The following is a 56,328-nucleotide window of genomic DNA, read 5'->3' as shown; positions in this document are numbered from 1 at the left end:
GTGGCTCTACGGCGGCGACGAGCTCTGGTTCCAGGCGAGGTGCCTCGCGAGCCAGGTCGTGAGCGGCGCGTCGCACGGCAGCCATGCCGCGAGCGTCCTCGTGCTGCCCAGGGGCTTTACGCAGCGGCCGCTGCTCTTCCGGATGCTGCGCCGCGCGCTCGCCGCCGTGCCGCCGCGGCGCGCCGCCCACCCGGAGGCCGAGGCGCGGTACGCCACGCTCACGGCCGGGCGCGCGCCGATCGAGCCCGAGCGCCTCGAGGCCTCCGCCGACGTGCCGCTGCCGTGCGGGGTCGCGCGGATCGGCGCGCCAGGGCCGGGCGAGCTCCCCTGGACGCTGATCGCCGGGCTCGCCGCGTCGGACGCCGCCGAGCCGCTGTTCTCGACCGAGCCGCTCGGCGGCGTGCTCTCCGTCGTCGAGGTCGGCTCGAGCGATCCGGTGGAGTTCCTGGAGGCGGCGACCCGCTTCTGCAACGACCGGCTCCGGGGCAGCCTTGGCGCGACGATCGTGGTGCACCCGATGAGCGAGGAGGACCCCGCCGTCGGGGCCGCGCTCGACCGCGCGCTGCTCGATCTTCGGTACGGCGTGATCGCGGTGAACCAGGCGCCCGCCGCCGCGCACGCGGCCGTCGTCCCGCCCTGGGGTGGCCACCCGGGCTCGACGCTCGCCGACATCCAGAGCGGGCTCGGCTTCGTGCACAACACAGCGATGCTCGCGCAGGTCGAGAAGACCCTCCTGCGCGCGCCGCTCACCGCCTTCCCGCGGCCGCCCGGCTTCTACGATCACCGGCGCTCCCACGTCGTCGGGGAGCGGCTCGCGGCCTGCGCGGCGGATCCAGGGTGGGGGAGCGTCGCGCGCGTCGTGGCGGCCGCGCTGCGGGGCTGACCCGGCGTCGCGCCCCCACCTCGATCTCGTCGCGATTCCGTCTCGTTCCGCCGCGGTGACGCGGCGATCAGGAGGGGAGCGACGAGCGGAACTCCTTCACCTTCTCCACGATCTCGCGCAGCGCGTGCCGCGAGGCCTCGGAGACGTCGTCGGCCAGCTTCTCGGCGTCGAGGAGCTTGGGCTCCAGCTTGTCCCACGCGTCCTTCGCGTCCATGCCGGCAAGGTGGAGCCTGACGCGGATCTCGTCGCGCAGGGTCTGGAGCGACTCCAGGCTCTTGTTCAGGTCGCTCTTCAGTTCCGATGTGATGTTGCCCATTCTTGTCCTCCCGATTCTACGAGTGTTGATCGCTCCTTCCCTGCTCGTGATGCATTGGCCGCGCCAGTTGGCGCGCTTCGACGCGGCGCGCGACGTTCACGCGTCCTGACCGGATCCGAGCCCAGCCATACCGGGCGCAGCCGCCGCGCGCCCTCCTCTCGAGGTGTGGCAAAAGCGCCCAGGGACGTGCGTTTTGCCGCACCTGGGACGCGAGCGCGTGTGCGGGCTCTCAGGCAAGTTGCGCCTGCGCGCAAACGATGCCGTCATGATCGGCATAGACGAGCTCGCCAGGAACCCACGTGACGCCGGCGAACGTCACGGCGATGTCGCGGTCCCCCGCGCCCTTCTTTGCGCTCTTCCTCGGGTGCGTCGCGAGGGCCTTCACGCCGATCGGGATCTGGCCGATCGCCTCCGCGTCGCGGATGCACCCATGAACGATCACACCGGCCCAGCCGTTCTGGTGGGCCATGGCGGCGATGTTGTCTCCGAGGAGCGCGCAGCGGAGGGAGCCGCCTCCGTCCACGACCAGCACCCGCCCCTGGCCGGGCTCTTCGAGCGCCTTGCGGACGAGCACGTTGTCCTCATGGACCTTCACCGTGGTGATGCGCCCGTGAAACAGCCGAGCTCCGCCGTAATCCCGGAAGATCGGATCGGCGACGAGGACGTCCGGGTGCTCGTCGCATAGATCCGTGGTTCTGATCTCTGAGCTCATGAAGACTCCCCGTCCGCCTTCCTAGGTCGTCGACCGCCGGATTCAACCGCTCATCCGCCGCCGGTCACGAGGGCTCGTGGCGCTCGCCGTCCTTGGCGGAGGGGAGGGAGGCGCCGCCCTTGCGCTTGCCCGCGCTGGCGAAGGCCGCCGAGTCGACGCCATGCCGGGCGAGCCACCGGCGCAGCTGGTTCCGGTGCATCCCGAGCGAGCGCGCCGCCCGCGTGACGTTCCCCTGCTCGCGCCTCAGCGCCGTCTCGATGGCGAGCCGCCGCATCTCCGGCGGCGCCGGCGTGCGCCTCGCGACCTCCGTGATGTCGAGGCCCGCGGACGGCGCGAGATCCGCCACCTCCACGGCGGTGCGCCCGGCCGCGAGCGCCGCGAGGCCCGCCTGCCTCACCTCGCAGAGCAGCTCCCGCACGTTGCCCGGCCACGCGCGCAGCGCGCAGCACTCCAGGAAGCTGGCCCCCGGCGCGAGCCGCGCGCCGGTGCGCCTGAGCTCCGCCGCCACCAGCCAGGGGATCTCCTCGAGCCGCTCCGTCAGCGACGGGATCCGCACCTCGGGCCGGCCGATCCGGTAATAGAGGTCGTCCCGGAACCGGCGCGCCGCGACCTCGGCCTGGAGATCCTTCAACGTGGCCGCGCACAGGCGGAACTCCACCTTGCGCGGGCGCGTGTCGCCGAGCGCGACCACTTCCCGGGTCTCGAGGACGCGGAGCAGCTTCGGCTGAACCGACGGATCGAGCTCCGCGATCTCGTCGAGGAACAACGTGCCGCCGTGGGCAGCCTGGACATAGCCCTCGGCGTCGGCGGTCGCGTCCGAGTAGGCGCCCCGCCGCGCCCCGAAGAACAGCCGCTCCGCGAGGCCCTCCGGGATCGCGGCGCAGTTCACGGCGACGAAGGGGCCGCCCCGCCCCGTCGCCGCATGGTAGGCGCGCGCCCCGAGCTCCTTGCCCGAGCCGCTCGGCCCGGTGAGCAGCAAGGTATCCCCGCGCATCCCCGCGCGGTGGATCGCCTCGCGGACCTGCCTGAGCGTGGGGCCGACCAGCCCGTCCTCGTGCTCCAGGACCCCGCCGCGCTGGAACGGCTCGATGTCCGTGGTGAAGCGCAGCAGCGTGCTCCCGAGCCGGATCACGCGCGGGAGCGACGAGAAGACCTGATCCTCGATCTGCGCTCCATCGACGAAGGTGCCGTTCCTGCTGCCGAGATCGGTGATCCGGAGACCCGCGCCCGACAGCGCGATGCGGGCGTGCCGGCGCGACACCTGCTCGTCCTCGACCACCACCGTGTCGTCCGCCGCTGCGCGGCCCAGCACGACCGCGCCGCCCTCGAGCGGGATCGGCGCACAGGCAGGCTGGCCGCGGGCGAAGATGACCACCAGGCCAGGCGTCGCCCCCTCCGGCGACGCCGACGGCGCGGTGTCGGACGCCCTGATCGTCGACTGATCGTCGGCACCCACACCTTACGCATACATGATCCCACGCCGGCCCTGAAGGCTCTCGGATGTTGGCCGTTGTGGTTGAAAAAATCTATCGAGAAGCGATGCCCGCGCCTCTCTCGTCGTGGGTGTGCGGTTGCTCGTTGTGGGCGTGCCTCTGGCCGAGGCGCTCAGTACCGCGGCACCGAGGGGTCGACATCTTGCGACCACGCATCGATTCCGCCCTGGAGGTTGTAAAGGTTCCTGTAGCCCTTCGCGAGGTAGTGCTCGGCGGCCGCCTGGCTGCGGCCGCCGTGGTGGCAGTGGAAGACGATCCGCGCGTCCTTCGCGAGCGTCTCCAGGTACCGCTGCCCTGCCTGATCGAGGTGACGGGCCCCCTCGATCGTGGCGATCTTGCGCTCCTGCTCGGTCCGGACGTCGAACAGCTCGATCGCCTCGCCGCTGTTCAGAAGGGCCTTGAGCGCGGTCGACGAGATCTGCTTGACCTTCGGCGGCTCGTTCGGGCTCTCCAGCTTGAAGCCGCCGCCGGAGGGGCCCTCGACGAAGTCGATCGACAGCCCCTCGGCGCGCCGCGCGCTCGCGCGGTCGAGCAGGAACACCGCCCCGCCCGCCTGGGCCTCGACGTCACCTGCCTGCCGCGGACCGAAGTAAAGGCCGTAGTTGTAGGACGGGTCGATCTCGATGTGGACGAAGTCGGCCTCGGACTCTTTCGCGGCCGCGAACGCCGCGAGCGCCGCCGCGGTCACGCGGAGCGTGGGCGGCGCTTGCGCCTCGCCCTGCGCGAGCCCGAGCGCCTTCACGAGCTCCCCGGTCGCGTGCAGCTCCTTCACGATGTCGCAGCCGCCGATGAACTCGCCGCGGACGTAGAGCTGCGGGATCGTGGGCCAGCTCGAGAACTCCTTGATGCCGTCGCGCAGCGCGGGATCCGAGAGCACGTCCACCGTCTGGTACTCGGGGAGGTGCTCGTCGAGGATGTTCACCACCGTGGCGGAGAACCCGCACTGCGGCACGGTGCGCGTGCCCTTCATGAACAGGACGACATCGCTCTCGCGGATGATGGTGGCGATCCTGGCCCGCATGGGCTCGCTGAGACTCATGTGCTTGCTCTCCCTGCGCGGCGGTGGCGGTGCGGTCGGCTCCCGCGCGCGTCCGCGGGCCTCTCGCTAGCATGAGCAAAGCACGGCAGCGAGGCCCTCCAGCCGGCCTCGCCCGCGTCGACCGAGGGCGGAGCGCGCCGCCTCCCTGCGCGCTCAGCGGCCGAGCAGGAGCCCCAGGACCGCCGCGATCGCGGCGAGGGTCGCGATGAGGACCGGCGCGCCGAGCTCGGCGCCGAGCCTACGGAAGCGCCCGCCGTTCGCCGTCGGAGAGCGCGCGAGCGCGTCCGACGGGGGCGGCGGGACGCGGTGCACGCCCGGCGACGCCGCGCCGTCTTCGCGGAGCTCGACGAGGAGCTGATCGAGCGGGGCGTGCTCGCCGAACGGGCGCACGAGGCGGAGCGTCACGCCGTCGCTGAGATCGGGGGGGAGCCGGAGCCGCAGCGTCCTCGCGGCGACCTCCGCCGGGGCGCGGTGGGCGCCGCTCCGGGCGCAGCTGTCGCAGCCGCCGCCGTCGCAGCGGGCGCAGGTGACGCGGGCGGGCACGGCGATCTCGATGTCGGCGCCGTCGCGCGCCCACGCCGCCGGGACGGCGATCGCGAGGCGGCCTCGCGAGCCATCCGAGGCGTCGAGGCCATCGCGGTCGATCAGCTGCGCGAGCTCGGCTCTGCCCATGGACCTTGTGTGCCGCACCCGGGCCCCGGCGCCAAGCGCTGGCGCTGGGCGAGACCCGCCGCCGCGCCCCCGGCCGCCCCCTCCGCCGGGGAGCGTGCGTCCTCGCGGCCGCGCGGCCCGCAGACGCTCACGAATGCGCGTCGCGCGGCTCGCCGCGGCGCGCGCCGCCGCGCCGCGTATCACGCCGCCCGACTGGCGCGCAGGACGCCCACCGCCGAGAGCAGGCACGCGATGGCGAGCAGCAACCCGCCGAGCGACCCGGGCCGCGTGCTCTCCTTCAGCCCCACGACGAGCACACGCGCGAGGTCGCCGTCAGGCACCTTCGCCGGGTCGGACAGGTAGCTGAACACCGCGCCGAGGTCGATCCACGTCGCGTGGATCGTCGCGACCAGCGTCGTCAGCCCCATGGCCGCGATGAACCCGAGCTTCCCGGGCTCCGGCCGCCGGGCGAACTGCAGCCCCGCGCCGACCGTGACCATCCCGAAGACCAGGATAGGCCACATCCCCCAGCCGCCCTCGACGAAGAAATCGAACATCGGTGCCTCCCTCTCGTCTGCTCTTCTCTGCCTGCCGCGTGTCGTCGCCGCCGTCGTGTGCGCCGGCCTTCACGAGCCCCAACGCGGCGCCGCGGATCCCGTGACCGGAAAACTTCCTTGTCACGCCCGCAGCCCTCGCGCGTTATGCCGGCGTGGAGAGGGAGGGCGCAGCAGCTCCGTCCGACGCCGAGCTCGCGGCTCGCCTGAGGCGCCGCGATCCGCGCGCCTTCGACGAGCTCTACGCGCGTTACCACCCCCGGATCTTCAGCTTCCTCGTGCGCCTCTCCGGCCGGCGCGACGTCGCCGAGGACCTGTTCCAGGACACCTGGCTCGCCGTCGCGCGCCACGCCGGCCGGCTCGCCGAGGACACCGATCTCGCCGCGTGGCTGTTCACGATCGCCAGGAACCGCTACCGGAGCCACCGCCGCTCCGCCTTGCTCGACCTCGCCCGCGCCGCGCTGTTCTCCCGCGAGCCCGCGCCGGCCGCGCCCGAGCCCGAGGGCACGGCGGACGCCCGAGCCGACGTGGCGGCGCTGGAGGCGGCGCTCCGCGATCTCGCGGCGGTGCACCGCGAGGTGTTGCTCCTCGGGGCCGTCGAGGGGCTCGACACGGCGCAGGTCGCCCAGGTGCTCGGCATCCGCGAGGACGCCGCGCGCAAGCGCCTGTCGCGCGCCCGCGCCGAGCTTGCGGCCCGCCTCGAAAGGCGAAATGCTGAGCGGCCCCGGCGGGGATCGACGACCTCGATCTCCGCCGCGGACGCCGCGGATGCGACGGATGGACAGACGCGAGGAGGTTCTCGATGAAGCCGTTCTCAGGAGAGGATCCTCTGGCGAGGGGCCTCGCCGATCTGCCGCCGGTCGCCCCGCTCGAACCGGCCCGGGCCGACGCGGTCCGGCGCCTCGCCCGCGACGCGCTGGTGGAGCTGGTGGAGACGGAGCGCCTCGCGCCGAGCACACGGCTCTCGCTCGCCTGGTCGGCGGTGATCCTGCCGGGGCTCCTGCTGAGCTCGGGCTGCGTGTACGTGTGGGATTCGGTGCAGAGGATCGGGCAGATCTACGGCGGAGGGTAGCGGCCGGGCGGCGCCTTCGCCGCGCTGCCCGTGACGAGCCGCGCGGGGTGAAGCGGCGGCGCGCGGATCAGTCGCCGAGGTCGACGACCTCGAGCCCGTGGTACCAGAGCGCGCAGAGCGCGGTGTCGCCGGAGATCGTCACCTGCGAGACGTACGACGAGAGCTCGCCCTTCATTTCGAGCGTCAGCTCGTCGAGGTCGGCCGCGTCGAGCACCGAGAGCCCGGGCGGGTTGTAGCCGGCGAGGAGGAGGCGCGTCCCGTCCACCGCGCGCGGCCAGCCGGCGTCGGGGCTCGAGAGCTCCTTCATCGCGACATCGATGCTGCCTTCCTCGAGCCCGCTGGCCACGAGGATTCCGGACGAGTACGCGCCCCCGCCCACCGCGTCGCCCACGGCGTAGTACCCGGAGGTGTACATGAACACGCGGTCATCGCCCACGAACACCTGGTCCAGGCGGGTGTCGTCGTCGAGCGTGTGCTCGTCCCGGAGGCGCGCGCTCGCGCTGCCGACGTCGAGCAGCTTGAGGGTGTGGCGCGTCCCGCGGCAGACGCCGGGGCCATCGTAGTTCTCCTGGTTCGCCGGCACGAATTCAGCGTAGTAGCTGAACGCGCTGTAGCACTCCTGGTAGCTCGCGACCTCGAGCTCGACCGCCTCGTAATCGACCGTGAGCGCGCGGTCCGACGCGGCATCGAAGGTCAGCAGCGAGCCGGGCACGTTGACCGGCGTCCGCACGACCGCCGATGAGGGATCGGCCACGTCGATGCGGTCGATGTAGAAGCGCGCCCTGGAGGCGTCGTTCGACAGCGGCACCCAGTGCGACGTCAGCACGGTGGTGCCGTCGAGCTGCAGGCCTGTGTAACCGGCGCCGTCCGGCAGGGGCAGCGAGCGGTGCGTCGGGCTCGACGGGTTCGAGAGGTCGATGATCTCGAGCGACGGATCGCGGGGCTGCGGCGGCGGGGCGCCGCTGCCGTCCTCGTAGTAGTAGTACTGGTCCTCGACGTTGCGGAGCACGAGCGTGCTCCCTGCCTGGACCACGGCGGCGCCCGTGGGGACGATCCTGCCGTAGTACCCGTTATAGTAGAGCGCGTTGCTGGTGAACGGCAGATCGCGCTGGCTCGCGATCCGGGGGGCTTCGGGGTTCGTGAGATCGATGACGGCGAGGCTCGTCTTCGTCGAGTCCGCGTACGAGGGCCAGAGCAGGTAGGCGTATTGCCCGTGCGCGAAGAGCTGCGCGTTGACGAGGCCGGACCCGTAGCAGTCGCTCTTCGATCCGGAGGCCAGCGTCGCGAGGTCGAGCTTCCCGATCGGCTCGGCGCGCCCCGGCTCCGCGGCGTACACGACCTCGAGCGCCGCGGCCTGTGTCCACCAGTCCGCGCCCATGCGGATCACGAGATCGCCGGTGGCGACCGTGTTGCTGACGACCGTCGCCAGGGCCAGGTCGGCGGCCTCGACCGGGGCGTCACGATCATCGATGTTGAACGTCCCGACCTCCTGGTCGGAGACGGCGAAGAGCCGCGTGTCGTGGACGAAGGCGCGGCGCGCCTGGCCGCGCGCCGGCGCCGAGCCGCGCTTCGTGAGCGTGTCGGCCGTGAAGTCGACAAGCTGGACGCCGCTCTCGTACGAGCCGCAGCCCTCGGCCTCGTCGATGTCCCAGCCGCTGTACGGCACGAGGATGGTGCCGAGATCGTCGAGGATGGTGAAGGCCTTGTGGATCCGGTCCTGGCCCTCGGCGAAGCTCGCCCAGTCGCCGCCGAAATGGACGCGCTCCAGCATCGTGGGCTTCGCGAGGTCGGAGACATCGAAGAGCGAGACGTGGAGCGAGCCGCCCGTGGCGGCGTTGTCGAAGCCGAGGGCGAGCAGCCGGTCGCCGCGCGGCTCCATGTGGTAGACCCAGCCGGGCATCTCGAGCTCGCCGAGCTGGGCGGGGTGCTCCGGATCGCTGAGATCGATCGTGAAGAGCGGGTCGGTCTGCTCCGCCGTGATCGCGTAGGCGCGGTCGCCGTCGAAGCGCACGGAGCGCAGCGTCTCGGGCCTGGGCAGGGTGAGCTCGGTGAAGCCGAGGGGCGTGAGCTCTTGCGAGGACGCGACGGCGAAGGTCTGGACGCCGGGCAGCGCGTCGGTCCGCCAGAGGCCGGGCTGGCTGACGACGCGGAGGACGCCCTCGTGCTCGTCCATCTGCCAGCGGCTCTGGATCTGGCCGACGGCCTCGACGCTCGCGCCCTCGACGAGCGCGCCGCCGGGATCGGAGATGTCGACGACCTGGATGGTGGAGTGCCCCTCGTCGGTGCCGTCCCACTCGATGCCCGCGATGTACATGCGGTCCTGGGTGACGCTCACGCTGCGCTGCCACCCGTAGTCGTTGGGGTCGTCGTCGTAGCTCAGCTGATCGACCACGGCGATCTCGGCGGGGGCGCCGACGGCCAGGGAGGTGATCGTGGTGTTCCGCGACTGCTTGCACCCCCAGCAACCGCCGTCCTCGAACGTGACGGTATAGAGCACGTCGCCGACGATGCGCGAGTCGGAGATGGCGCCCGGCAGGTCGAACGAGCCGATCTGCTGGATATCCGCCGGGTCGGAGACGTCGAGCGCCTCGATGTGGCTCGATTGCTCATAGGAGTACTCGCCGGTGGCCGCGTCGTAGATGTATTGGGTCCACGACGAGAACATCGCGTAGACGACCCCGTCGCGCAGGTACATCTCGAAGGGGATCCCGCTCGCCCGGTAGCGCCCGAGGAGGCTCAGCCGGTCGCGCCGGGAGATGTCGATGATGCTGAGCCCCGAGTACTGCGAGAGCGCGTAGAGCTTGCCGTCCTTGACCTGGATGATGTCGGCCTCGGTGATCGCGCGCTCGGCGTCGCCGTCGGCCGGGGGCGCGGTCGGGGCGCCGTCGCCACCGGTGCCCGCTGAGCCCTCGCCGCCATCCTCGGCCGTATCTCTTCCACCGCCGGCCCTCGGATTGTCAGAGATGAAATCGGTCGAACCGGTTTCGGAGGAAGGCCCCGTCGAGCCTTTCCCGCAGCCGGTGAGTCCGGCCGAGGCCGCCGCCGTCGCGAGGACGAGCCAGCCGGCGTAAGTTCGAGACAGGAAGGTCATAGTTCACCTCGTTGAGGACGAGACACAGGGCGTCATGTCTGCGCCGGTGCGCGTGCACTGTTCAGGTCCCGTGCCCGGCGCACCTAGCAAGTAACGGGCCATGTGGAATCCCACGGAAGATCCAAGGAATTTGCGGGTATTCCCGTGGCTTGTGCCAGAGTGTGCGGCCGGCGGGCTGCCGGCGGTCATGGGCCTGCCCGCAAGGCGTGCGCCGTGGCGATGTTCGATGCCCTGATCCCGGGGTGAGCTCTCATGACCTGGAGGCGGCTCACGCGGCTTGTGGGCAGCTGCTCGTCACCGCGGGAGCATCGCGTCTGCGCGCGTGGATGCGTGGGGGGCGCCGGCGCCGTGCTTGGCACGAGGTGTGAATCCTGGCGCCAGCGGCTGCCGAATGGCAGGTTCGTCTATCTCTTGATAGGAGGCTTGACGATGGATCTTTTCAGCAAACGTCACCGACTTGTCGTTGCGATGCTCATGCTCTTCGTACCTTTGCTCACCGGCGCCAAGGGCAAAGGCTGTCAGGGCCCGATCGAGGGCGGGGGGGCTGGCCCTGGGGGAGGTGGGGTGGCGGGCGGCGAGCCGGCCTCGTGCCAGGTGACCGGCTGCAGCGGCCAGGTCTGCGCGGACGAGGACGTGGTCACGGACTGCGAGTACCGTGAGGAATATGCGTGTTACAAGGAGCACGGCGTGTGCGAGCGGGGCGCGTCGGGCGAGTGCGGCTGGCGGGCGACGCCGGAGCTCGAGGCGTGCCTTGGCGGCGGCGAGCCTGCGCCGTGCGTGGTGACCGGCTGCAGCGGTCAGGTCTGTGCCGACGCCGATGAGGAGGTGGTCACGACCTGCGAGTGGCTCGATGAATACGCGTGTTACAAGGAGCACGGCGTGTGCGAGCGGGGCGCGTCGGGCGAGTGCGGCTGGCGGGCGACGCCGGAGCTCGAGGCGTGCGTTGGCGGCGGCAAGCCTGCCCCGTGCGTGGTGACCGGCTGCAGCGGTCAGGTCTGCGCGGATGAGGAGGTGGCCACGACCTGCGAGTACCGGGAGGAGTACGCGTGTTACAAGGAGCACGGCGTGTGTGAGCGGGGCGCGTCGGGCGAGTGCGGCTGGCGGGCGACGCCGGAGCTGGAGGCGTGCATTGGCGGCGGCGAGGCTGCGCCGTGCGTGGTGACCGGCTGCAGCGGTCAGGTCTGTGCCGACGAGGGTGTGGATATCGTCACCACGTGCGAGTGGCTCGAGGAGTACGCGTGTTACAAGGAGCACAGCGTGTGCGAGCGGGGCGCGTCGGGCAAATGCGGCTGGCGGGCGACGCCGGAGCTCGAGGCATGCATCGGGGCGGCTTCCGGCGAGTAGAGCGGGTGCAGTTCAGGGGCCGACTTCGCCGCTGACCGCTGCGGCGGCGATCTCTGCCATGATCACCCGCCGAGCGAAGGAATCTCGACCTGTGACCGCCTGAGCCCGGAGGTGGTCTGCGGGGGTGTGGACGGCGCCTGCTCTTTCTGGAAGTGAGGCCGCCAGTGGACCTCGAAGCGTGCAGAAGGGCTTTCCCTACTCGCTCACAAGCCGCAGCCCCACCGGCAGCCCCTCTCCAAAGAACGCCGCGCGCTCGGACTCCTCGACGGCCACCACCTCGCGCACCGCCTTGAGCCACGCCTCGGGGGCGCCCACCTTGACGAGCCGCCGCTCCACCTCGCCGCGGACCCGGTCCGAGACGTCGCGCGCCCGGTCCCCGGTCCTGCGCGCGAGCTGCACCGCGGCCGGCGCCGCGGACGGCAGCTCCTGCCACTTCTCGCGCAGCAGGTGGTCTATCCACCGCTCGGCCGCCGCCGGCGACACCACATGGTGGACGCTCGCATACGCCGGAACGCGCGCGCCGAGGCGGCCGATCGCCGCCCAGAGCCGCGTGTCGCGGTCGGTCCATGTGCGCTCCAGGATCCACGCGCCGAGCTCGCTCCGCCGGCCGGCGGGCACGCGCTCGAGCGACGCGCAGAGCTCGAGCAGATCGTCGAGCGCCTCCGGCTTCACCCCCTTCGGCTTCTTCAGCCGCTGCTCGGCCGGGGCCAGGAACGGATCCGCCAGATCCCGGATCGCGACCTGCAGCGGCTCGTCGAGGCCGCCCGCGATGCGGCGCCAGGCGATCCAGAACTGCTGCCAGGAGCGCGCCTCCTGCGGGAACGCCAGCCGCTCGGCGAAGAGCGGCGCGAGCGCGGCGACGCGCGCCGGGTCGCCCGCGTCGCCGAACCCGGGGCGGAGGCAGTAGCCGGCGAGCGACCAGAAGACGCGCTCGTGATCGGCCGAGCGCCGCCGCGAGCGCGCGCTCGGGACGAGGGTGTCGAGCAGCGCCCGCGCGGTCTCCGTCGTCCAGGTGGCGCGCTCCCCGAGGACGCGCTCGAGCTCGCGCACCAGGTTCTTCGCCTCTCGCGGCGCCACGTCGGGCCGCCCCTTGCCGAACACCCGCTCGATCGCCTCCCGGGCCTCGTCGAGGCGCTTGCCGCCCGGCGCCGCCGCGGCGTGAGGCCTCGCCTGCGCCCGCTCCGCCGGGGCGCCGCCCTCGGCCTCGGCGGCGCGCGCGCCGCGGCCGTCCTCGCGCAGCTGGAACGCCAGCCGGAAGCGGCGCGGCGCCGCGGCGTCCACCTCGACGCAGGCGAGATCCAGGGTGCCGATCGCGGTGAGCTCTCCCTCGATCTGCACCCGCACCTCCGCCTGCTTGCCGGTCGCCGCGCGCGCCGCGTCCCCCGCGTCGAACGCCACCGCGATCGGCGGCAGCGCCTCGAACCGCTCGTCCTCGAGGGGGACGAGGTCGCCCGCGCGATCGACGCGCGCGTCGTCCGACGCGAACAGGTCGAACCGCACCGGGCGCCCCACGACGAGCGCGAAGGTCCGCCCGGCCGCCGCGTGGACGCTGCCCTCCTTCGCGCCGCGCGGCACGACGCAGACCGCTGGCCGCGGCCGCCCGCCGGCGGGCGGCTCGAGGCCGACGTAGTAGCCGCGCGCCGCGCCCCCCTCGATGCGCACGCCGCGGCCCGCGAGGGCGAGACCATACGCGACCGCGCCCCGCGCCACCGCGAGGTCGGGATCGGCGTGCGGGAGCAGATCGAGCGGCGGGCCGCCCCAGCGCTCGACGACCTGCGCGAGGCGCTCCGCGACGCGGCGGGCGCGGAAGACGCCGCCGTTCAGGAGCAGCGCGGTCGGACCTCGCGCCTCCGGGGCGTGGCGCGCGAAGAACCAGGCCACGTGCCGCGTGATCGCGACGTCCCGCTCGTAGGGCAGGCCGAACGCGACGAGCCCGCTCCGCCCGCGCTGCGGCCGGGCGTCCCGGGGCGCGTCCGGGAAGAAGCCGTCCAGCACGACGCCCTCGACCTCGGCGCGGCCGAGGCGCGTCGTCAGCGCGCCGCCCACGAGCCGCGCGCCGTGCGAGAGCACCGTGACCGGCGCGTCGTCCGGCGGCGAAGGCGCTGCGCTGCCGGCGCCGCCGGACGAGGCCCCGCCGGCGAGCAGGCGCTCCTTGGCGGCGCGGCAGGCCAGCACGAGCTGGCCGAAGCGCGCCGGGTCGAGCTTCTCCCCTGCGCCCACGAGGCGCGGCTCGCAGAGGTGGGCGAGCGCGAGGTCCATGTTGTCGCCGCCGAGCAAGAGGTGGTGGCCGACCGCGACGCGGGAGACCTCGGGGTGGCCCTTGGCCGCGCCAGCGCCCCGGGCGACCCGGATGAGCGACAGATCGGTCGTGCCGCCGCCGACGTCGCAGACGAGGACCATCGCCTCGCCGCCCGAGCGGTCGAGCAGGGCGTCGAGGCCCTCGGCGCCGGCGAGCCGCATGAAGTCGTAGAACGCGGCCTGCGGCTCCTCGAGGAGGCGCGCCGAGAGTCCGGCGCGGCGGGCGGCCTCGACGGTGAGCTCGCGCGCGACCTCGTCGAACGAGGCCGGGACGGTGAGCACGACCTCCTGCGCCGCGAGCGGGCGCTCCGGGAAGGCGTCGTCCCAGGTGCGCCGCACGTGGGCGAGGATCCGGGCGCTCGCGTCGAGCGGCGAGACGCGCGGCAGGGAGGCCGCCTCCTCGGCCGCGCCCCATGGCAGGATGGGCGCCGTGCGGTCGACGGCGGGGTGGCAGAGCCAGCTCTTCGCCGAGGCGATGAGCCGCCCGGGGATCTCGCCGCCGCGCCGGCGCGCGTGCTCGCCGATCGCGAAGGGCGCGTCGCCGAACGGATCGGCGGGCGCCTCGCCGGGGAGGGGCGCGTAGAGCAGGGACGGCAGCAGCGGGCGCGCCTCGATCTCGGTGGCGGTCACGAGCTGCGGGATCGAGAAGACGCGGATCGCACCGGGACCGGCGTCGCGCTCCGCCCACGCCACGACGGTGTGCGTGGTGCCGAGGTCGATTCCGACGATCAGGCTCGGGCTCTTCGCGGGGGCGGACATGCGTGCGCGCAGCAACGATACTGGATCGCCGCGGCGCATTCCGCAGGTCCGGCGCGCCGCCGCGCCGGCTCGCGCGCGCCCGCGCATTTCTTCCGGTTCTTCCGGGCGATTCCCCGTGCTAGAGCCGCGAAATGCGAGCGAACCGAGCGATCTGGCTTGTGGTCCTGAGCGCCCTTGCGGCGGGGTGCGGGTCGGCGACGACCGAGATGTCGGTGGCGGCGAGCGCGGCGCCGCCGCCGCCTCCTCCTCCCGTGGCCGTCCAGCCGGCGGCGCCTGCCGAGGCGGTCATCGAGGGGGATCGCATCAAGATCGCCCGGCCGATCTTCTACGACCTCGACAAGGACGAGATCCGGCCGGAGTCGTTCTCGGTCCTCGACGCGGTGGCGAACATCCTGCGGACGCACCCGGAGATCACCGCGCTCACGGTCGAGGGCCACACGGACAACCAGGGCAGCGTGGAGCACAACATCAAGCTGTCCGAGCGCCGCGCGAACGCCGTCGTCCGCTACCTCGTCCAGCGCGGCGTCGCGACGCCGATGACGGCGCCGGGGTACGGCGCCGGCGCGCCGCTCTGCTTCACGAACGACGAGGGCTGCCGCGCCATGAACCGGCGCGTGGAGTTCCGCATCAAGTCGAAGTGACCGGCTGGCGGCCGATCGAGGCCGCCCGCTCGTCGCTCCAGGTCCGACACGCTCCTCCCCGCGCCAGCTCCCCCGGCCATCCGGGCATCGGAACAACAGGCCAGGTTAACACAGACCCTCATTCGAAATCGACTGATTTCGTCGACGTCAGCGCGTGTCGCGTATTTCGCGCCTTGTGCGGGGCAGCGGTCGCGAGGTTTGTTGCCGGGTTGTCGGGTTACTGCGCACTGCCCCGCTGGTTGTTGGTCACGTGGGTCACGTCGGTCACGTGGGTTACGTCGGTCACGTGGGTTCCCGCGTTGCGCCGGCCGCGTGGGTTGCCTCGGCTTCATTCGTTGCGCCCGTTACGCTCGTCGCCCGTCCTTCCGTCCTCGCGCAGCTCCCCCGCGCCGCGCTGCCCATCGCATCGCCGTGCGCCCCGCGAGGCGCACGGCGCGCGAGCGCGAGGATGCCTGTCCGTCTGTGCGCCTGTGGGACAAGCGACTCCCAAAGATGATTGTGTTGCAAATTTGTATTGAACGGCGCCTCTCGATCGTACTTAATACAGCACGGGAATCCGCGCGCTGAGTGCGACGCGCCAGTTCGAGCAACTCACTGCATTGCAAGGTGGATCATGGCGAGCGTTCGTCGTCGTGTGCTGGAGATCGCTTGTCTCGTCCTTCCGGGGCTCGCGTGGCTTTCGCCGCGCACCGCCGATGCGCATCACGCCGACCATCTCAGGTGGGCGGAGAGCCTCGTCGACAACATCAGCCCTGAGAACAACGAATACAACTCGAGCCCCAGCTTCATCAGCTGGGCCGGTGTGGCCGGCGCGCGGCGCTACGCGAACCGGACGCAGTGCGCCACCTTCCTGACGGAGCTGCTCAAGCGGGGCTACGGCTTCACCGAAGCGTCGCTCAACGACTGGCTGGGCAGCCGGAGCCCGAGCGCGGCCGCCTACTACGACGCCATCGTCGAGGAGAACGGATTCGAGAGGATCCACGACCCCAAGGACGCGCGCGCCGCCGACATCATCGCCATCCGCTACCCCGCAGGCGAGTCGTCGACCGGGCACGTCGCGATCCTCCGCCGGGCGCCGAGGGCGAAGCTCCCCGTCACACCCCTCGTCGCGGGCACATTCCAGTTCGAGGTGAGCGTGGTCGACTCGACGAGCACGCACCACGGCTCGTCCGACTCCAGGTACGCCTCGAGCGGCCGGGGGGCCTCCGGCGCCGGCTACGGGACGATGCGGCTCTACAGGAACACCTCGGACACCATCGTCGGGCACACCTGGAGCACGGCCGCCGTCACGGCCTATTACCCCACGACAGTGCGCCAGGTGGTGATTGGCAGGCTGGTGTTCGAGGACGACGATCGGTCGGACGACGACGACGCCGACGACCGGTGGTAGCGAGGGGCCGACGGCCACTTCCGCGTGCCCAAGGCTCGTCCCTGACGGTTGCCCCTCGCTCGGCTGCACGCTGAAGACGGCGTCCGCCCCCGGGCCGCGGCCTCGATGAGGAGAGCGGCGCACCCGCCGCCGCTCGCCCGAGCCGCGTGACTGCATGGATCCAGGCCTCGGTTTACGTGCGACCTGTCGGTTGGTAGAGTCCTCTCCAGGAGGGCCGTATGCGCGAGCCGAGCGAGACGGGAAGTGCCGACGGTGGCCGTCGTGACGTGCTGGGAGCGGTCGCCCCGACCGCAGCGGCCGCGGCGGTCGGGGCAGCCGGCCGCCCGTCGCCGGCGGCGCCTGCGGCCGGCGAAGCGCCGGCGCGCACGCTCGGGCGGACCGGCGCGCAGGTGGAGCCGGTGTCGCTCGGCGGCGAGGGGATCCTCCGGACGACCGGCCGTCACCGCGAGGCGGTGCCCGTGATCCTGGAGGCCCTGCGCCTCGGGGTCAGGTACTGCGACACCGCGCCTGCATACCAGCAGAGCCAGGACTACTACGGTGAGGCCTTCCGCGCCGCCGGCCCGAAGGCGCGCGAGCAGGTCTTCCTCGCCTCCAAGACCCACGCGCGCGATCGCGACGGCGCGCTGCGGCTGCTCGACGACAGCCTGCGTCGGCTCGGGACAGACCACCTCGATTCATGGCAGCTGCACGATCTGCGGGAGCTCGAGGAGCTCGACGCCATCTTCGGCAAGCGGGGCGCCATCGAGGCCGTGGAGCAGGCCAGGGCGGACGGCCGCGTGCGCCACGTCGGGATCACCGGCCACCACGACCCGCGGATCCTCCTGGAGGCGATGCGGCGTTATCCTGTGGATACCGTGCTCTGCGCGGTGAACCCCGCAGATCCGGCGCGGCTCCCGTTCCTTACGACCGTGGTCGAGGAGGCGCGGCGGCGCGGCGTCGGCGTCATCGGCATGAAGATCATGGCCGCGGGCCGCCTGCTCCAGGATCGCGCCGCGAGCGCGACCGAGCTCATCCGCTACGCGGCGAGCCACGCCGACACGGTGATCATCGGCTGCTCGTCGATCGCCGAGGTGCGCGAGAACCTGGGCGCGCGGTCCCTCTCCTTCCCGATGCCGCTCGCCGAGCGCGCCGCGCTGGAGGCGCGCGTCGCGCCGCGCGCCGGCCGTTACGACACGTTCAAGGCCGGTTGAAGCGGCGGATACGCGGCTCCGCGAGCGAGCGCGGCCCGCGGAGCTTCGATATGTAAAATTTTTCCTTCACTGCAATCCTGGGTTGTCTGCCGCACACGAGCCATGCGCCAACACGCGCCAACACGCGACAGAGCGCGACAGAGCGCGACGGAGCGCGACGGAGCGCGACAGAGTGCGACGGAGCGCGGCGTTCTTCCTGGCAAAACGCCGGCGAGCGCGCCCCCAGGCCCCGTTGACAAGCGGAGGCGCCGGGGTCTAGAGTGGCGGCCCTCTGAGCTCGCTCGGAGGCCCCAGGCCTGACAATCATCGGCTTATCCGACCCGGGGCAGCGCAGCCTCCGGGTTTTTTTCTGTCGCTATCCACGGAGACCGCGCGTCCATGAGCAATCAGTACGGCCACTTCGACGACGAGAGCCGCGAGTACGTCATCACCCGGCCCGACACGCCGCTGCCCTGGCTCAACTACCTGGGCTCGGACGAGATGTTCGGCCTCTGCACCAACACGGCGGGCGGCTACACGTTCTGGAAGGACGCCAAGCTACGCCGGCTCACGCGCTACCGGTACAACAACGTGCCCATGGACCTCGGCGGGCGCTACCTGTACGTGAACGACGGCGGGGTCGTGTGGAACCCCATGTGGAAGCCCCTCAAGACGGCCCTCGATCGCTACGAGTGCCGCCACGGCCTGGGCTACACGAAGATCACGGGCGAGAAGAACGGCGTCGAGGTGGAGGTGCTCTACTTCATCGTTCCCGGCGAGAACGTGGAGATCTGGCGCACCCGGGTCACCAACAAGAGCGGCTCGAAGAAGGACATCCAGCTCTTCTCCTATCAGGAGTTCTGCTTCTTCGAGGCGCTCAACGACATGACGAACTACCAGCGCACCTACTCCATCGGCGAGGTGGAGATCGAGGGGAGCGCCATCTACCACAAGACCGAGTTCCGCGAGCGCCGCTCCCATTACACGCTCTTCGCCTGCACGCGCGCCATCGACGGGTTCGACACGAGCCGTGACGCCTTCTGCGGCAGCGTCCACCACGGCCTCCACGAGGCCCAGGTGCCGGCCAAGGGGAAGGCCACGAACTCCAAGGCGTTCGGCTGGAACCCGATCGGCAGCCACCAGGTGAGCCTCTCGCTCGAGCCCGGCGCGAGCGAGACGATGAGCTTCGTGCTCTCGTACGTGGACCACGGGGACCTGCCCAAGTTCAAGGCGCCCTTCGTCCTGAACAAGCAGAAGGGCAAGGAGATCCTCGCCAAGTACTCGGCGCCGGGCGTCGTGGACGGCGCGTTCGCCCAGCTGAAGGCGGACTGGGCCGGGATCCTCTCGAACTTCCAGGCCGACTGCCCGGACGAGCACGCGAGTCGCATGCTCAACACCTGGAATCAGTACCAGTGCATGGCGACCTTCAACCTCTCTCGGTCGGCCAGCATGTACGAGACCGGCATCGGCCGGGGCATGGGCTTCCGCGACTCGAACCAGGATCTTCTGGGCTTCGTGCACCTCGTCCCCGAGCGCGCCCGCCAGCGCATCCTCGACATCGCCGCCACCCAGCTCAGCGATGGCACCTGCTACCACCAGTACCAGCCGCTGACGAAGAAGGGGAACGCCGACATCGGCGGCGACTTCTACGACGATCACCTGTGGCTGATCCTCTCCACGTGCGCGTACATCAAGGAGACCGGTGACAAGGGCATCCTCAAGGAGGCGGTGGGCTACGCCGACAAGCCGGGCTCCAAGGAGGACCTCCTTCACCACCTGGAGACGTCCATCGCCTACACGATGAAGAAGCGGGGCCCGCACGGCCTGCCGCTGATCGGCCACGCGGACTGGAACGACTGCCTCAACCTGAACTGTTTCAGCACCGAGCCCAACGAGAGCTTCCAGACCGCGGGCGACGTGAAGGACTCGAAGGCCGAGTCCGTGATGATCGCCGGCCTCTTCCTCTATGCCAGCCGCGAGATGGCCGCCCTGTACGACTGGATGGGCCAGAAGTCCGACGCCGCGCGCATGCGCGAGCAGTACGCCGAGATGCTGGCCGTGGTCGAGAAGGAGGCCTGGGACGGCGAGTGGTACCGCCGCGCCTACGACGCCGAGAGCCGGCCGGTCGGGAGCAAGGAGAACGAGGAGGGGAAGATCTTCATCGAGAGCCAGGGCTGGTGCGTCCTGGGCGGCGCCGGCGCGGACAACGGCCGCGCCAAGCAGGCGATGGAGAGCGTGCACAAGCACCTCTACACGAAGAACGGCATCGTTCTGCAGCAGCCCGCGTACTCGACCTATCACCTCGAGCTCGGCGAGGTCACCTCGTATCCGCCGGGCGTGAAGGAGAACGCGGGCATCTTCTGCCACAACAACACCTGGATCCACCTCGGCTGGTGTCTCCTGGGCGAAGGGGAGCGCGCGCTGGAGTACTATCTCTCCATCTGCCCCTCGGCCAAGGAGAGCCAGATCGAGACCTATCGCGCCGAGCCCTACGTCTATGCGCAGATGATCGCCGGCAAGGACGCCCCGGTCTTCGGTGAGGCCAAGAATGCCTGGCTCACCGGCACCGCGGCCTGGACGTTCGTGTCCGTCAGCCAGGGGATCCTCGGCGTGCAGCCCCAGTACGACGGCCTGAAGCTGGATCCCTGCGTGCCCAAGGCGTGGAAGAGCTTCTCGATCTCCCGCCGCTTCCGCGGCGCCACCTACGAGATCAGCGTCAAGAACTCGGGGGTGTGCAAGGGCGTGAAGAAGCTGACCGTGGACGGCAAGACCGTCGCGGGGAACGTGATTCCCCTGTCGCCGGCCGGCTCGACGGTGCGCGTCGAGATCGAGATGGGCTGAAGGCCCTCTGTCGGAGCGTGCCGCGCGATGGCGGCGGCGCGCTCCGCGTGCGCTCGTCCTGTCCGCGTGACTCGACGTAACGCGCGCGCCGAGCCTGCGGCGGCGAGCGCGCGTGCGGCTCACTCGGCCTCGGCTGGGCCGACCCACCTCCCGTTCAGCATCACCCGCTTCACGCGGCGCATCGCCCGGATGTCCGCGAGCGGGTCGCCTTCGATCAGGACGAGGTCGGCGAGCTTGCCCGGCTCGACGCTGCCGAGCCGGTCGTCGGCGCGGAAGTACCTGGCGTTCTCCAGCGTGCCAGCGACGAGGACCTCCATGGGCGAGAGGCCGCTCTCGACGAGCAGCTCCATCTCGTGCTGGTAGGCCCACCCTCGCTCGGCGCCCGGCGCCTTGCCGTGGGAGCCGACGACCACCCGCACCCCGGCGCGGCGCGCCGCGAGGGTGAGCTTCATCATGTTCTCGAAGCCGCGCACCTGGGTCTCCGTCGCGCCCGCGTCGCCGGCGCGGCGCTCGAAGATGGCGAGCGTCGGGGTGAGGAAGGTGCCCCGCGCCGCGAGCAGCCCGAGCAGCGCTCGGGTCCGCGGCGCGCCGAGGGAGATGCCGCGAAAGACGTCGAAGCGCCCCGGAAAGCGCGCGTCGTTGTCGGCGATCACCGACTGGCGGTAGCGCTCCGCCTCGCGCGGCGGCACGAGGGCCGTGCCGAGCGACGTGATGTGCTCGATGCCGTCGAGCCCGGCGCGGACCGCGGCCGCGGCGTCCACGGTCTCGAGGTGCGCGACGGCGATCACCCCGCGCGCGTGCGCGGCCTTGGCGACCTCCTCGACGAGCCCGAGGGGCAGGCGGAAATAGACCTTGATCGCCGACGCCCCGCGCTCGACCAGCTGATCGACGGCCCAGCGCGCCTCGGCCGCGTCGCGCACCAGCATCGCGCTCTCCGGATAGGCCGGATACGGCGCGTCGAGCAGCGGCCCCGCCAGGAAGAGCCGCGGCGTCGGGCCGAGCTTGCGCGCGGCGTCGTACGCCTCGATCCAGTTTCCCGGCTCGCGCAGCGAGGTGACGCCGCGCTGCAGGACGACGCCGGGCAGTCCGTCATCGCCGTCGAGGTGGAAGTGCGCGTCGATGAGGCCGGGCAGCACCCAGAGCCCCGCGCCGGGGACGACCTCCGCGCCGGCCGGGACGTCGGTGGCGCCGCGCGCGCCCGCGGCGACGATGCGGTCGCCGCGGACCACGACGACGGCGTCGCGCACGGGCGGCCCTCCCCGGCCGTCGATGAGCGTGGCCCCGACGATCGCCGCGCAGCGCGCTGCGTCCGGCCGCGCGACGGCGTTGATCTCCCGTGAGGGCGGGAGCTTCGGCTGCCCTTCCGGCGAGGGCCATTGCACGGTCGTGCTCGCGCAGGCGCACAGGCCCACGAGCGTTGCCGCCAGACACACGCGCAACACGCGCAACACGCGCAACCGAATGCTCATCGTGCCCTCCCCCGTGACGCGCGACGAGCCCCGCGCGTCGCCGTCGCTGCGCGGCGCGCGTGGGGCCGTATCGCTGGCGCCCGTCGTGCGCGATCGCAGCGCGAGGCCGGGCTCTGCGATCGCGCGCGACGCAGGCGCCGCGCCTCTGATCATAGCAGAGCCGTGCTCCAGGGCCGCTGTCACGAGCGCTTTCCAACTTCCACCTTCAAGTCGTCAAAGGCGCGCGCTCCCGGCGGCGTCCACCGCCATCTCCAGATTCGCGCGAGGCATCGAGATCGCGCAGCGCTGCGGGCAGCGCGCGGCGCGGGCTGCGGCGATCCCAGCGACGGCGCGGCGTTCCGTGGAGCACAAGGAGGCTCGGAACTCGCGACTTGCGGCATTCGCTGCGACGCTCGCCGCGAGCCCCCCGGCCACGGCGATGCGCGCGGTTCGCGACGCGCGATTTCGGTGTGGTTTCGTCCGGGCGTCGGAGTCGGGCGATCCCCGAGTCGAGGGCGCTGCTGGGCTCGTCCTCAGCGCGCATGCCATGGTGTTTGGGATCGCTCGACCGGGCGAGGCGCCGACAGCTGTTTTCGCGCGTCGCATGGAAGATAGTTGAGCGTCACAGCCTGGGTGGAGTAGTGTGCCGCCGCCGGCACGCGGGGGTTGTCGCGACCGGCGAGTCCCCTTGGGACTGACAGACGAAGCGACGATCGACGACGGGCGCTCGTTCGAGCGCGCCGGAGGACAACATGCGTAATATAAATCTTGTCAGCATGGGCTCGATGGCTCTCATCCTTGGCGCGACCGCGTTCTCCGCGGGTTGCGGGGACGACACCGAGACGACGGGCTCGGGCGGCGGGACCACCGCGAGCAGCTCGGCCGGCGAGGGCGGCGGCGGCGGCACGGGCGGCAGCGGCGAGGGCGGCAGCGGCGAGGGCGGCAGCGGCGAGGGCGGTGGCGGCGGCACGGGCGGCAGCGAGGAGTGTGTGACCTGCTCGGCGCCTCTCGTGGCCAACGCCGACCCGGCGGACCTCTGCGAGTCCTCGATCCCGAAATACGAGGCGGTCACGCAGTGTATCTGCGAGACGTGTGGCGCGGCGGAGGGTGACCCCTGCTTTGCCGCGTGCACAACGGACGAGATAGCAGACGAGGCGTGCGAGGCGTGCGGCACCGAGGCGGCCACCACCGCTGAGGGCGCGTGCATCGAGCAGGGCACCGCCTGTCTCCAGGACGGCCAGTGATCGCGACGCGCCGAGGTCTCGCGGATCCGTCCGAGCGACCTTCGGCGATTCACGCTGCGGCCGCAGGGAGGGGCGGGACGCCTGCCTCGCCCGCGGCCGCCGTTTCGCGCTCCCCCCTGTCGTTGTGGGCTCGGTGCGACAGGCGCCTGTCGTTGCGCGGGCGATCCCGCGGAGAGACCTAGTCGACCTCGCTCACCGTCACATCGACGTTCATTGTCTCGGCGGCGGCGGTGTAGAGCGTCCCCGCTGTCGGCGTTGCGTCCATGTAGTTGCGGCCGTAGCCGACCCGCACGTGGTCGAGGCTGGCCAGCACGCCGTTCGTGGGGTCGAACCCCTTCCAGCCGATGTTCGGGATGTAGAGCTGCACCCACGCGTGGGTCGCGTCGGAGCCGGCGCGGCTCGCGCCGACGTTGCCGGTATAGAGGTATCCGCACACGTAGCGCGCCGGAATGCCGAGGAGCCGCGCCATGCAGATGAACAGGTTCGCGAAATCCTGGCAGACCCCGCGCCGGTTCACGAAGACGTCATACGGGGTGGTCGCCAGGTTCGTCGAGCCCGGCACGTACTGGTATTCGCGGAAGAGCGTCAGGTTGATCGCGAAGAGCGTTTCCATCAGGTCCGCGTCGTTCTTCTCGACGAACGACATGGCGTAATCGAAGAGCGCCTGGATCTGGGTGTCGGGGAGCTCCGCCGGGCGCACGTACGGCGCGATGATCGCCTGCTCCCAGGGCATCCAGACGAGGGGGAACGCGGGCCGGATCTTCTTCTTCGCGAAGGCGAACGGATCGGCGTCGCAGAGCTCCACGATCGAGTCGGCCGAGATCGTGAGCGCGGTATACGGGGCGGTGATCTCGAAGCGTGTGACCCGGTTCCCGAAGACGTCCTCGAACTCCACGGTGGTCACGCCGGGATCGATCGTGAGCGTGTGCGAGAGCACCCGTTGATCCCGGTCGTGCACCGGGCAGAGATGCAGCTTGTGCACGCTGCGCTCCACCGGGCGATCGTAGGTATATCTCGTCGAATGGACGACGCGGAGCCTGCGAATCGTCGGTGCCATGTCGTGTCCTCGATGAGCGCGCTCCGGCTTGGCCTCGCGCTCGGCCCCTCTGCCTGCTGCATGCTGCGGCGCGCTACGAGGGTAACGCGCGCCGGCGCGCTCTGCTTCGGGACGGACGGCGGGTCGTGCCGCTTCAGGCTGCTCCGGACGCGGGCACCCCCGCGCTCACGCCTCGGCGCGCACCGACAGCTCGATCCGCCAGCGCTCGTTCGGCTTCTGCGCCTCGCGGGGGATCGCCTCCAGGAGCAGCGTCCCCACCTCGGTGACCGACGCGCGCAGCCGCACCGGCACCATGTCGCCCTCCCGGCGGCCCTCCGCGGGCAAGGTGACCTCGATCGGCGAGAGCTCCTCGAGCTCTCCGGGCTTCCAGCTCTCGAGCTCGGTCCCGGCCTGGTCATCCCGGCGCACCGACGAGCTGAAGAAGCGGAAGCGCACCGGCTCGCCGACCACCACGCCGAACTCCTGCGGCGGCAGCGTCGCCTCGGTGCCTTCCTCCATGCCGAACGGCGCGAGGCAGAGCGCCGTGATGGGCGGCTCCAGGCCGGGCACCGCGGGAACGGCCCCCTCGATGCCCACGTAGTAGGCCCGCGCTGTCCCGCCGCGGATCCGGAGCCCGCGGCCGCGCCGCGCGAGGCCGTAAGCGGCGGCGCCGCGCGCGACCGCGAGATCCAGGTCGTCGCTCGGGAGCACCCGCGGCCGGGGCGCGCCGTCCTGCTCGAGCCAGGCGCCGAGCGTCGCGACCAGCCGCTCGCGCAGCGCCGCGCTCTTCATGACGCCTCCGTTGAAGAGCACCGCCGTCGGGTGCAGGAGGAGCGGCGCGCGGCCGGGCTCGGCGTTCGCTCCTCCCTGCGGGGCGAAGCCCGGAAGCTTCGACGTCGCGCCGGCCTGTCGCCCCAGGAACGCGGCCAGGTGGCGGGTGATCGCCGGGTCCTGCGCGTACGGGAGGCCGAGCTGCGTCAGGCCGGCGCGCGCGCGGGTCGCGGGGCGCGCGGACGAGGGGACCTCAGGGAAGAACCCGTCCACGAGCGTCCGGGTGATCTCGTCGCGCGTGAGCTCGGTCCGGATCGCCGCCCCGAGCAGCTTCGAGCCGCGGCCGGCGATCGCGATCGGCGCCTCGCTGATCGACGGATCGCCGAGCAGCCGCTCCTTCGCGACGCGCGCGGCGTGGGTGAGCGACGTCATCTGCCAGCGATCGAGCTCCTTGCCCTCGGCGGCGAGCTTCGCCTTCACGACGTGCGCGAGCGCGAGGTCCATGTTGTCGCCGCCGAGCAGGATGTGGTCGCCGACCGCCACGCGGACGAGCTCGAGCGAGCCGTCGCGCGGGACCGCGGCGATCGCGGAGAAGTCGGTGGTCCCGCCGCCGACGTCGATCACGAGCAGCACGTCGCCCGGGTGGAGGTGCTTGCGCCACGCCTCGCCGGCCGCGTCGATCCAGGCGTACACGGCGGCCTGCGGCTCCTCGAGCAGGGTGAGGTCCTCGAACCCCGCGGCGCTCGCGGCCTCGACGGTGAGATCGCGCGCGGCGGCGTCGAACGACGCGGGCACCGTGATCACGATCTCCTGCTTCGCGAGGGCGAGCGCCGGATCGTCCTTCGCGAACAGGTGATCCCACGCCTCGGTGAGGTGCTCGAGGTACCGCCACGACGCCTCGACGGGCGAGATCTTCTCGATGTCCTCGGGCGCGCCGAGCGGGAGCGTCGATCCGCGCCGGTCGATGCCGGCGTGGCTGAGCCAGCTCTTCGCGCTGGAGATGAGGCGCGCCGGCGCGTCGACGCCGCGCGCGCGGGCGTGCTCGCCGACGGCGAAGCGCCGCTCGGCGTCCCAGGGCAGCGCCTGGGGGCCCTCGCTCTCGTGAGGGATGTACATGAAGGAGGGCAGGAGCGGGCGCGCCTCGAGCGTCCCCTGCGCCACGAGCTGCGGGGCCGCCATCACCTCGGGCGACGGCGTGAGCCGCGCGTCGGCTCCGTCCTCGGCCAGGCGCGCGTAGGCGAGCGCGCAGTGGGTGGTGCCGAGATCGATGCCGATGATGTAGCGCGCGCTCATAGCTCGACCTCCGCGGGGGTGATGATGCTGGCGTCGTGGCCGGCGACCGGCGTCGGCAGCGAGACGTCGTCGGCGCGCCAGCCCCGGTGGCGCAGCACCCCTCTGTAGGGCGCGGTCCCGGACACGTTGCCGATCAGCTTGATCTCGGAGGGGTTGTAGCCGGCCTCGAGCGTCACCTTCTCCCCCTCGTCCTCGCGCCGCACGGGCGCGAGCTTCGCGTGGCTGCGCAGCGCCTTGCGGCAGCCCTCGTGGACCATCCTCGCCGCCACGCCGACGTCCGCGTCGCCGAACGAGGCGATGTCCTGCTCGAGGAAGTCGACGAGCCGCCCCTCGCGCTGGAGCAGCGAGAGCAGCTGGAGCGCCGAGCTCACCGCGGGCGCGGCGTGCGGCGCGGGGGCGGCGACCGGCGCGGGGGCGGGCTCGCTCGCCGCAGCCGCGGCGGCCTCGGGGGCCGCGGGCGCGCCGCCTGCGCGATCTCGCTCGAGCCGTCGCGGCTCAGCGCGCTCGGCCGGCGGCAGGGCGGCGACCGCCGCGCGCGCCTGCCAGGCCCGCGCGGCGAACTGGGAATCGAACAGCACGCGGAAGAAGCACGCGAAGGCGAACCAGAGCCGCGTGGACCAGGGGAGCGGAGGATCGTGGAGGTCGGCCACGGCGAGAGCCTAACGCCGAGCGTAGGGATCGGCACAGAGACCGGCGCGCGGGGCAGGGGGGCGCCTGCCCTGCGCCGCCGCCCGGGGCGACCCCGGGCCCCTCAGAAGGTCGCCCGGAGGACGGGGACGCGGACCTCGTGCCCCTGCGCCACGCCGAACTTGAACATCTCGTCCTGCGAGTAGAGCGGCTTGAACGAGAGCGCGGGCACGCCGAGCGCGACCCGGCGCGGCGTGATGTCGACGAGGCCGAGCCGGGGCTCTTCCCAGCGGGCCCGCCGGAGGATCTGCGCGGCGTCCGTCGTGAGCTGGACGTTGATCCCCGGCTGAGGGGGCTCCGCGGCCGGCTCGTTGCGGATCGGCTCGCTCTGGTCGGACTCGGGGGGCTTGTACGCGGTGGCGTTCAGGGTGACGACGAGGGTCGGGATGACCAGCGCCATGCCGCCGGCGAGCATGTAGAGCGGCACCTCCGCGGGCGGATCCGCCGCCTCGACGAAGTAGCCGGCGACGCCGCCGCCCACCGCGCCGAGCCCGCCGAACACGAGGTACGGCCAGGCGCGCTCGACCCCGATCGCCCCCATGGTCAGCATCACGACCTCGCCGCCGAGCAGCGCGCCGCCGACGATCCCCTTGCCGTCGACGCTCACCGTGTCGCCCTCGCTCGCCTCCTGAGCGCTCGCGCGCCCGGCGGCGCCGGCGAGCACCGCCGCTGCCACCGACGCTCCTGCCAGACAATGCGCTGCCTTTCGATTCAAGCGGTTCATCGGCATCGTGTTTTCCCCGTGTCGACTGTCGCGAAGCCTGCGAGGGCTCAAGCCATGGATCACCGCCGGCCTCATCCGAGGCTGGCGTCCGGGCCGGCCGGCTGGCGATCCCGTTTGGGCCGTCGAGCCGTTCTTGATTTGTGAACCGCTGGCGGAGTGAGCGGGTGCACACGCGCCTCGTCTCTCCTCCAGCGAAGCCGGTGCGCGAGCCTAGCACGGGTCTCAGCGCTTCGAACCGCTGCATTGCCGGTGCGGAGGATGGGTGGTATGGGTCGACGCAAACCGGGCCGTGGCCCGCCGACCTGCCGCCGAGCGCGCGGCAGCCTTCAAGGGATCAACGCTATGGGCCGCATCGGACCGCTCGAAATCGCTCTCCTCATCGGCCTCGCCTTGCTCCTCTTCGGCGCCGGGAGGATCGCTGACATCGGGAAGGGGATCGGCGAGGGCATCCGGAATTTCAAGAAGGGGATCCGCGACGACGAGGACGAGGATCCCGCCAAGCAGCTGCCGGCGAAGCCCGAAGAGAAGCAAGAAGACACGCAGAAGCCCGTGTAGCGCCCGCGCTGGAACGCGGCGCTCGGGGGCGATCGGGGCGATCGCGCGCTGACGTCGGTCGACGCTCGCTGGGGTGCGTCTATACTCGATCGCCGTATGCCTCACCGACCCCTGGAGCGCATCGCCAAGGCGCTCGTCGTCTCCGCCGCGTTCCCGCTGGCAGCGTACTTCGTCCTTCAGTTCGGCCCTGGCGGGCTCTGGCGCGGGTTCGAGCCGGCGCTCGCGGTCACCGGGCAGGTGGCCAAGGCGCCGTACGACCTCACGCGCCTCGAGGCCGTCAACGAGACGCTCAAGATGATCCGGGACAAGTACGTCGAGCCGGATCGCGTCAAGCCGAAGGAGATGCTGCTGTCGGCGCTCAACGCCGTCCAGCGCGACGTCGCGCAGGTGATCGTCCTCAACGAGGACCCGAACGAGGTCACCGTCCGCGTCGAGACCAGCGAGAAGAAGTTCCGGATCGACAACATCCAGGGCCCCTGGGACGTCTCCGCGCGCCTCCGCGAGGTCTTCGCCTTCCTCCAGAAGAACCTCCGCGGCACGGAGGTCGATCTGCGGGACGTCGAGTACGCCGCGTGCAACGGCATGCTGCACACGCTCGACCCGCACTCGTCGTTCCTGAGCCCCGAGGCGTACAAGGAGATGAACCTCTCCACGTCGGGCGCGTTCGGCGGGCTCGGCGTCGTGATCTCGATCCGCGACCAGAAGCTCACCGTCCTGAACCCGATGCCCGACACGCCCGCGGGCAGGGCGGGGCTCAAGCGCTACGATCGGATCGAGCGGATCAACAACGAGTCGACGACCAACATGCCGCTCGACGACGCCGTGAAGCGGCTCCGCGGTGAGCCCGGCACGACGGTGACCGTGTGGGTGACCCGCGAGGGCGAGGGAGGGTGGCAAGGGCCGAAAGCCTTCGAGCTGACCCGCGAGGTGATCAAGGTGAGGTCGGTCGAGTCGCGCGCCCTGGAGGGCGGCGTCGGCTACGTCCGGCTCAAGACGTTCCAGGCGACCTCCACCGCGGAGCTCGACGCGGCGCTCGACGGGCTGCGCAGCAAGGGGCAGCTGAAGGGGCTCGTGCTCGATCTGCGCGGCAACCCGGGCGGCCTGCTCGATCAGGCCGCGCGCATCGCCGACAAGTTCCTCGCCGACGGCGTCATCGTGTCCACGGTCGGCGCCTCCGAGGGGCGCGAGGAGAAGCGCGCCAAGGGGCCGGGCACAGAGCCGCTGTACCCGATCGTGGTGCTCGTGAGCGGCAACAGCGCGAGCGCGAGCGAGATCGTGGCCGGCGCGCTGAAGAACAACGATCGCGCCGTCATCGTGGGCTCGCAGACGTTCGGCAAGGGCAGCGTGCAGCTCGTCTTCCCCGACGTCACGGCCGAGAAGGCGGCCCTCAAGCTCACGATCGCGCAGTACCTGACGCCGGGCGACATCTCCATCCAGGGCGTCGGCGTCACGCCGGACATCGAGCTCGATCCGATGACGGTCGACGAGCTCGAGATGGATCTCACGGTCCAGAAGGACGGGCTCCGGGAGCGCGATCTCTCGGCGCACCTCTCGAACGCGCGCGCGGCGGCCGCGGGCAAGCCGTCCGAGGTCGTCCGCTACCAGCTCACGAGCGCCGACCGCGAGCAGATGCGGGAGCGCGGGGGCGACATCGACGAGGACTTCGCTGTCGACTTCCCCATCCGCTTCGCGCGGGAGCTCGCCGCGCGGATGCCGCCCTCCACGCCGAGGCTCCAGCAGCTCCGGGCGATGCACGACTACATCGATCAGGTCGGCAAGGAGGAGCTCGGCAAGGTCGCGGCCGAGCTGACGAAGCTCGGCGTCGACTGGTCCGACGCGCCCGAGGGGGCCACGCCGGCGGCGAAGTCCGAGCTCGACGTGAAGGTCGAGACCGATCGCCCCAATGCCGAGGTGACCGCGGGGCAGCCGATGGAGCTCCGGGTCACGGTCAAGAACAACGGAAAGCAGCCGGTCTACCGGCTCCGCGGGACGACGGAGAGCGACAACCCGTACTTCGACAGCAAGGAGCTCATCTTCGGCAAGATCGGCCCCGGCCAGACGAAGAGCACGAAGGCGCCGCTCGGCTGGTGCGAGGTCGAGGGGCGGAAGGTCGGCTCGACGAAGCCGAGGAAGGCGAACGAGAAGCGCGTCTGCACGATCCCGATGGACGCCCTCTCGCGGAGCGACGGCCTCAAGGTGAAGTTCGAGGTCGCCGCCGCGCCGGAGCCGCCGGCGGTCGAGATCCGGCCCACGGTGCGCGCGCTCGACCGGCCGCTCTTCCAGTATGCCTATCAGATCGCGGATGACCGCGAGGGCAACGGCGACGGGCTCCTCCAGAAAGGCGAGCGGGTCAGCATGTACCTGACCGTCAAGAACATCGGCAAGGGCGCCTCGTACGAGACGCAGGCGAACCTCGCGAGCCGCTCGGGCGATGGGCTGCTCCTGCACGCCGGGCGCTTCGACGTCTCGAACATGAAGCCGGGCGACGTGCGCAAGGTGGTCTTCACCTTCGACGTGGAGCAGCAGCTGTCCGAGCCCGAGGCGACGCTCCTGCTCTCGGTCGGCGATCGCGATCTCCGCGAGTTCGCCAGCGAGAAGGTGAAGATCCCGATCTCGCCGCGCGTCCAGCTCAACGGCGGCGGCTCCACCATGAAGGCCGGGGCGGAGGGGGCGACCCTGCTCCCGTCGCCGGAGGCGAGCGCGCGCGGCTTCGGCCGGCTCGCGGCGGGCGCCGCGGTCAAGGTGATCGGCGAGGCGCCAGGCGGCTTCCTCAAGATCGACCTCGGCGCAGGGCGCTTCGCGTTCGTCGCGGCGCGCGAGGTGGCCCCTGGCGGCGGGCCGGCCCCGGCGGCGGTCGCGTTCGATGACCTCTACTCGCACGCGCCGCCGACGCTGGACATCGCCGCGGCGGCGCTGGCGACGACGGCCGGCACCGTGAAGATCACGGGGACGGCGTCGGACAGCGAGCGGCTGCTCGACACCTTCATCTTCGTCGGGTCGCGGAAGCTCTACTACAAGTCGAACCGCGACGGCGCCGACCCGAAGAAGGCCGAGTTCGCGTTCGAGGCGCCGCTCCGGCCGGGGGTCAACGTGATCACCGTGGTCGCGCGCGAGACGGCCGACACCACGACGCGGCGCACGCTCGTCGTGCGCAAGGACGGGCCTGACGGCTCGATCCTGAAGACCCCGAAGTCCGACAACCCCGTGGACGATTGGATTGCGGACCGCGGCGGCGAGGAGTAGGCCGCTGGGAGATGGACGAAGGCGACCACAGCGACGGCGACATGGACGACCGCGGTGACGGGCGTAGAGGGCGGGGCTCCGCCGGGCTGCCCTGCCCGGCGAGGATCTGGTAGCCTCATCACGTGGGACTCCTCGCCTGGCTCGGCCTGAAGCAGGGGGGCTCGTTCCCGAACCTCGACGCCCTCCTGACGGAGCTCCGCACGGCGCTCCCGGACGACGAGGCGGTCGTCCTCCGCTACATCGCCACCGTCATCGTCCTGCTCGGCAAGGTCGCCTGCGTCGATGGCCGCTTCTCCGACAAGGAAGACGAGCTGCTCCGCGAGCTGCTCACGCACGTCGACGGGCTCGCGCCGAGCGGCGTCGAGGCCGTGTTCAACGCCCTCCAGGGCAAGCTGCCCGCGCTCCAGGAGGGCGAGGTCGACCGCTGTTACCGCGAGCTCAAGGCGCTCTGCAACGCGAGCGAGCGCGTGGAGGTCGTGCGCCTCTTGATCCGGCTCGCGGCGGCGGACGGCGCGCCCACGCCGGCCGAGCGGGCCGAGATCGAGCGCATCGCCGAGGAGCTCGGCGTTTCGCTCGCTGACATCGAGCCCGACCTCTCCGTCGAGGCCGGCCGTCAGGCTGGCTCCCCGGCGCCACCGGACGACCGGAGCGATCCCGGCGGCGAGCCCCCGGCGTGAGCCGGGCGCGAGCGCGCTCGTCTGGTCCGTCGCGTAGGTCGCGCTGCTGTCGGGCGCGAGCGCCGCTCGGCTGATCCGTCGCGCGCGTCGCGCTGCTGCCGGGCGCCAGTGGCGCTCGGCCGATCAGTCGCGCGCGTCGCGCTGCTCGGCGCTGCCCTCGGGGCTCGGAGCGCGGCTCGCGAGGCCGAGCGCCCGTCGCTGCTTCAGCGCCGTGAGCGCCACGAACAGGACGAACAGGACGGCCCCGAGCACCGCCACGAGCACGCCGAAGTTGAAGAGGTAGTGCGCGCCCTGCGCGCCCCCCACCCCCATCAAGAAGATGCCGAGCAGCGCGATGCCCGCGCCGATGACGGGATCAGGGCCGGCGTCGTTCTCCGACGTCGCACGCGAGAGCCCGCTCCCCTGGACCCCGGAAGCCTCGTTGCTCATCGGATGGCTCACACGGAGGAGCTTAGCAAACTGGTCCACCGCCCGAAACCCGCCAGCGCCGGACCCGGGCTATGCTGCGCGGGTGAGCACGCCCACCCACCCACGAAACGACCGTCCTTCTCCGCCCGCGCCGTCTGACTTCGCCGGGCGCCGCGTCATCTGCTTCGAGAGCCGCCGCGCCTCCGAGATGGCCTCGCTCATCCAGCGGTATGGCGGCGTGCCCGTCACGGCGCCCACGCTCCGCGAGGTGCCCATCGAGAGGAACGAGCGCGCTCTCGACTTCGCGCGGCGCCTCGCGGGCGCCGAGTTCGACCTCGTGATCCTGATGACCGGCGTCGGGACCCGGGCGCTCGTGGCTGAGGCGGCGCCTGCGCTCGAGCCGAGGCAGGGCGGCGGCGGGGCGTCCGATAGCGACGGTGGCGCGGACGCCCAGGGCGTATCTCTCCTGGCGGCGGCGCTCTCGTCCGTGCAGATCGTCGTGCGCGGCCCCAAGCCGGCCGCGGCGCTGCGCGAGCTGGGCCTGACCCGCTTCATCACCGTCCGCGAGCCGAACACCTGGCGAGAGATCGTCGAGGCCGTCAGCGCGCTCGGCGATCTGAGCGGAAAGCGCATCGCCGTCCAGGAGCACGGCGCGCCGAGCCACGAGCTCTACGCGAGCCTCTCGGCGGCCGGCGCCCATGTCACGCCGGTGCCGGTGTACCGCTGGGCGCTCCCGGAGGACACGGCGCCGCTCCGGCAGGCGCTCCGCCTCATGGCGGACGGCGGCGCGGCGATCACGCTCTTCACGAGCCGCGCGCAGGTCGAGCACGCGCTCCTCGTGGCGGCCGAGGAGGGGCTCGTCGAGCGGCTGCGCGCCGCGCTCGCGCGGGGCGTGGTGGCGTCCATCGGGCCGGTCTGCACGGAGGCGCTGCGCGCCGAGGGGATCGAGCCGGATTTCGAGCCCGAGCACCCGAAGATGGGTCACCTGGTCAAAGCGGCGGCCGCGCGCTCGATCGAGATCCTCGTCGCGAAGGGAAACCGGGGCGACGCGCCCCTGCCGGCTCAGTCTTCGTAGTCGTCGTACGCCTCGTCCTCGTCGGCGGAGCGCGCCACGGTCGCCGGCCGGGGCGTGGAGCCGGGCTCTGCGCCGGCGGCCGCGCGCTCATCCATGTCCGCGTGGCCCCTGTCGATCAGCTCGGCGCGGTAGAGCACGCGCCCGTCCTCCGCCGTGATCTCACCGCCCACGTCGCCCCAGGCGAAGTCGTCGCTCTGGAGCGTGCGCATCGTCGCCTTCGTCTTGCCGATGCGCACGCGGAAGCTCGTCCGCTGGCACGGGATGGAGGAGCCGCCGACCTCGACGTTCACCGCCTCGCTGCCGAGCACGTCCTCGTTCTCGTCGGCGGCGAGCGCGGTCTTGGCCATCATCGCGTCGTAGGCCGAGAGGGTCGCCGGCCGCTCCGCGCCGTCGTCGATCCACGCCGCGCCGAGGATCTCACCGCGCCTGCTGGGCTCGTCGCTCATGCGGACCCGCAGCGCCTCGGTCTGCTTGCCGTCCTCGAGGGTCACGTCGACCACGAGGACGTCCCCCTCGCGCGCGACGACACGCTGCGTGAGGAGCAGCGGCGTCTTCCTGAAGCTGCCCGAGAACCGGTAGGCCACATAATCGCCGGGCTTGCGCGCGCCGGGCGCCTGCTCGGCGATCGGGCCGCGCTCGTCGAGCGAGCCCTTCGCGCGCTGCGGGACCTCGCGCCGCGCTTGCGCCGCCACCTTGGCGGAGGCGTCCTGCGGGCGACCGGAGCGAGCGTTCGTCTCGATCCCGGCGCCGCAACCAGCAGCCAGGACCGAGGTGAGGGCGGCGAGGAGGAGCGGTCGGTTCATGCTCGTCCGGTACCGGAGAGCGCCCGCCGTGGCCCAATTTCTGGCGGTTCCAGGGCGCACCCGCGCGACCGCGCGCGAGCGGTGTTCAGGGCAGCTTGCCGCTCGGGAGCATATCGTCGAAGGCGGCGTCGAACTCGTCCGCGATCATCTCGGCGCCGACGGCGCGCGCGGCCGGCTTCGGGACGTCGATGCGGCGCAGCCGCTCCGCCACGCTGCCGCGCGGGTCGCTGTAGCTCGGGCTCATCCGGGCGACGCGCTGGAAGTAGTAGAGCGCCTGCTCGGGGACGCCGCGCATCTCGTAGGCGTTCGCGATCTCGTAGGTCAGCGCGAGCTCCTGCTCGACCGTCTTGTGCGAGGCGTGCAGCCCGCGGATGAGCGCGTCGATGCCTGCCTCGATGTCGCCCATCTGGAGGTGGGTGACGCCGATCATCGATTGGCAGACGCACTCTCGCCCGGGGTCGCGGGCGGCGAGCTCGAACTCGCCGATGGCGTCGGCGTAGAGGCCCATCTCCTTGTAGGCGACGCCGAGATCGTAGTGCGTCGACGCGTCGGACTCGGAGATCTGCGCCGCGACGCCCGCCTTGAACTGCTCGAAGACGCTCTCGACGCTGATCTGCCGAGGATCGTCCTGGACGCCCGTCACCGAGCCCGGCACGACCTCGAGCTCGTCGATCATCTTGAGCGACTCGGCGATGTCGAACGCGCGATCCTCGTCCGGCCGCTCGCTGCCGCGCGGGACGGCCCGCGTGCCGCTCTCGTTGTCGGTCGCCGCCCGCACCACCCGCGCGTCCGAGGCCAGCTCCGTGACCTCGCGCAGCCGTTCCATCAGGAGCGGGTGGTTCGGCAGCCGCGCCAGCTGCTCCTCGAGGATGTTCCGCGCCTCGTCGAACATCCCGTGCTGCGCGAAGAACTCGACCTCCTCGAGCGCGTCCTCGTCGAGCGCGTCCGCGCGCCGCAAGGAGCCCGGCGGCACGGAGCGGCCCGACACCGGCCGGACCGACGCCGGTCGGCCCGACACCGGGCTGTACAGGGCCGGCGGCGGCGCGGCGAGCACGGGAGGGGGAGGTATCGAGGACGCCGGGGGCGGAGCCTGGGACGCAGCGACGGCGAGGGGGTGCTCAGGCGCGCGGCTCGGGTTGACCGACGCCGTCTCCTCCTCCTCGTCGTCGATGGCCTCGAGCTCCTCGACGTCCTCGACCTCTTCGACGTCCTCGATCGGGAAGCTCGGCAGCGGCGGCTCGTTCGCGAACGGATCGTCGAGGTGCGTGACGAGCTCGGGCCGCCGGGGGAGCGCCTCGACGACGCCGTCTTCATCGAGGGTGTACGCGGGCAGCGGCGCGTCGGGGTCGTAGAGGTCCTGGCTCGGCACCTCGGACGCATACGCGTCGTTCTCGCCGGCTGTCGGCGAGGCTTCCAGCCCGGCGGCGTCTTCCTCCGCGAGCTCTTCCTCCTGCGGCACGGCGTAGCCGAGCAGGTTGAGCATCTCCGTGGCCTGGGCGTTGTCGGGATCGAGGAGCAGCACCTCGTCGAGGAGCCTCGCCGCGTCGTCGACGGCGTCCTCGCTGGCCAGCTGCTGCGCGAACGCGAGCATCTGCTCGACGGCGGCGTCCTGGTCGCCCGCCTCGATCAGGACATCGCAGAGCTTCTCGCGCAGCTCTCGAGCGGCCGGCAGCCGGGCGACGCCGCCCTTGAGGAGGGCGACCGCCTTGTCGTACTGCCGGTCGCGCCGGAGGCTCTCGGCGTGCGCGACGAGCTGCCGCGGGCTCGCGATCGGCGACGTCGAGGGCTGCGACGCGCGGAGCGGGATCGGCACCGCGGACGCGGGCTCGTCGTCCTCGACGTCGAGCTCCTCCGCCTCCTCGTCCTCCTCCTCCTCGAGCTCGACGTCGATCGACGCGCGCGTGTTCCTCGACGAGGGCGCGATCTGGGAGGCGAGCTGGCGCACGCCCTCGTCGTTCGGGGCGCGCGTGATCAGGGCCGAGACGAGCGCGGTGAACTGATCGACCCGCCCGGCCTCCTTGGCGATGCGCGCCGACTCCTTCTGCACCTCGATCGCCTTGGCCGGCTGCCCGAGCAGGTCGAAGGCCCGGGCGAGGAGCGCGAGCGTCTCCAGGTCTCGCGGGTTCTCCTTGAACGCGATCTGGAGCTTGGTCAGGGCCGACATCGCGTCGCTCTGGTCGCCGCGGTCGAGGTAGATCTCGGCGGCCATGCGGGCGAATCGGGCGTCCGGGCGGTGCTGCAGGAGGCGCTCGACCACCTTCAGCGCGTCGTCGCGCCGCCCGAGCTTGAGCAGGAGCTCGGCCGCCGTCCCGAAGCGCTGGATCGCGGCGTCGTAGTCGCGGACCCGGATCAGCGCCTCCGCGAGGCGGAGATAGGCGAGGGGGTTGTTCGGGTCGAGGTCGACGACCCGCTTGAAGATGTCGATCGCGTCGCGGTCGCGCCCCGCGCGGAGCAGGCGCGTCGCGACCTCGTCGTAGGCGGCGAGCGCGTCGCTCGTGAGCCCGAGCTGCGTGTAGATCTCCGCGAGGCGCGGGACGATGTGGCCGAAGCGATCCTCGTACTGCGGGACGTGCTTGTGGATGATCTCGCGGATCTGCTTGTAAACGGCGATCGCCTTGAGCGCGAAGCCCTGGAGGGAGTAGAACTGGCCGACGCGCTCGTAGGTGGTGATCGCCTCGACGTACTCCTCCGTCTTCAGGTAGAGGTCGCCGATCTTGAGCAGCGTGCGGACGTCCTTCGGATCGTCTGCGACCAGCTTCTGGTACTCGGCGATGGCCTTGTCGAAGCGCTTCCGCTCGACCAGCTTCTGCGCGGTCTGGAGTACCTTGTCGCGATCGACCGCCACGGCGATGGAAATCTCCTGCTGAGGGCAGCAAGGCGCTGCTCGGGCGCCTCGTCGGCATCCCTCACCTCGCCTAAAAAACACCTAGCCAATCCCGCCACCACGTACAAGCGCGCGGCACCGGAAGTTCCGGAAGCTACCGCGAAGGTGCTTGTTTGCAGTGTGCGGCCCCCGGGGGCCTCTGTCCGGCAACGCGGCGACCGCCTGGCGCGGTGGCCGCGAGCCCCCGCCCCGGTCGGACGCTGGGCGGTCCGGTCGAGGCGCGTCGAAGAGCGCGCCCTACCCTGTAGGAACGCGCTGAACGGCCGGGGATTCGCGAAGATCGCGGGGAAGGTGGCGAGCGCCGCCATTCCCGCGAAGACAGCGTTAAGCCTAGCAGTCGAGCGGCCTTGTTGCACATTTCGTGCGATCTTCCGCGACCCGCGGCCGCCTCGCTGGAGGTCGCGCGACCCGGCGATCGCCGGGGGCGCGGGGTCGCGGCGTGCCCGTGCCGCGCGGGCGATGTATGCGCGCCGCGCCGGATGAGAGGGCAGGGGGGTAGGTCGCGAGCTCGGCCGCCGCCGGGGCCGAGCGCGGGCGTCGGCGGGAGGGCGCACCGGAGCGCCGCCGTTTCTCGACCGTCCAGGCGAATGGACCTAGAGTTGGGCACCATGTCGCGCAGCCAGGCCTACCGTGCCCCGTTCGCTCCTGGAGAGGAAAATGCCGTCGACGCCGCGCTTTGCGAGCGGCTCCTCTCGGTCGCCCTGTCCAAGGGAGGTGATTACGCTGACCTCTTCTTCGAGTACCGCGCCGGAGGCGGGTTCACCTTCGACGAAGGGATCCTCAAGGCGGCCTCGCGTGGGGTGTCGATGGGGGTCGGCGTCCGCGTCCAGCGAGGAGACGCGACCGGGTACGCGTACACGGAGGACCTCACCTGGGAGGCGATGCGGCGCGCGGCCGAGACGGCGGCGCAGATCGCGACGGGCTCGGGCGGCAAGGAGAAGATCGAGCTCAGGCGCCGCGAGCTGCCGACCCGCTACGAGCTGCCCAGCATCTCGCTCGACGCCCCCGGGCTCGCGAAGCGCGCGCTGCTCGAGCGCGCGAGCGCCGCGGCGCTCGCCTACGATCCCAGCATCGTCAAGGCGGAGGCGAGCTTCGTCGAGGAGGTGCGCGAGGTCCTCGTGGCCACGAGCGACGGGCGGATGGCGCACGACGTCCAGCCGCTCATCCGCTTCGGCGTGCGCGCGCTCGCCGAGCGCGGCGGAAAGCGCCAGGAAGGCTCGAGCGGCGGCGGCGGGCGCATGACGACGGCCTACTTCGAGGGCACGTCGCCGGAGTGGCACGCCGAGGAGGCCGCGCGGCAGGCGGTGGCGATGCTCGACGCCCGCGACGCGCCCGCCGGCGAGATGAACGTCGTGCTCGCCCCGGGCGACAGCGGCATCCTGCTCCACGAGGCGGTGGGGCACGGGCTCGAGGCGGACTTCAACCGCAAGGGGACCAGCAACTACGCGGGACAGATCGGCAAGGACGTCGCGAGCTCGCTCTGCACGGTGGTGGACGACGCCACGCTCCTCCAGTCGCGCGGCACGATCAACGTGGACGACGAGGGCCACGAGCCCGAGCGCAGCACGCTCATCGAGAACGGCAAGCTCGTCGGGTACATGCACGACCGGCTCTCGGCCCGGCACTTCGGGCTCACGCCGACCGGCAACGGGCGGCGCGAGAGCTTCGCCGCCGCGCCGATGCCCAGGATGACGAACACCATCCTGCTCGCGGGCCCGCATGATCCCGAGGAGATCGTGAGGTCCGTGAAGCGAGGCGTCTTCGCGAAGAAGTTCGGCGGCGGCCAGGTCGACATCTCGAACGGCGATTTCGTGTTCTCTCTGACCGAGAGCTACCTCATCGAGGACGGCAAGCTGACCGCGCCCCTCAAGGGCGTGAACCTCATCGGCAACGGCCCCGAGGTGCTCCGGCGCGTCACCATGCTCGGCCACGACGTCGCCGTCTCCGACGGCATCTGGACGTGCGGCAAGGACGGACAGAGCGTCCCCGTAGGTGTTGGATGCCCCACAATCAAGATCGATCTCATCACGGTCGGCGGAACGCGGATCGGCTGATTTCCAAGGCTGGAACGCCAGGCGGAAGGTAAGCCCCGCAGCGGTATTGGTGGGTTTAGCGCGGTGCGTCTTGCCGGCCCGTCGTGACACCCGTATACGGGGCGTTCATGGCGCGTCGCTCGTTCATAGCCATCGTTGGACACGGACCGGATCTGGAGCGCGACGAGGGTGCCGCATCGGTCTTGCGCTCGCTGGGCGCTGACGTGCGAACCCTGGATCTCTGGGATGATCCACCGCGGCTCTTCCACGACGACGAGAGCAAGGCGCGGGCGATCGTCGTCGAGGCGCTCGACAGGCCGGACCTGGCCGCCGCGGCGCTGCGCGCGCTGCGCCGCGAGCCGCGCCTCGAGGAGGTCGGCGCGCTGGTCGCCGTGAGCGTGGCGCAGATCGCGCGGATCGAGCCGTCCAGCGGCTTCGACGACTTCCTGCTCGTGCCGTACGTGCCCGCCGAGCTCTACGCGCGCGTGCGCCTCGTCGAGTGGCGCCGCAGCGAGTTCGCGACCGAGGAGCGGGTGAAGGTGGGCGCGATCGTCATCGATCGCGCGGCCCACGACGTCTCGGTCGGCGGCATGCACGTGCCGCTCACCGCGAAGGAGTTCGCGCTGCTCTCGTACGTGTGCGAGCGCCGCGGAAAAGTTGTGTCGCGGACAGAGCTTCTTCGCCGTGTCTGGGGCAGCCAGTACGAGGGCGGCGCGCGGACCGTCGACATCCACGTGAGGCGTCTCCGGGCGAAGCTCGGCGCGGCGCTGCCGCTCGTCACGCTGCGCGGGGCCGGGTACCGCCTCGAGTCGCCGATCCCCGGCGCCGGTGGTCCCGAGGGCGGCGATGCGAGCAGGGCGCTCCAGCGGAGCGGGGCCGGCGAGGAGGCCCAGGGCGACGAGCGCGGAGAGCTGCCCGACGAGGACGAGGACGAGGACAGCGACGACGAGGGCGACGAGGACGAGGACGGCGACGACGAGGAGGCCGCGCAAGCCAAGGGGCGATCGGCGCCCTCGGCCAACGACGCCACGCCGCCCGGGCGCGAGCGGCGCATCACCCGATGACGTCGCCGGTTCGCCGCGGCGGCGCGCGAACGACCGCCGCCGGTGCGGCGCGCGGCGGCGGTCGCTCGCGCCCCGCCGGGCCGCCGATCGTCGCGATCAGCGTCGGGTGCCCCAGCGGGGTGGGCCCCGAGGTGGCCGTGGCCGGCGCGGCGTCCGTCGAGGGCGCGCGCTGCGTGCTCGTCGGCGATGAGGCGATCATCCGGCGGGCAGCGAAGCTCGTCCGGGTCGCGGCCCGCCGGCTCGTCGTCGTCGATGGGCGCGCCGCCATCGAGGAGCTCGCGCCCGGCTCGATCGGGCTCTGGGCGGGCAGCGCGCGGCTCTCGCGGCCGAGCGCGTTCGGTCGGCCCGAGGCCGAGGACGGCGCGGCGCAGCTCGCTTGGATCGACGCGGCGACGGATCTGGTCCGCGATGGCGTCGCTGCGGCGCTGGTCACGGGGCCCGCGTCGAAGCACGCGATCGCCACGAGCGGCGCGCCGGGGTCCGCGGACTTCCTCGGGCACACCGAGCACCTGGGCCGGCGGCTCCGCGCGCGCGAGGTCACGATGGCCTTCGCTTCGGGCAAGCTCGTGACCGCCCTCGTGACGACCCACGTGCCGCTGCGCGAGGTGCCGGACGCGGTGAGCCCGCGCGAGGTGGCGCGCGCCGCGGTGTGGCTCGCGCGGCTGCTCGGCGATCTCGGCCGCGAGAGGCCGCGCGTGGCCGTCGCCGCGCTCAACCCGCACGCAGGCGAAGGCGGGCTCCTCGGCGACGAAGAGCAGGTGCGCATCACGCCGGGGATCCGCCTCGCGGCGCGGCGGCTTTCGCGCTCGGGCCCGGCGGCGGAGCTGACCGGGCCCGTCGGCGCGGAGACGGCGTTCCGCCTCGCGGCGCGCGGCGCGCTCGACGGGGTCGTCGCCATGTACCACGACCAGGCGACGATCCCGAGCAAGCTCCTGGGCTTCGGCGAGGCCGTGAACGTCACGCTCGGCCTGCCGATCGTGCGCACGAGCGTCGACCATGGCACCGCGTACGATCTCGCGGGAACGGGGCGCGCCGACCCGCGCGGCATGCGCGAGGCGATCGTGCTCGCGGCGCAGCTTGCGGCCGCGCGCGCGCGCTGACGCAGCGACGCGCCGACACGCGCCGACGCTGCGCGCGGGCGCGGGAAGGCGCGGCTCAGCGCGCCCGTGGGCGGCCGCCGAGGTGCGCGAGCAGCCGCTCGAGCGCCGGCATGCTCAGGCCGCGCTCTCGGCCCATCTCGAGGACGGTGGCGCCCATCGCGAGGTGCTGCGCGTGGAGCTTGGGGCCGAAATGCACGTCGAGGAACCGCAAGAACTCCGGGGCCAGCAGGCGCACGAGCGCGATGCCCGGCTTGAGCGTGAGCGGCCCGATGAACCGGAGGAGGAGCTTCGTCCACGGGGCCACCTTGCCCAGCCGGTCCGCGAGCGCCACGGACTCCCTGGTGGCCTCGATCACGGTGCGGAGCACGCCGTCGTTCTCGAGGAGGGCGCTCGCCCCGCCGCCCGCGTCGATGGCGGCGATCAGCGGGAAGAACGCGGTCGTGGTGGCCACGTTCTGCGCGCCCACGTCGGGCTCGAGCCGCGCCGGGACACCGGCGCTCGTGAGGCGGCGCGCGAGCTCCTCGAGCGGCGGTCGCTCCGCGGGGGCGCCTCCCTCTTCGTCGATGAGCGTGGGCGCGAGCCCGGTGATCCAGGCGCGGACCACGCCGCGCTCGTCGAGGTAGCCCGAGACGCCCGGCATCGCGGGGGTGATGCGGCGCTGGGCGGCCTCCTCGAGGTCGGCGCGCTCCCTGGGCAGGAGCGGCGTGAGCACCACGGCGGGCGCGGCCGGGCCGCCGCGGAGCAGATCCGCCACCGACCTGCCGCCCGCGGCGCCGCCGAGGTCAGCGCGCGGGACGAGCTGATCGAAGCGCACGGTGATCAGGACGATGTCCGCGTCGGCCGGGATCTCGGCCGCGAGGCGCGGGCGATCGAGCGTGTCGCGTCGATCGGCGCCGTTCACCTGCTCGACCACGAACGGCCGTACGTCGCCGGCGCGCTCGGGCCGGACCACGAACGTGACGTCGTCTCCCTGGGTGGCGAGGCGCACGCCGTAGATCCGCCCGAGCGCCCCCGCGCCCACGATGGTGACCCGCATGGCTCCCCCGTAGCCTGCGCGGCGCTCGGGGAAAAGGGGGTGGCTGTCGCCGCCGATCCCGGCAGATCCCTCAGAACGTCCGCTTCGAATCGATGAGGATGGTGACCGGGCCGTCGTTCTCGACGAACACGCGCATGTCGGCGCGGAAGCGGCCCGTGGCCACCGTGAGGCCGCGGGCCCGCAAGGCGGCGACGAAGCGATCGTACAGCGCCTCGGCGCGCACGGGCTCCATGGCGCCGTCGAAGCTCGGCCTCAGGCCGCGCCGGACGTCCCCGAACAGCGTGAACTGGCTGATCGCGAGCACGCCGCCGCCGCGCACGTCCGCGAGCGCCCGCGACATCTTGCCGGCGTCGTCGCTGAACACGCGGAGGCCCGCGATCTTGCTCGCGACGTGGTCGGCGTCGGCGTCGTCATCGTCCTTCGCGGCGCCGACGAAGGCCACGAGGCCGCGCTCGATCGCGCCGACCACCTGGCCTCCGACCTCGACGCGCGCGCCGAGCGCGCGTTGAACGACCGCGCGCATCGCTAGCGCTGCGCGGCCGCGCTTCGACTCGGCGCGGCGGCGGGCTCCGCCCCGGTGCCCGCGCTCAGCCCGAGCTCGCGCATCAGCTTGGCCGTGAGCTTGAAGTAGGTGCTGCGATCGTAAGGCTGGTTGAGGATGTGGAAGTCCTTCCGCACGAGGCCCACGCAGCCGAAGCAGTAGGTGCAGCCGGTGCAGTCGACCGAGCGCACGAGGTACGACGACTGCGTGCACCGCTCGGACGCGACGCAGTGGCTGCACGCGATGAGATCGCGGCAGCCGCGGCAGTGCGTGCTGTCCGAGGAGCGCTGGGTGTCGACGCAGTAGTGGCACCGCTGCAGCGCCTTCGAGTTGCGGCAGAACGTGCAGTCGACGCAGCGCTCGCACGAGACGCACGCGACGCACCGCTCGTTGCCGGTGCCCGTCTCGAACGCCTGGATCAGCTTGCGGAGCTCGGCCTCGAATTCCGCGCGCGTCATTCCGCCTCGCCGCTCGCTTCGGAGACGCCCCCGCCCGCGCCGCCCCGGGCCGCGCCGTCCGCGGCCGGGGCCTCGGGCCTGCCGCTCACCTGGCGGCGCAGCCGCTCGGCGGCCTCGCGCGTGGCGGGCTCCTCCGCGAACTCCTCGATGCGGCGGAGCCGCGACTCGAGCACGGCGCGACGCTTCGGCAGCTCGCCGACGAGGATGCCCGCGAGCTCGTCGATCGCCTCCTGGATGCGCTGCTCGTCGCTGTGCTCGAGCAGCTGCAGGTACACGTCCTGCTCCGCGGGGAAGGCGTGGCCGGCGCGGAGGAACTCGTTCGCGGCCTTGGAGATGTTGGGCCGGCCCGACGCGCAGAGCAGCTTCGACAGGAGCCGCTGGCGCTCGACGGCCTTCGGGTCGCTCTGCGGAGGCGGCGCGAGGACGATGCGCCCCGGCGCCTTGGACGCGGCGTCGCGTCCGGACTTGACGCGCCCGCCCTTGCTGTCCTCTGCCTCCGGCTCCTTGCGCGGAGAGAAAAGCGCCTCGAGCGCGGCGCGGTGTTGCTTGGCTGCCCGCCGGTCCTCGCCGCTCTGCGTCGGACGCGGCAGCCCCGCGCTGTTCGGCTGACCAGGGCCATAGGCCGTGTGGAGCTCGGGATTGTGCCAGACCTTGGTTGCGTCTCTACGAATTCGCCGCATGTCGTGCCCCTGGTGACCTCGGAGCGATCATGGACGCGCCACCGGGTTCGGCTTCCGCATCCCGCGTGTGGCGCCCCGCTTGCATCGATGTTGTGGTGAATGAGGCTGGTGCGTGTTGGGCCGGGCGCTTCCCCCGCGATCCGCGATGGCCCGGACGATGTTGCGCAAGGGACGCGACGCCTATCTCCGCGCTGATCACGCTGGCTGCGTTGATCGTGAAGGTAGGGCCACGCCGCAGTGCGTGGTGCGCCGGGCGATACCCGACCGCGGACCGCGTGACGAGGGGCTCTGCCCCCATGCACCCCGGAGCCGCGCTCACGACCCGACCGCAGTCGCGAGGCAGCTGGGTTCCTACCACAGCCTTTGGTCAGCGCCGCAGAAAATTGGGCTGCCCTCCGCACTTCATGCCATTCCTGTCCTCAGGGTTCGGTCCCTTCTGAGCTTGCCTTCCGAGTCTCCCTTCCGAGGTTGCCTTCCGAGCTTGCGAGCTTCCGCGAGGGGCGTCTCGGAGACGCTGTTTCGAGGTTGCCGGTCTCGTCCCAGGTCGATTCAAGAAGCGGACCGCTGACTGCCCTTCCCAATCCCACATCCTGCGGACGGGCGGCGACGCCGCGTCTGGGAGATCCGCTCCTTGGCGGATGGCACTCGCACCCGACCCGACTGGAGCTTTCCATGATGAGCCTTCGATCCGTGAGCAGTGAAGGCGCGGCGCCGCGGGACGCAGGGGGAGCTGTGCGCAGGGGGGAGCCGCGTGCGCGCCTGAGGCGTGCTCGCGCGGCCGCGCTCTCGGTGCTGGTGAGCATCGCGGTGCCGGCGATCCTGGCGGGGCCCGTCTTCGCGGAGCCGCTGCCCAGGGCGCACGCCGCTGCCGAGAGGTCCGGGGAATCGGGGGAAGAGGAGAGCGAACAGGCCCGTCGGGACCGCGCGCCGGCGAGCCCCGCAGGCGCGGAGCAAGCTCCGCGAACGAAGACGCGGGAGAGCCCGCCCGATCGCCGCGCGAAGAGCGCCTCGGCGGCGACCGGTGACGAGAAGACGAGCGCGGCGGGGGACCGGAGGGGGAGGGCCCATACCCGCAGGGAGGCGCCGCACGCGGCTGCAGACGCGGAGGAAAACGCGGGCGGCTCGGCGAAGGCGGGCGGCGGGAAAAGGGTGGTCGCCAAGAAGAAGGCGGGCGGCGAGAGGAAGAAGGAGAAGAGGCGGGCGGCGCGCACGGCCGAGAGCAAGCGGCGCGGGGCGAAGAAGGGGGTGGAGCGGGAGGCGCCTCCGAAGCCGTGCCACGGACCGGTGCTGTCGATGGATCGCAGCGGGCTGGAGCCCGAGCGCCTCGAGCTGGTCGACTGCAAGGGGAAGCCGCGCGAGGAGGCCCGGCGCGCCCTCTCCTTGCTTGCGCGCCCGTGGGGCACGCCGCGGCCGATCCTGTCCGACGAGGGCGCGCCTGCGCGGAGGCCGGAGGCGGCGAGCCGCAAGGGGCGGCGCGCCGGCGATGCGCCGCGAGCCGCCGGGAGCAGGGCGAGCTGGGTGCAGGGAGGGGAGATCGCGCCCGGCGTACGGCTGCTCGATCCCGGGCTGCTCTCCCGCATCGACGCGCTGGCGCGGCGGTACCCGGGCCGGCTCGTGTCGCTCGTGAGCGGGTACCGGCCGCAGAGCCAGGGCAGCCTGCACCAGACGGGCCGGGCGCTCGATCTGCGCATCGCCGGGGTGCGGAACGACGAGCTCGCCGCCGCCTGCCGCGCGCTCGCCGACACGGGCTGCGGGTATTATCCGAACAGCTCGTTCGTGCACGTCGACGTGCGCGCGCCAGGGACGGGGAGCGTCTCGTGGATCGATGCGTCCGGACCCGGCGAGGCACCCCGCTATGTGACCGCGTGGCCGCCGCCACAGGACGAAGGGCGAGGGGCGACCGAGCGGATGCCCGGCGAGGACGCGGAGGAGGTGCTCCGGCGGGAGCGCCGCGACAGGTCTGCGAGCACGGCGCCGGAGAAGATGGCGGGCCCTGCGCCGGACAAGGCGAGCGCGGCGCCGGAGACGGCGGCGAGCGCGGCGCCGGAGACGGCGAGCACGACGCAGGCGAAGGCGGGAGCGCCGGAGACGGCGAGCACGACGCAGGCGAAGGCGGGAGCGCCGGAGACGGCGAGCACGACGCAGGCGAAGGCGGGAGCGTCGGAGACGGCGAGCACGACGCAGGCGAAGGTGGGAGCGGTGACGGAGAAGACAGGAGCGGTGCCGGAGAAGGCGGCGAGAGGCACGCCGTAGTAGTGAGGCGGGATGGGTATCACGATTCCTCGCCGGCACGCCTCGGCGCTCGCCGGTACGTTCGGTCCGCTCGCGATCCATCGCCATGAGGTCATGGCTGCGGGCGCGTCTTATCCCGCCTTCACGCTGGAGCTCGCCGACTGGATCTCGGTGGCCGCGATCACGGATGAAGGTCAGTTCGTCCTGGTGCGGCAGTACCGGCACGGGGTCGACGCGGTGACCATCGAGACGGCTGGCGGTCTTGTCGATCCAGGGGAAGAGCCGGCGGCCGCTGCGCCGCGCGAGCTCCTGGAGGAGACGGGGTATGCTGTGGAGTCGCTCGAGACGCTCGGGTGGGTGCACCCGAATCCTGCGCTCCAGGCGAACCGCTGCTTCCTCTACCTGGGGCGCGGCGCGCGGCGGGTCGGCGAGCCCGAGGGCGACGAGCACGAGAGCACGGAAGCGGTCGTGATGAGCGCAGATGACGTGAGGGCGGCGATGCAGGACGGCCAGATCAGCCACTCGATCGCCGTGATCACCTTGCTGCGGGCGCTCGCCGTCGCGCATGATTCGTGGGAACGGCCTGTCTGCCGACTCACGCGATAAGCTGCGTTATCGACGTCCTGCGTGAGCGAGAGCACCCGCATCTTTGCGGGCCGGTTGACACGGTCGGACCCGTCGCGTCTTGATGCCCGTCCTTCGCGGGGCCGCGCCTGGAGATCGGGAGCGGCGCGGCGGAGCGCAGCAATGGACCTCACGGGGAGGCCATGGAGACCCGATTGATGAGCCGTGTCCTTCGGCCGAAGGCCTTCTTCTCTTCTTGTATCGGCGTTGTCCTGCTCGCGGGGTGCACGAGCTCCTCGCCCGCTCCGCGCGACGTGGTGGCCACCACGGACGACGATGGCCGTGGGAGCGTCGGAGTCGGGAGCGCTGCCCCTGGACCTGGGGGCCCAGACCCTGCGCCGGGCGCCGGCTGCGACGAGCTCTCGGTCGAGCTCCAGAGTGCGCTCGACGCGGCCGTGGATGCGCAGCGGCTCCCCGGCGCGGCCGCCGCCGTGCATCTCGGCGGGTGCAGCTGGCTCGGCGCCGCGGGGGTCGCGGACACCGAGGCCGACGTGGCCATCCAGCCCGGCGATCTCTTCCGCGCAGGGAGCATCACGAAGACCTTCGTCTCCACGCTGGCGCTGACGCTCCGCGCGGAAGGCCGGCTGTCGCTCGACGACGCCGTCTCGGCGTACGTCGGCGGTATCCCCCGCGGAGAGCAGATCTCTGTGCGACAGATCCTGAACCACACGAGCGGCGTCTTCGACTACACGGCGCTCGACGAGTTCTGGACCGCGGCCTTCGACGATCCGACGCGCACGTGGACACCCGCGGAGCTCATCGAGCTCGCCGCGTCGAAGCCGCCGTATTTCGAGCCAGGGCGCGGCTTCGCCTACTCCAACACGAACTACATCATCGCCGGCCTGATCGTCGAAGCGGCCTCGGGAGAGCCCATCGGCGAGCTGCTCCGCGCCCGCGTCCTCGAGCCGGCGGGGCTCGCGCACACCTACCTCGACGGCGCCGAGGAGGCCCTGCCCGGCCTCGTGCACGGTTACGGGCGGAGCCGAGGAGAGCTCGTCGAGATGACCTCCGCGATCGACGCGTCCGCGGCCGGCGCGGCGGGCGCGCTGGTCTCGACCACGGGCGACCTCACGCGCTTCTACCGCAAGGTGCTCGACGGCACGCTGCTCGGCCCCGCCGAGCTCGAAGAGATGACCGCGTGGGTCGACGCGCCCCTCGGCGAGGTCACCGGGTACGGCCTCGGGCTGTCGCGCCGGGAATCTCCGCTCGGCGTCCAGGTCGGTCACGACGGCGGTATCTGGGGCTTCACGTCGTCGTCTTATTACGCGGTCGACAAGGATGCTTCTATCACCGTGCTCGTCAATCTCGACGGCGGCGATGTCGGCAGGATCGTCGATGATCTGTCGAATGTCCTGATCACGCCCTGAGCCGGGAAGGGGACCGTCGCGTCGATATCGACGCGCACGCGCGCAGGCCGGTGCCGGTCGCTGTCCACCGCGCGCACACGAGACGCCCCGCGGCGTGCGAGGCGCGCGCGCGGCGCCGATCCACGGTTATCAGGAACCCGCGCCGCCGTTCGCGACGCCAGCGGTCCGCCGCGAACGGGCCTCACGCTTGCATCGCCAGGGACGCAGCCCGCACGGGATGACGCCCGGCAAGACGCTCGCATCGTGAAAGGATTCCGTGATGAAGCTGGTCAAAGCGCTCGGGGCCCTGGCGCTGTCCGGAATGGCGCTCGGCACCGCGCAGATGGCTGCTGCGGGGAGCACGACGCCCATCCAAGATCTCGTGCTCGTCGAGGAGACAACGAGCTCGGACTTCCCCGGCGCCAGGATTCCCCCGGATGATGTCCCATATCATGGGCATTTCCGGCCGTTCAGGCCATTCTGGCCGCACAGGCCGTATGGGCACTTCCGGCCGGTCAGACCCTTCAGGCCGTATGGGCACTTCCGGCCGGTCAGACCCTTCAGGCCGTACGGAGACTTCCATCCATACGGGCAGCCCCATGACCCCGGGCGATCCGAGGCAACGCCGGCAGAGGACCGCCCCGGGCCGATCATGCGCCTCGGAGAGCCTCGCTGACCTCGATCCAGGAGCGGCGCCGGGGGCGGGTGGGTCCCCGTTCCTCGCGCCGCGCGGAGTGGAAACCGTAGGGCGGGGGCGTCGGTCACACGGCGCGCCCTCGCCTGCGCGCCTGACGAGCCGTTCGGGGTGCCGGCGGAGGCCCCGCTCCCCCTCGCCGCAGCCCGGGCTGCCACGCGCGGGAGGCGGCTGAGCTCCGCGCGCGCGGCCGGACGCGCCGCGACGGGGGCGCGCGGCGCGCCCGGCCCGATGGCGTATGCTGCGCCCGATGCGCTCTCACGACGCGGGCCGCGAAGGCGCCCCGCCCGCCGCCCCGTCGCCCGCCGAGCTCTTCCATCGCATCTTCGCGCTGCTCGCCGACATGGAGGGAGCGCAGAGGGCCAAGGTCATCGACCTCGCGCGGCGCCTCATCCCCACGCTCACGGCCGAGGACATCCGCAACCCGCACGACTTCCCCGGCCTCGACGACCCCGACTGGCACTTCGAGGACGGGCAGCTCGCCGGCATCGAAGCCGTCCGGTTTGCACTCCGCGGCCTCGCGAGCGATGTTCTGGGGGATGGCGAAGGGCGCGAAGCGCGAGAGAGACACGAGAACGACGGCCAGCCCGGAGCGAGCCGCGAAGGCGGCGGCGCGCAAGGTGAATGAGGCGTTCTATCAGCCGTTCTCCACGCTCCGGCAGCTGAACAAGGCCAAGCCGGCGCCCGAGGCGAAGCCCAAGGCGACGGCGGCCTCGCCCGAGGCGAAGCCCAAGGCGACGGCGGCCTCGACCGAGGCGAAGCCCAAGGCGACGGCGGCCTCGCCCGAGGCGAAGCCCAAGGCGAGATCGCCCGCGCCCCCGGGCGCAGGCGCGGCGCCGCGGGCAGGCGCCGAGCCGGCGCCGCGGCCCGTCGACCCCGAGACCTTCGCCATCTACATGGCCGGCGTCCGCGTGCTCGAGGATCGCGCGACCCGGATCCCGGTCACCGCCAGCCGCGTCGAGCGGGCCGCGCTCCCGACGATCGCGTTCGACCCGGACGAGGACGCGCGCTCGCGCATGCGCTCGCTCGTCATCGAGGGGATCAAGTTCGAGACCACGGACGACAGCGAGCGCATCGAGGGCCGGCGCCTCGACGTCGATCCGCGTGAGCTCAGGCGGCTCCGCCGCGCCCGCTACGCCGTCGACGGCACCCTCGATCTGCACGGCCTGAGGCTCGAGGCGGCGCGCGAGGCCGTCGAGGCGTTCGTGTGCAAGCGCCAGCGCGACGGCGACCGCGTCGTCGCCATCGTCCACGGCAAGGGCAACCACTCGCCCGGCGGCCACGCCGTGCTCCGCGGCGAGATCGCCGCCTGGCTGAGCAACGGCCGCGTCGCCCGCCACGTCGCCGCCTTCGCGACGGCCCCGGACGCGGAGGGCGGCGCAGGCGCGTTGCTCGTGCTGCTCACGCGATGAGGCCGGAGCCGCGCGCCGAGCCCGAAGGAGCGCCGGGGCACGGGCCGCAGCCGAAGGCGCGCGCGCCGCGCCGCGCCCTCGCGCCGGCCGCCGCGCTGCTCGCCCTGGTACCCGCGTGCGCGCCGGCCCCGGCCGCGCCGCCCGAGCCGCCGAGGCCCGCGACGCCCGCGCAGGCGGCGTCGACGCTCGGCGACGGCGAGCTCGGCGAATACCGCTCGGATCGCTTCGATCTCCGGCTCCCCCTGCCCGACGCGCGCGGCTTCCGCGTCGAGGACGGCGAGGGCCCCTGGCTCGTCGCGACCCACGCCGCGTCGTCGACGTCGCTGCTCGTGCGCACCTGGCGCGAGGACGGCCGCGCGAGCCGCGCGGCGTGCGAGGCGCGCGCGCGGCTCTGGCGCGACCTGCCGCGCCCCGGCGAGGGCCTCACCGCCGCCGAGCGCCGGATCGACGTGCCGGAGGGGTTCGACACGGTCGTGGCGATCGGCGTCGCCGACTCCCCGCCGGGAGCGCCGATCGACGGCTTCGCGGTCGCCTTCGGCGGCTCCGGCCGGCGCTGCTTCGCCTTCGTCGCGGAGACGCGCGCCGCGGGGCCCTCGGCGGAGCAGCTCGTGGCGGAGCGGCTCGCCGCGGTGGTCGAGATCTCGCTCGGCGGCCTCCGCCTCCTGCGCGAGATCGCGCCCGCCGTGCCGCGCGAGCCGCCGCCGTGAGCCGCCGCCGTGAGCCGCCGGCTCAGCGGTAGACGCCGCTCCGCGCGCGGGACTCGAGCGCCGCGGCGAGCTCCTCCTCGCCGATCGACCAGGCCTCGGCCGACAGCGCGCGCGCCTCGACGGGCTGGAGCGCCTCCACCGCGTGCGGCGCGAGGCGCAGCCGCGACAGCGACAGGAGGCGCTCGAGCGCCTCGGACGCCACGCCGCCCTGGAGCTCCTGCCGCCACGCGCGATCGATCGCCTCGATCCGCGCGGGGCTCTTCCACGCGTCGGCGATCACCACGCGGCCGAGCCGCGCGTCGATGGCGTCGATCCCCGTGGGCAGCGCGACGATCGCCTGCTGCGCCGCGCGCGCCGGGTCGCCGAGGCCCAGCGAGAGCAGCGCGCGGGCCGCTTCGAGCAGCCGCGCCTCGTCGGGCCGGAGCGCGGCCCGATCGACCGACGGGAGCCGCTCCAGCGCGGCCGCGTAGCGCTCCCGGCGCGCGGCGTCGATCACCGCCGCCAGCGCGCGCAGGACCCTCGCCGTCGGGGGCGAGAACCACGGATCCGCGCCGGCGCGCGGGCGCTGCGCTGGGTCCTCGAGGTCGAGCGCGGCGGCGCGCCACAGCGACGCGCGCGCGTCGAGGACGGCGCGCGTCGCCTTCACCGCGAGCGCGAAGAACAGGGCGGCCGGGAGCAGGCCCTTCACGCCCCAGATCTCGCTGAGGAAGTAGCTCGCCGCGACGAGCGACGAGAGCGCGAGGAAGAGCCGCAGCCGCCGCCGGCGCCTCGCGTCGTCGCCCGCGGCGCCGGCAGCCCCGTCCGTCGCGCCGACGAGCTCGGCGCACCACTCGAGCAGCCACGTGAAGGCGGATCCCACGTCTGCGGGATCAGGATGCCCTCCGCTAGGCCTCCGCGCGAGGCCTTTCGATCTCGGCGCAGAGCGCCCGGGCGAAGTCGCTCGTGCTCGCGGCGCCGCCGAGGTCGCGCGTGCGCACCTCGCCGGCCCGGTAGAGCGTCGTCAGCGCCCGCTCGATCCGATCGCCCGCGTCGTGCTCGCCGAGGTGCCGCAGCATCATCACGGCGCTCTGCACGAGAGCCGTCGGGTTCGCGTAGCCCTTGCCCGCGATGTCCGGCGCCGACCCGTGCACCGCCTCGAAGACCGCCGCGTCGTCGCCGATGTTCGCGCCGGGCACGATCCCGAGCCCGCCGACCAGGCCGGCCCCGAGGTCCGAGAGGATGTCGCCGTAGAGGTTCTCCGTCACGATCACGCCGAGCCGGTTCGGATCGCGGACCATCGTCATGGCCGCCGCGTCGACGATCATCTCGCCGAGCTGGATCTCGGGGTGCCCCACGGCCACCCGCCGCGCGCAGTCGAGCGCGAGGCCGTCGGAGATCTTCATGATGTTCGCCTTGTGGACGATCGTCACCTTGCTCCGGCCGTGCTTCTTCGCGTACCGGAACGCGAACTCCGCGATGCGCGTCGAGCCCCGCTCGGTCGTGAGCTTGATGCTCTGGGCCACGCCGGGCAGGATCATGAGCTCGAGCCCGGCGTAGAGCCCCTCGGTGTTCTCGCGCACGATGACCATGTCGACGTCGAACCGCGGGTCGACGCCGGGCAGGCTGCGGATCGGCCGCACGTTCGCGTAGAGGTCGAGCGTCTGCCGGAGCGTGACGTTGACCGAGCGGAACCCGCCCCCGATCGGCGTCGTCACCGGGCCTTTCAGGGCGATCCGGTTCTTCCGCACGGCGTCGAGCACGGGGAGGGGGAGCGGCGAGCCCGTCAGCTTCGCGACCTCGATGCCCGCGTGATGGATCTCCCAGTCGACCGCGACGCCGGCGGCGGAGACCACATCCTGAGTCGCCGTCACCACCTCCGGGCCGATGCCGTCGCCCGGGATCAGCGTGATGCGATAGGCCATGGGCCGTCCCATTAGCAGGTGCGCAGGCGGGAACAATGGACAAGCGCACCTGTGTTGCGATGGCGCATACACGCGCCGCGTCAGCGCGCCGCGCCTGGCGGACGCGGTGACGGGGTGCGGCGACGGAGAGAGGCGCGCGAGGCGGCGGGTCGGGCGGCTCGATACGGCCTTTTACAATCGCGCGCGACCTCGGTAGGGTACGCCTCCGCACGGCCTGACAGGCCGCTGTCACCTGGAACCGGGCGAGGGCCGAGCGTTCGGCCCCAGCTCATGTTCACCAACTAGAGTGAAGGAGCGTGCTCATGCACCCTCGTGTCTTGAAAGGCCGCAGAACCGCTTTCGCGGCCTTCCTGCCTGCCGTGATCGCGTCGTCCTCGCTGGGGTGCGGCTACTCCGAGGAGGAGTGGAAGGCCCAGCTCGACAAGTACAACCGCCTTCAGAGCCAGCACCAGACCACGGAGGGCCGCCTCGCCCAGACGCAGCAGGAGCTCGAGGCGGCCCAGGCGAGGGTCGCGGAGCTGACGAAGCAGCTCGAGGCGGCCGGCGTCGACATCGGCAAGCTGAACGAGAACCTCCAGGCGACGAGCACGCAGGTGTCGCAGCTGAGCTCGACGCTGGAGGAGCGCGAGAAGGCGCTCGCCGAGTTCAAGGCCCGCGCCCGCCAGCTGGAGGCGATCAAGGCGCGGTTCGAGACGCTCAAGAAGAAGCTGGACGAGCTCACGAAGCTCGGCCTGGCGGTGAACATCCGGAACAACCGGATGGTCATCTCGCTGCCGGGCGACGTCCTCTTCGACTCCGGGCGCGAGACGCTGAAGAAGGAGGGCAAGGAGATCCTCCTCAAGGTGGCGACGGTCGTCAAGAACGACAAGTCGCTGCTCCAGCGCGACTACCAGGTCGCCGGCCACACGGACAACAAGCCGCTCGCGGGCGGCCAGTTCCGCGACAACTGGGGCCTGTCGCTGATGCGCGCCCGCGAGGTGCTCGTGTTCCTCGTCAGCCCGGCCGACGTCAAGGGCGGCGGGGGCGCGCTCCCCGTCGCGAACTGGAGCGCGGCGGGCTTCGCGGACACCGATCCGGTCGCGACCAACGACACCGACGAGGGCCGGCAGAAGAACCGCCGCTGCGACCTCATCGTGGTCCCGAGCGTCGAAGAGATGCTCGATCTCCGGGCGATCACGCAGTAACCCGGGATCTCGCGGCGCGCGCCGCGGGGGGCCGCCCGCACGCGGCGCGCTCTTCGAGGGTCGCGTCCGCGCCGTCAGGTCAGCTCTTGTGTCCACCGCCCGGCGATGGCCGGGCGGTCCTGCGAAACTCGCTCGGCGTCTGGCCGGTGACGGCGCGGAACGCGGCGGCGAACGCGCCGAGGCTCTGAAAGCCGACGTCCAGCGCGACCTGCGTGACGCTGGCGCTCGGGCTGGAGAGCAGGTCGATCGCCCGGAGCACGCGCGCGCGCGTGACGAAGCCGCGCCACGTGACGCCGGTCTCCTCGCGGAACCGCCGCCGCAGCGTGCGCTCGGTCGCCCCTGCGAACGCCGCGGCCCGCGGGAGATCGGCGCTGGAGACGTCGCGCAGCGCGCACTCGATCGCGCGCTGCACCGGCCGCGTCTTGCCGCGGGGCAGCCGGTACGTGGCGCCGCGATCGAGGAGCGGGCCGATGATGTCCGCCATCGCCGCGAAGAACGTGTTGGCCGCGGCGTCGTCCGGACGCCGCGCGACCGGCCAGCGGCGCGCGTAGATCACCATCTCGCGCAGGAGCGCGGGGATCTCGAAGATCCTCACCGCCGCGAGGGGGGAAGGGAACGCGGCGGGCTCGAAATAGATCGAGACGATGGACGCGTCGCCGCAGGTGGTGGCGTGCCGCTCGCCCGCGGGGATGAGCGCGGCGAGCTGCGGGGGGAGCAGGAAGGACGCGTCCTCGACCTCGAGGCGCGCCGTGCCGGCCAGAGGACAGAGCAGCTGGTGCCGCGCGTGGGTGTGCCAGCCGTACACGGCTCCCGGCAGCTCGTCTTCGTAGGAGAACGCGCGCGCGCCGGCATGATCGAGCCCGAGCCGCGCGAGGTGCTCGGTGGTCTCCGTCGGGGTCAGGACGCGGGCTTGCAAGGCGTGGCCTCTCGGCGGTGATCTTTGTCCGATCGCCGGCAGCCGTAAAGCCGGAGCGCGTCCATCTTCGAGCGCCATGAAGCAAGCGACTCCCGCGGCGCACGATGCGTTGATACAGGAACAGTTCACCCGCCAGGCCAGGCCGTTCGCCGAGGTCCGGGCCCACTCGGCGGAATCCGCCATGGGGCAGCTGCTCGACGCGCTCGCCCCGGCGCCGAGCGACGCGGCCCTCGACGTGGCCTGCGGGCCGGGGATCGTCGCCTGCGCGCTGGCCCAGCGCGTGGCGAGCGTGCGGGGGCTCGACATCGTCCCGGCGATGCTGGACGAGGCGCGGAAGAGGCAGGCGAGCCTCGGCCTCTCCAACGTCACCTGGGAGCTCGGCGACGCGAGCCGGCTGTCCTATCCGGACGAGAGCTATCGCCTGGTCACGACGCGCTACAGCTTCCATCACCTGCTGGAGCCGCTCGTGACGCTGCGCGAGATGGCCCGCGTGTGCCAGAGGAGCGGGCGAGTCGCCGTGATCGACGTGGCGCCGGCCGAGGACAAGCGGGCAGCGTACGACGCCGCCGAGAAGATCCGCGATCCGTCGCACGCGAGCGCGCTCACCGAGCGCGAGCTCGGCGCCCTGTTCGAGGCGGCGGGGCTGGAGATCGAGACGACGACGCGGTACCGGCTCGAGGTGGAGCTCGAGGCCGCGCTCCGGGCCTCCTTCCCGGAGCCCGGCGGAGCGGACCGGCTCCGGGCCCTCTACCGCGCCGACGTCGGCGTCGACGCGCTCGGCGTGGGCGCAGAGCTCCGGGGGGACGAGGTCCACTTCGCCTATCCGATCGTCATCCTGGTGGGCCGGAAGCGCGGCTGAGCCGAGAGGCACCTTCTGCCCGGCGAATCGAGGCGCCAGGACTCCGCAGCTCAGGGGAGCGCCGCGGCCGGGCAGGAGGGATCGGTCGTCGCATCGACGTCGTCCACGTGCAAGGCCTCGTCGTCGAGCGGCGCATCGCAGGTGCCGCTGGCTCTTATCTTGAAAGAGATCGGCTGGGGCATGCCCGCCGTGCGCGGATCCAGGCAGATCGTCTGTTGCGTCCAGCGCTCGCTGGCAGCCAGGGCGCCTCCTGGCATCGAGGAGGCGGTCGCCGCGAGGAGGTGGCTCGTGCGGTACCAGAACTTCAGCGCCGGACCGGCCGTCCCCTGAGGCTCGGGGACGGTGAACACGGTGGAGGCCGAGGGCTCGCGGCACGGCTTCCGCACGGACAGCGAGAGCGAGACGTCGCCGGCGTGCGCGGCCGCAGCGTCGACCGCGAG

The 56,328-nt window shown here is 72.3% G+C and carries 48 protein-coding genes (2 of these 48 running past the window's edge); 24 read left to right on the top strand and 24 right to left on the bottom strand.

Features of this window, described 5'->3' with window-relative positions:
• Positions 1–883, top strand: the 3' portion of a protein-coding gene (locus tag WMF12_RS33480) for a hypothetical protein (protein WP_437851954.1). Its footprint begins 974 nt before the window's first position; only the last 883 of its 1,857 coding nucleotides appear in the window; its start codon lies off the left edge, out of view; its stop codon occupies positions 881–883.
• A gap of 67 nt (positions 884–950) precedes the next feature.
• On the opposite strand, the gene WMF12_RS33475 is transcribed toward WMF12_RS33480, so the two are convergent.
• The 6 genes from WMF12_RS33475 to WMF12_RS33450 form a co-directional block, all read right to left on the bottom strand.
• Positions 951–1,199 carry a hypothetical protein gene (locus tag WMF12_RS33475; protein WP_437543878.1) on the bottom strand — a complete coding sequence of 83 codons (249 nt, stop codon included), beginning with the start codon at positions 1,197–1,199 and terminating at the stop codon, positions 951–953.
• Between the two features lie 229 nt (positions 1,200–1,428).
• A complete protein-coding gene (gene rraA / locus WMF12_RS33470) occupies positions 1,429–1,911 on the bottom strand; it encodes a ribonuclease E activity regulator RraA (protein ID WP_437740728.1) in 483 nt (160 codons plus the stop codon).
• Between the two features lie 64 nt (positions 1,912–1,975).
• Positions 1,976–3,367: a sigma 54-interacting transcriptional regulator gene (locus tag WMF12_RS33465; protein WP_437851953.1), complete on the bottom strand. Its 1,392-nt coding sequence runs from the start codon at positions 3,365–3,367 to the stop codon at positions 1,976–1,978.
• Between the two features lie 149 nt (positions 3,368–3,516).
• Positions 3,517–4,443: a Grx4 family monothiol glutaredoxin gene (gene grxD, locus WMF12_RS33460; RefSeq protein WP_437851951.1), complete on the bottom strand. Its 927-nt coding sequence runs from the start codon at positions 4,441–4,443 to the stop codon at positions 3,517–3,519.
• A gap of 153 nt (positions 4,444–4,596) precedes the next feature.
• Positions 4,597–5,115 (bottom strand): hypothetical protein, encoded by a 519-nt coding sequence (locus tag WMF12_RS33455; protein WP_437851949.1) that lies wholly within the window; start codon positions 5,113–5,115, stop codon positions 4,597–4,599.
• Positions 5,116–5,294: 179 nt separating this feature from the next.
• Positions 5,295–5,651, bottom strand: a complete 357-nt coding sequence (locus tag WMF12_RS33450; RefSeq protein WP_437851947.1) for a hypothetical protein — start codon at positions 5,649–5,651, stop codon at positions 5,295–5,297.
• 152 nt (positions 5,652–5,803) lie between these two features.
• On the opposite strand from WMF12_RS33450, the gene WMF12_RS33445 reads away from it, so the two are divergent.
• Both WMF12_RS33445 and WMF12_RS33440 read left to right on the top strand, forming a co-directional pair.
• Complete coding sequence (locus WMF12_RS33445) at positions 5,804–6,454, top strand: RNA polymerase sigma factor (RefSeq protein WP_437851945.1); 651 nt, start codon at positions 5,804–5,806, stop codon at positions 6,452–6,454.
• Positions 6,451–6,720: a hypothetical protein gene (locus WMF12_RS33440; RefSeq protein ID WP_437851943.1), complete on the top strand. Its 270-nt coding sequence runs from the start codon at positions 6,451–6,453 to the stop codon at positions 6,718–6,720. Before WMF12_RS33445 ends, WMF12_RS33440 begins: the two co-directional genes overlap by 4 nt.
• A gap of 67 nt (positions 6,721–6,787) precedes the next feature.
• Here the strand turns inward: WMF12_RS33440 and WMF12_RS33435 are convergent, their stop codons facing one another.
• Positions 6,788–9,811, bottom strand: coding sequence for a beta-propeller domain-containing protein (locus WMF12_RS33435; RefSeq protein ID WP_437851941.1), 3,024 nt, complete (start codon positions 9,809–9,811; stop codon positions 6,788–6,790).
• 474 nt (positions 9,812–10,285) lie between these two features.
• Between WMF12_RS33435 and WMF12_RS33430 the strand changes: the two genes are divergently transcribed.
• Positions 10,286–11,155 (top strand): hypothetical protein, encoded by an 870-nt coding sequence (locus WMF12_RS33430; protein ID WP_437851939.1) that lies wholly within the window; start codon positions 10,286–10,288, stop codon positions 11,153–11,155.
• A 195-nt stretch (positions 11,156–11,350) separates the two neighbouring features.
• Here the strand turns inward: WMF12_RS33430 and WMF12_RS33425 are convergent, their stop codons facing one another.
• Positions 11,351–14,212 carry an Hsp70 family protein gene (locus WMF12_RS33425; protein WP_437851937.1) on the bottom strand — a complete coding sequence of 954 codons (2,862 nt, stop codon included), beginning with the start codon at positions 14,210–14,212 and terminating at the stop codon, positions 11,351–11,353.
• A gap of 131 nt (positions 14,213–14,343) precedes the next feature.
• Here WMF12_RS33425 and WMF12_RS33420 point away from each other — a divergent pair, with 131 nt between their 5' ends.
• From WMF12_RS33420 to WMF12_RS33405, 4 genes are all read left to right on the top strand, one after another.
• The gene (locus WMF12_RS33420) at positions 14,344–14,853 is read left to right on the top strand and encodes an OmpA family protein (RefSeq protein ID WP_437851935.1); all 510 of its coding nucleotides are present in this window, start codon (positions 14,344–14,346) and stop codon (positions 14,851–14,853) included.
• Between the two features lie 613 nt (positions 14,854–15,466).
• Positions 15,467–16,243: a hypothetical protein gene (locus WMF12_RS33415; protein WP_437851933.1), complete on the top strand. Its 777-nt coding sequence runs from the start codon at positions 15,467–15,469 to the stop codon at positions 16,241–16,243.
• Between the two features lie 218 nt (positions 16,244–16,461).
• Positions 16,462–17,433 carry an aldo/keto reductase gene (locus WMF12_RS33410; RefSeq protein ID WP_437851930.1) on the top strand — a complete coding sequence of 324 codons (972 nt, stop codon included), beginning with the start codon at positions 16,462–16,464 and terminating at the stop codon, positions 17,431–17,433.
• A gap of 378 nt (positions 17,434–17,811) precedes the next feature.
• Positions 17,812–20,253: a GH36-type glycosyl hydrolase domain-containing protein gene (locus WMF12_RS33405; RefSeq protein WP_437740715.1), complete on the top strand. Its 2,442-nt coding sequence runs from the start codon at positions 17,812–17,814 to the stop codon at positions 20,251–20,253.
• Between the two features lie 119 nt (positions 20,254–20,372).
• Here the strand turns inward: WMF12_RS33405 and WMF12_RS33400 are convergent, their stop codons facing one another.
• Positions 20,373–21,722, bottom strand: a complete 1,350-nt coding sequence (locus WMF12_RS33400) for an amidohydrolase family protein (protein WP_437851928.1) — start codon at positions 21,720–21,722, stop codon at positions 20,373–20,375.
• Between the two features lie 764 nt (positions 21,723–22,486).
• Between WMF12_RS33400 and WMF12_RS33395 the strand changes: the two genes are divergently transcribed.
• Entirely contained in the window at positions 22,487–22,945 is a 459-nt protein-coding gene (locus tag WMF12_RS33395; protein WP_437851926.1) for a hypothetical protein, read from the top strand.
• Positions 22,946–23,123: 178 nt separating this feature from the next.
• Here WMF12_RS33395 and WMF12_RS33390 read toward each other — a convergent pair whose 3' ends face one another.
• The 4 genes from WMF12_RS33390 to WMF12_RS33375 form a co-directional block, all read right to left on the bottom strand.
• Complete coding sequence (locus tag WMF12_RS33390) at positions 23,124–24,002, bottom strand: transglutaminase family protein (protein ID WP_437740712.1); 879 nt, start codon at positions 24,000–24,002, stop codon at positions 23,124–23,126.
• Positions 24,003–24,167: 165 nt separating this feature from the next.
• Positions 24,168–26,045, bottom strand: coding sequence for an Hsp70 family protein (locus tag WMF12_RS33385; RefSeq protein ID WP_437851924.1), 1,878 nt, complete (start codon positions 26,043–26,045; stop codon positions 24,168–24,170).
• Positions 26,042–26,695, bottom strand: a complete 654-nt coding sequence (locus WMF12_RS33380; protein WP_437851922.1) for a DUF2760 domain-containing protein — start codon at positions 26,693–26,695, stop codon at positions 26,042–26,044. Before WMF12_RS33380 ends, WMF12_RS33385 begins: the two co-directional genes overlap by 4 nt.
• Positions 26,696–26,796: 101 nt before the next feature.
• Positions 26,797–27,408 (bottom strand): hypothetical protein, encoded by a 612-nt coding sequence (locus WMF12_RS33375; protein ID WP_437740709.1) that lies wholly within the window; start codon positions 27,406–27,408, stop codon positions 26,797–26,799.
• Between the two features lie 390 nt (positions 27,409–27,798).
• Between WMF12_RS33375 and WMF12_RS33370 the strand changes: the two genes are divergently transcribed.
• From WMF12_RS33370 to WMF12_RS33360, 3 genes are all read left to right on the top strand, one after another.
• The gene (locus tag WMF12_RS33370; protein ID WP_437543838.1) at positions 27,799–28,011 is read left to right on the top strand and encodes a twin-arginine translocase TatA/TatE family subunit; all 213 of its coding nucleotides are present in this window, start codon (positions 27,799–27,801) and stop codon (positions 28,009–28,011) included.
• Positions 28,012–28,107: 96 nt separating this feature from the next.
• Positions 28,108–31,254, top strand: coding sequence for an MXAN_5808 family serine peptidase (locus tag WMF12_RS33365; protein WP_437851921.1), 3,147 nt, complete (start codon positions 28,108–28,110; stop codon positions 31,252–31,254).
• A 122-nt stretch (positions 31,255–31,376) separates the two neighbouring features.
• Complete coding sequence (locus tag WMF12_RS33360) at positions 31,377–31,931, top strand: TerB family tellurite resistance protein (RefSeq protein ID WP_437851919.1); 555 nt, start codon at positions 31,377–31,379, stop codon at positions 31,929–31,931.
• A 123-nt stretch (positions 31,932–32,054) separates the two neighbouring features.
• Here WMF12_RS33360 and WMF12_RS33355 read toward each other — a convergent pair whose 3' ends face one another.
• Positions 32,055–32,360 carry a hypothetical protein gene (locus tag WMF12_RS33355; RefSeq protein WP_437524051.1) on the bottom strand — a complete coding sequence of 102 codons (306 nt, stop codon included), beginning with the start codon at positions 32,358–32,360 and terminating at the stop codon, positions 32,055–32,057.
• 82 nt (positions 32,361–32,442) lie between these two features.
• Between WMF12_RS33355 and WMF12_RS33350 the strand changes: the two genes are divergently transcribed.
• A complete protein-coding gene (locus WMF12_RS33350; RefSeq protein ID WP_437851917.1) occupies positions 32,443–33,414 on the top strand; it encodes a uroporphyrinogen-III synthase in 972 nt (323 codons plus the stop codon).
• Here WMF12_RS33350 and WMF12_RS33345 read toward each other — a convergent pair.
• On the bottom strand, positions 33,402–34,217 hold the full coding sequence (locus WMF12_RS33345) for a hypothetical protein (RefSeq protein ID WP_437851915.1): 816 nt from the start codon (positions 34,215–34,217) through the stop codon (positions 33,402–33,404). The genes WMF12_RS33350 and WMF12_RS33345 overlap by 13 nt on opposite strands.
• Positions 34,218–34,302: 85 nt before the next feature.
• Positions 34,303–37,062: a tetratricopeptide repeat protein gene (locus tag WMF12_RS33340; RefSeq protein ID WP_437851913.1), complete on the bottom strand. Its 2,760-nt coding sequence runs from the start codon at positions 37,060–37,062 to the stop codon at positions 34,303–34,305.
• 647 nt (positions 37,063–37,709) lie between these two features.
• On the opposite strand from WMF12_RS33340, the gene WMF12_RS33335 reads away from it, so the two are divergent.
• The 3 genes from WMF12_RS33335 to pdxA all read left to right on the top strand — a co-directional run bounded on the left by WMF12_RS33335 (position 37,710) and on the right by pdxA (position 41,298).
• A complete protein-coding gene (locus WMF12_RS33335) occupies positions 37,710–39,155 on the top strand; it encodes a TldD/PmbA family protein (protein ID WP_437851911.1) in 1,446 nt (481 codons plus the stop codon).
• 203 nt (positions 39,156–39,358) lie between these two features.
• Positions 39,359–40,198, top strand: a complete 840-nt coding sequence (locus WMF12_RS33330; protein WP_437851909.1) for a winged helix-turn-helix domain-containing protein — start codon at positions 39,359–39,361, stop codon at positions 40,196–40,198.
• A complete protein-coding gene (gene pdxA, locus WMF12_RS33325) occupies positions 40,195–41,298 on the top strand; it encodes a 4-hydroxythreonine-4-phosphate dehydrogenase PdxA (protein WP_437851907.1) in 1,104 nt (367 codons plus the stop codon). Before WMF12_RS33330 ends, pdxA begins: the two co-directional genes overlap by 4 nt.
• Before the next feature lie 55 nt (positions 41,299–41,353).
• On the opposite strand, the gene WMF12_RS33320 is transcribed toward pdxA, so the two are convergent.
• The 4 genes from WMF12_RS33320 to WMF12_RS33305 all read right to left on the bottom strand — a co-directional run bounded on the left by WMF12_RS33320 (position 41,354) and on the right by WMF12_RS33305 (position 44,013).
• Positions 41,354–42,334: a ketopantoate reductase family protein gene (locus WMF12_RS33320; protein WP_437851905.1), complete on the bottom strand. Its 981-nt coding sequence runs from the start codon at positions 42,332–42,334 to the stop codon at positions 41,354–41,356.
• Positions 42,335–42,404: 70 nt separating this feature from the next.
• Entirely contained in the window at positions 42,405–42,857 is a 453-nt protein-coding gene (gene dtd / locus WMF12_RS33315) for a D-aminoacyl-tRNA deacylase (RefSeq protein WP_012239060.1), read from the bottom strand.
• Positions 42,858–42,859: 2 nt separating this feature from the next.
• A complete protein-coding gene (locus WMF12_RS33310) occupies positions 42,860–43,333 on the bottom strand; it encodes a hypothetical protein (protein ID WP_437294268.1) in 474 nt (157 codons plus the stop codon).
• Complete coding sequence (locus WMF12_RS33305; protein ID WP_437851903.1) at positions 43,330–44,013, bottom strand: hypothetical protein; 684 nt, start codon at positions 44,011–44,013, stop codon at positions 43,330–43,332. The genes WMF12_RS33310 and WMF12_RS33305 overlap by 4 nt, the downstream gene beginning before the upstream one ends.
• Positions 44,014–44,802: 789 nt before the next feature.
• On the opposite strand from WMF12_RS33305, the gene WMF12_RS33300 reads away from it, so the two are divergent.
• The 6 genes from WMF12_RS33300 to WMF12_RS33275 all read left to right on the top strand — a co-directional run bounded on the left by WMF12_RS33300 (position 44,803) and on the right by WMF12_RS33275 (position 51,028).
• On the top strand, positions 44,803–46,266 hold the full coding sequence (locus WMF12_RS33300) for a YcbK family protein (RefSeq protein ID WP_437851902.1): 1,464 nt from the start codon (positions 44,803–44,805) through the stop codon (positions 46,264–46,266).
• Positions 46,267–46,278: 12 nt separating this feature from the next.
• Positions 46,279–46,851, top strand: coding sequence for an NUDIX hydrolase (locus WMF12_RS33295; protein WP_437851900.1), 573 nt, complete (start codon positions 46,279–46,281; stop codon positions 46,849–46,851).
• Positions 46,852–47,027: 176 nt separating this feature from the next.
• Positions 47,028–48,236 carry a serine hydrolase domain-containing protein gene (locus WMF12_RS33290; protein WP_437851898.1) on the top strand — a complete coding sequence of 403 codons (1,209 nt, stop codon included), beginning with the start codon at positions 47,028–47,030 and terminating at the stop codon, positions 48,234–48,236.
• A 923-nt stretch (positions 48,237–49,159) separates the two neighbouring features.
• Positions 49,160–49,537, top strand: coding sequence for a hypothetical protein (locus WMF12_RS33285; protein WP_437851897.1), 378 nt, complete (start codon positions 49,160–49,162; stop codon positions 49,535–49,537).
• A complete protein-coding gene (locus WMF12_RS33280) occupies positions 49,530–50,321 on the top strand; it encodes a Smr/MutS family protein (RefSeq protein WP_437851895.1) in 792 nt (263 codons plus the stop codon). The genes WMF12_RS33285 and WMF12_RS33280 overlap by 8 nt, the downstream gene beginning before the upstream one ends.
• Positions 50,318–51,028 carry a hypothetical protein gene (locus WMF12_RS33275; RefSeq protein WP_437851893.1) on the top strand — a complete coding sequence of 237 codons (711 nt, stop codon included), beginning with the start codon at positions 50,318–50,320 and terminating at the stop codon, positions 51,026–51,028. The genes WMF12_RS33280 and WMF12_RS33275 overlap by 4 nt, the downstream gene beginning before the upstream one ends.
• A 22-nt stretch (positions 51,029–51,050) precedes the next feature.
• Here the strand turns inward: WMF12_RS33275 and WMF12_RS33270 are convergent, their stop codons facing one another.
• A complete protein-coding gene (locus WMF12_RS33270; RefSeq protein ID WP_437851892.1) occupies positions 51,051–51,887 on the bottom strand; it encodes a hypothetical protein in 837 nt (278 codons plus the stop codon).
• A 25-nt stretch (positions 51,888–51,912) separates the two neighbouring features.
• Positions 51,913–52,929: an isocitrate/isopropylmalate dehydrogenase family protein gene (locus tag WMF12_RS33265; RefSeq protein WP_437851890.1), complete on the bottom strand. Its 1,017-nt coding sequence runs from the start codon at positions 52,927–52,929 to the stop codon at positions 51,913–51,915.
• A 302-nt stretch (positions 52,930–53,231) separates the two neighbouring features.
• Between WMF12_RS33265 and WMF12_RS33260 the strand changes: the two genes are divergently transcribed.
• Positions 53,232–54,113, top strand: coding sequence for an OmpA family protein (locus tag WMF12_RS33260; RefSeq protein ID WP_437851888.1), 882 nt, complete (start codon positions 53,232–53,234; stop codon positions 54,111–54,113).
• 79 nt (positions 54,114–54,192) lie between these two features.
• Here the strand turns inward: WMF12_RS33260 and WMF12_RS33255 are convergent, their stop codons facing one another.
• Positions 54,193–55,029, bottom strand: coding sequence for an AraC family transcriptional regulator (locus WMF12_RS33255; protein ID WP_437851886.1), 837 nt, complete (start codon positions 55,027–55,029; stop codon positions 54,193–54,195).
• Between the two features lie 76 nt (positions 55,030–55,105).
• Between WMF12_RS33255 and WMF12_RS33250 the strand changes: the two genes are divergently transcribed.
• A complete protein-coding gene (locus WMF12_RS33250; RefSeq protein ID WP_437851882.1) occupies positions 55,106–55,888 on the top strand; it encodes a class I SAM-dependent methyltransferase in 783 nt (260 codons plus the stop codon).
• 50 nt (positions 55,889–55,938) lie between these two features.
• On the opposite strand, the gene WMF12_RS33245 is transcribed toward WMF12_RS33250, so the two are convergent.
• Positions 55,939–56,328 carry the 3' end of a hypothetical protein gene (locus tag WMF12_RS33245; protein WP_437851881.1) on the bottom strand. Its footprint extends 1,071 nt past the window's final position, so only the last 390 of its 1,461 coding nucleotides appear in the window; the start codon falls outside the window, past its right edge — the gene reads right to left on this strand; the stop codon is at positions 55,939–55,941.

The organism is Sorangium sp. So ce363 (assembly GCF_051520435.1).
Classification (GTDB): domain Bacteria; phylum Myxococcota_A; class Polyangia; order Polyangiales; family Polyangiaceae; genus Sorangium; species Sorangium cellulosum_B.
This window is presented reverse-complemented; position numbering and strand designations above follow the sequence as displayed.

What these genes read in the sequence shown, in the direction of transcription:
- WMF12_RS33405 (WP_437740715.1), top strand. Translation starts at nt 17,812, where the DNA reads ATGAGCAATCAGTACGGCCACTTCGACGACGAGAGCCGCGAGTACGTC.
- WMF12_RS33455 (WP_437851949.1), bottom strand. Translation starts at nt 5,115, where the DNA reads ATGGGCAGAGCCGAGCTCGCGCAGCTGATCGACCGCGATGGCCTCGAC.
- WMF12_RS33260 (WP_437851888.1), top strand. Translation starts at nt 53,232, where the DNA reads ATGCACCCTCGTGTCTTGAAAGGCCGCAGAACCGCTTTCGCGGCCTTC.
- WMF12_RS33285 (WP_437851897.1), top strand. Translation starts at nt 49,160, where the DNA reads ATGCGCTCTCACGACGCGGGCCGCGAAGGCGCCCCGCCCGCCGCCCCG.
- WMF12_RS33415 (WP_437851933.1), top strand. Translation starts at nt 15,467, where the DNA reads ATGGCGAGCGTTCGTCGTCGTGTGCTGGAGATCGCTTGTCTCGTCCTT.
- WMF12_RS33395 (WP_437851926.1), top strand. Translation starts at nt 22,487, where the DNA reads ATGGCTCTCATCCTTGGCGCGACCGCGTTCTCCGCGGGTTGCGGGGAC.
- WMF12_RS33370 (WP_437543838.1), top strand. Translation starts at nt 27,799, where the DNA reads ATGGGCCGCATCGGACCGCTCGAAATCGCTCTCCTCATCGGCCTCGCC.
- dtd (WP_012239060.1), bottom strand. Translation starts at nt 42,857, where the DNA reads ATGCGCGCGGTCGTTCAACGCGCGCTCGGCGCGCGCGTCGAGGTCGGA.
- rraA (WP_437740728.1), bottom strand. Translation starts at nt 1,911, where the DNA reads ATGAGCTCAGAGATCAGAACCACGGATCTATGCGACGAGCACCCGGAC.
- pdxA (WP_437851907.1), top strand. Translation starts at nt 40,195, where the DNA reads ATGACGTCGCCGGTTCGCCGCGGCGGCGCGCGAACGACCGCCGCCGGT.
- WMF12_RS33265 (WP_437851890.1), bottom strand. Translation starts at nt 52,929, where the DNA reads ATGGCCTATCGCATCACGCTGATCCCGGGCGACGGCATCGGCCCGGAG.
- WMF12_RS33385 (WP_437851924.1), bottom strand. Translation starts at nt 26,045, where the DNA reads ATGAGCGCGCGCTACATCATCGGCATCGATCTCGGCACCACCCACTGC.
- WMF12_RS33450 (WP_437851947.1), bottom strand. Translation starts at nt 5,651, where the DNA reads ATGTTCGATTTCTTCGTCGAGGGCGGCTGGGGGATGTGGCCTATCCTG.
- WMF12_RS33390 (WP_437740712.1), bottom strand. Translation starts at nt 24,002, where the DNA reads ATGGCACCGACGATTCGCAGGCTCCGCGTCGTCCATTCGACGAGATAT.
- WMF12_RS33355 (WP_437524051.1), bottom strand. Translation starts at nt 32,360, where the DNA reads ATGAGCAACGAGGCTTCCGGGGTCCAGGGGAGCGGGCTCTCGCGTGCG.
- WMF12_RS33400 (WP_437851928.1), bottom strand. Translation starts at nt 21,722, where the DNA reads ATGAGCATTCGGTTGCGCGTGTTGCGCGTGTTGCGCGTGTGTCTGGCG.
- WMF12_RS33335 (WP_437851911.1), top strand. Translation starts at nt 37,710, where the DNA reads ATGTCGCGCAGCCAGGCCTACCGTGCCCCGTTCGCTCCTGGAGAGGAA.
- WMF12_RS33430 (WP_437851939.1), top strand. Translation starts at nt 10,286, where the DNA reads ATGCTCTTCGTACCTTTGCTCACCGGCGCCAAGGGCAAAGGCTGTCAG.
- WMF12_RS33440 (WP_437851943.1), top strand. Translation starts at nt 6,451, where the DNA reads ATGAAGCCGTTCTCAGGAGAGGATCCTCTGGCGAGGGGCCTCGCCGAT.
- WMF12_RS33425 (WP_437851937.1), bottom strand. Translation starts at nt 14,212, where the DNA reads ATGTCCGCCCCCGCGAAGAGCCCGAGCCTGATCGTCGGAATCGACCTC.
- WMF12_RS33345 (WP_437851915.1), bottom strand. Translation starts at nt 34,217, where the DNA reads ATGAACCGACCGCTCCTCCTCGCCGCCCTCACCTCGGTCCTGGCTGCT.
- WMF12_RS33410 (WP_437851930.1), top strand. Translation starts at nt 16,462, where the DNA reads ATGCGCGAGCCGAGCGAGACGGGAAGTGCCGACGGTGGCCGTCGTGAC.
- WMF12_RS33295 (WP_437851900.1), top strand. Translation starts at nt 46,279, where the DNA reads ATGGGTATCACGATTCCTCGCCGGCACGCCTCGGCGCTCGCCGGTACG.
- WMF12_RS33250 (WP_437851882.1), top strand. Translation starts at nt 55,106, where the DNA reads ATGAAGCAAGCGACTCCCGCGGCGCACGATGCGTTGATACAGGAACAG.
- WMF12_RS33475 (WP_437543878.1), bottom strand. Translation starts at nt 1,199, where the DNA reads ATGGGCAACATCACATCGGAACTGAAGAGCGACCTGAACAAGAGCCTG.
- WMF12_RS33305 (WP_437851903.1), bottom strand. Translation starts at nt 44,013, where the DNA reads ATGCGGCGAATTCGTAGAGACGCAACCAAGGTCTGGCACAATCCCGAG.
- WMF12_RS33290 (WP_437851898.1), top strand. Translation starts at nt 47,028, where the DNA reads ATGAGCCGTGTCCTTCGGCCGAAGGCCTTCTTCTCTTCTTGTATCGGC.
- WMF12_RS33310 (WP_437294268.1), bottom strand. Translation starts at nt 43,333, where the DNA reads ATGACGCGCGCGGAATTCGAGGCCGAGCTCCGCAAGCTGATCCAGGCG.
- WMF12_RS33365 (WP_437851921.1), top strand. Translation starts at nt 28,108, where the DNA reads ATGCCTCACCGACCCCTGGAGCGCATCGCCAAGGCGCTCGTCGTCTCC.
- WMF12_RS33435 (WP_437851941.1), bottom strand. Translation starts at nt 9,811, where the DNA reads ATGACCTTCCTGTCTCGAACTTACGCCGGCTGGCTCGTCCTCGCGACG.
- WMF12_RS33320 (WP_437851905.1), bottom strand. Translation starts at nt 42,334, where the DNA reads ATGCGGGTCACCATCGTGGGCGCGGGGGCGCTCGGGCGGATCTACGGC.
- WMF12_RS33275 (WP_437851893.1), top strand. Translation starts at nt 50,318, where the DNA reads ATGAGGCCGGAGCCGCGCGCCGAGCCCGAAGGAGCGCCGGGGCACGGG.
- grxD (WP_437851951.1), bottom strand. Translation starts at nt 4,443, where the DNA reads ATGAGTCTCAGCGAGCCCATGCGGGCCAGGATCGCCACCATCATCCGC.
- WMF12_RS33420 (WP_437851935.1), top strand. Translation starts at nt 14,344, where the DNA reads ATGCGAGCGAACCGAGCGATCTGGCTTGTGGTCCTGAGCGCCCTTGCG.